The 40,643-nt window shown below is 67.1% G+C and carries 40 protein-coding genes; 18 read left to right on the top strand and 22 right to left on the bottom strand.

The genetic code is table 11. The features are described 5' to 3' along the window. Window positions 1-9: 9 nt before the first annotated feature. The 5 genes from JZ792_RS28460 to JZ792_RS28480 are packed head-to-tail and all read right to left on the bottom strand — an operon-like array spanning window position 10 to window position 2,963. Window positions 10-1,857 (bottom strand): type IV secretory system conjugative DNA transfer family protein, encoded by a 1,848-nt coding sequence (locus JZ792_RS28460; protein WP_216915190.1) that lies wholly within the window; start codon window positions 1,855-1,857, stop codon window positions 10-12. After that, window positions 1,857-2,186 carry a WhiB family transcriptional regulator gene (locus tag JZ792_RS28465; protein ID WP_216915192.1) on the bottom strand — a complete coding sequence of 110 codons (330 nt, stop codon included), beginning with the start codon at window positions 2,184-2,186 and terminating at the stop codon, window positions 1,857-1,859. The genes JZ792_RS28460 and JZ792_RS28465 overlap by 1 nt, the downstream gene beginning before the upstream one ends. Further along, the gene (locus tag JZ792_RS28470; RefSeq protein ID WP_216915194.1) at window positions 2,186-2,428 is read right to left on the bottom strand and encodes a hypothetical protein; all 243 of its coding nucleotides are present in this window, start codon (window positions 2,426-2,428) and stop codon (window positions 2,186-2,188) included. The genes JZ792_RS28465 and JZ792_RS28470 overlap by 1 nt, the downstream gene beginning before the upstream one ends. Further along, a complete protein-coding gene (locus JZ792_RS28475; protein WP_216915196.1) occupies window positions 2,428-2,733 on the bottom strand; it encodes a hypothetical protein in 306 nt (101 codons plus the stop codon). Before JZ792_RS28475 ends, JZ792_RS28470 begins: the two co-directional genes overlap by 1 nt. Further along, window positions 2,733-2,963, bottom strand: a complete 231-nt coding sequence (locus JZ792_RS28480; protein WP_216915198.1) for an excisionase family DNA-binding protein — start codon at window positions 2,961-2,963, stop codon at window positions 2,733-2,735. The genes JZ792_RS28475 and JZ792_RS28480 overlap by 1 nt, the downstream gene beginning before the upstream one ends. Before the next feature lie 138 nt (window positions 2,964-3,101). Between JZ792_RS28480 and JZ792_RS28485 the strand changes: the two genes are divergently transcribed. From JZ792_RS28485 to JZ792_RS28500, 4 genes are all read left to right on the top strand, one after another. Beyond that, entirely contained in the window at window positions 3,102-3,944 is an 843-nt protein-coding gene (locus JZ792_RS28485; RefSeq protein ID WP_216915200.1) for a winged helix-turn-helix domain-containing protein, read from the top strand. A 42-nt stretch (window positions 3,945-3,986) separates the two neighbouring features. Then, a complete protein-coding gene (locus tag JZ792_RS28490; protein WP_216915202.1) occupies window positions 3,987-4,919 on the top strand; it encodes a glycosyltransferase in 933 nt (310 codons plus the stop codon). A 65-nt stretch (window positions 4,920-4,984) separates the two neighbouring features. Then, window positions 4,985-5,218 carry a hypothetical protein gene (locus JZ792_RS28495; protein ID WP_216915204.1) on the top strand — a complete coding sequence of 78 codons (234 nt, stop codon included), beginning with the start codon at window positions 4,985-4,987 and terminating at the stop codon, window positions 5,216-5,218. 928 nt (window positions 5,219-6,146) lie between these two features. After that, a complete protein-coding gene (locus tag JZ792_RS28500; protein WP_216915206.1) occupies window positions 6,147-6,617 on the top strand; it encodes a hypothetical protein in 471 nt (156 codons plus the stop codon). Between the two features lie 130 nt (window positions 6,618-6,747). Here JZ792_RS28500 and JZ792_RS28505 read toward each other — a convergent pair whose 3' ends face one another. Together JZ792_RS28505 and JZ792_RS28510 are read right to left on the bottom strand one after the other, a co-directional pair. Further along, window positions 6,748-7,056, bottom strand: coding sequence for a hypothetical protein (locus JZ792_RS28505; RefSeq protein WP_216915207.1), 309 nt, complete (start codon window positions 7,054-7,056; stop codon window positions 6,748-6,750). After that, window positions 7,053-7,895: a ParA family protein gene (locus JZ792_RS28510; protein WP_216915209.1), complete on the bottom strand. Its 843-nt coding sequence runs from the start codon at window positions 7,893-7,895 to the stop codon at window positions 7,053-7,055. Before JZ792_RS28510 ends, JZ792_RS28505 begins: the two co-directional genes overlap by 4 nt. Before the next feature lie 149 nt (window positions 7,896-8,044). Here JZ792_RS28510 and JZ792_RS28515 point away from each other — a divergent pair, with 149 nt between their 5' ends. Genes JZ792_RS28515 through JZ792_RS28525 form a run of 3 tightly spaced genes read left to right on the top strand, consistent with a single transcriptional unit; the run spans window position 8,045 to window position 11,339 of the window. Then, entirely contained in the window at window positions 8,045-9,469 is a 1,425-nt protein-coding gene (locus JZ792_RS28515) for a coiled-coil domain-containing protein (protein WP_216915211.1), read from the top strand. Next, window positions 9,469-10,032: a hypothetical protein gene (locus tag JZ792_RS28520; protein WP_216915213.1), complete on the top strand. Its 564-nt coding sequence runs from the start codon at window positions 9,469-9,471 to the stop codon at window positions 10,030-10,032. Before JZ792_RS28515 ends, JZ792_RS28520 begins: the two co-directional genes overlap by 1 nt. Continuing rightward, complete coding sequence (locus JZ792_RS28525) at window positions 10,029-11,339, top strand: hypothetical protein (protein WP_216915215.1); 1,311 nt, start codon at window positions 10,029-10,031, stop codon at window positions 11,337-11,339. The genes JZ792_RS28520 and JZ792_RS28525 overlap by 4 nt, the downstream gene beginning before the upstream one ends. A 509-nt stretch (window positions 11,340-11,848) precedes the next feature. On the opposite strand, the gene JZ792_RS28530 is transcribed toward JZ792_RS28525, so the two are convergent. After that, window positions 11,849-12,079, bottom strand: a complete 231-nt coding sequence (locus JZ792_RS28530) for a hypothetical protein (RefSeq protein ID WP_216915217.1) — start codon at window positions 12,077-12,079, stop codon at window positions 11,849-11,851. A 268-nt stretch (window positions 12,080-12,347) separates the two neighbouring features. On the opposite strand from JZ792_RS28530, the gene JZ792_RS28535 reads away from it, so the two are divergent. After that, entirely contained in the window at window positions 12,348-12,851 is a 504-nt protein-coding gene (locus tag JZ792_RS28535; RefSeq protein WP_216915219.1) for a plasmid mobilization protein, read from the top strand. 16 nt (window positions 12,852-12,867) lie between these two features. Next, complete coding sequence (locus tag JZ792_RS28540) at window positions 12,868-14,859, top strand: relaxase/mobilization nuclease domain-containing protein (RefSeq protein ID WP_216915221.1); 1,992 nt, start codon at window positions 12,868-12,870, stop codon at window positions 14,857-14,859. Window positions 14,860-15,226: 367 nt separating this feature from the next. Here the strand turns inward: JZ792_RS28540 and mobF are convergent, their stop codons facing one another. After that, window positions 15,227-19,984: a MobF family relaxase gene (gene mobF, locus JZ792_RS28545; protein WP_254190491.1), complete on the bottom strand. Its 4,758-nt coding sequence runs from the start codon at window positions 19,982-19,984 to the stop codon at window positions 15,227-15,229. 316 nt (window positions 19,985-20,300) lie between these two features. Further along, a complete protein-coding gene (locus JZ792_RS28550; protein WP_254190488.1) occupies window positions 20,301-20,546 on the bottom strand; it encodes a hypothetical protein in 246 nt (81 codons plus the stop codon). Window positions 20,547-20,754: 208 nt separating this feature from the next. On the opposite strand from JZ792_RS28550, the gene JZ792_RS28555 reads away from it, so the two are divergent. The 5 genes from JZ792_RS28555 (at window position 20,755) to JZ792_RS28575 (ending at window position 24,962) form a co-directional block, all read left to right on the top strand. Further along, window positions 20,755-22,344: a DNA cytosine methyltransferase gene (locus JZ792_RS28555; RefSeq protein WP_216915225.1), complete on the top strand. Its 1,590-nt coding sequence runs from the start codon at window positions 20,755-20,757 to the stop codon at window positions 22,342-22,344. Next, complete coding sequence (locus JZ792_RS28560) at window positions 22,341-23,210, top strand: DUF5131 family protein (protein ID WP_216915227.1); 870 nt, start codon at window positions 22,341-22,343, stop codon at window positions 23,208-23,210. Before JZ792_RS28555 ends, JZ792_RS28560 begins: the two co-directional genes overlap by 4 nt. 36 nt (window positions 23,211-23,246) lie before the next feature. Next, complete coding sequence (locus JZ792_RS28565; protein WP_216915229.1) at window positions 23,247-24,173, top strand: hypothetical protein; 927 nt, start codon at window positions 23,247-23,249, stop codon at window positions 24,171-24,173. After that, a complete protein-coding gene (locus JZ792_RS28570; protein ID WP_254190489.1) occupies window positions 24,170-24,535 on the top strand; it encodes an ASCH domain-containing protein in 366 nt (121 codons plus the stop codon). Before JZ792_RS28565 ends, JZ792_RS28570 begins: the two co-directional genes overlap by 4 nt. A gap of 160 nt (window positions 24,536-24,695) precedes the next feature. Then, window positions 24,696-24,962, top strand: a complete 267-nt coding sequence (locus JZ792_RS28575) for a hypothetical protein (RefSeq protein ID WP_216915231.1) — start codon at window positions 24,696-24,698, stop codon at window positions 24,960-24,962. A 444-nt stretch (window positions 24,963-25,406) separates the two neighbouring features. Here the strand turns inward: JZ792_RS28575 and JZ792_RS28580 are convergent, their stop codons facing one another. The 3 genes from JZ792_RS28580 to JZ792_RS28590 form a co-directional block, all read right to left on the bottom strand. Beyond that, the gene (locus JZ792_RS28580) at window positions 25,407-25,646 is read right to left on the bottom strand and encodes a hypothetical protein (RefSeq protein ID WP_216915233.1); all 240 of its coding nucleotides are present in this window, start codon (window positions 25,644-25,646) and stop codon (window positions 25,407-25,409) included. Window positions 25,647-25,691: 45 nt separating this feature from the next. Next, on the bottom strand, window positions 25,692-26,150 hold the full coding sequence (locus tag JZ792_RS28585) for a hypothetical protein (protein WP_216915235.1): 459 nt from the start codon (window positions 26,148-26,150) through the stop codon (window positions 25,692-25,694). A gap of 101 nt (window positions 26,151-26,251) precedes the next feature. Beyond that, on the bottom strand, window positions 26,252-26,953 hold the full coding sequence (locus JZ792_RS28590; protein ID WP_216915237.1) for a hypothetical protein: 702 nt from the start codon (window positions 26,951-26,953) through the stop codon (window positions 26,252-26,254). Between the two features lie 148 nt (window positions 26,954-27,101). Here JZ792_RS28590 and JZ792_RS28595 point away from each other — a divergent pair, with 148 nt between their 5' ends. Beyond that, entirely contained in the window at window positions 27,102-28,679 is a 1,578-nt protein-coding gene (locus JZ792_RS28595; protein WP_216915239.1) for a 3'-5' exonuclease, read from the top strand. Between the two features lie 33 nt (window positions 28,680-28,712). Here the strand turns inward: JZ792_RS28595 and JZ792_RS28600 are convergent, their stop codons facing one another. Continuing rightward, the gene (locus JZ792_RS28600; RefSeq protein ID WP_216915241.1) at window positions 28,713-28,982 is read right to left on the bottom strand and encodes a hypothetical protein; all 270 of its coding nucleotides are present in this window, start codon (window positions 28,980-28,982) and stop codon (window positions 28,713-28,715) included. Between the two features lie 397 nt (window positions 28,983-29,379). Here JZ792_RS28600 and JZ792_RS28605 point away from each other — a divergent pair, with 397 nt between their 5' ends. The 3 genes from JZ792_RS28605 (at window position 29,380) to JZ792_RS28615 (ending at window position 32,311) form a co-directional block, all read left to right on the top strand. After that, window positions 29,380-29,598, top strand: coding sequence for a hypothetical protein (locus JZ792_RS28605; RefSeq protein WP_216915243.1), 219 nt, complete (start codon window positions 29,380-29,382; stop codon window positions 29,596-29,598). A 1,096-nt stretch (window positions 29,599-30,694) separates the two neighbouring features. Next, the gene (locus JZ792_RS28610; protein ID WP_216915245.1) at window positions 30,695-31,369 is read left to right on the top strand and encodes a hypothetical protein; all 675 of its coding nucleotides are present in this window, start codon (window positions 30,695-30,697) and stop codon (window positions 31,367-31,369) included. A gap of 360 nt (window positions 31,370-31,729) precedes the next feature. Continuing rightward, window positions 31,730-32,311, top strand: coding sequence for a recombinase family protein (locus tag JZ792_RS28615; protein WP_216915247.1), 582 nt, complete (start codon window positions 31,730-31,732; stop codon window positions 32,309-32,311). 82 nt (window positions 32,312-32,393) lie between these two features. On the opposite strand, the gene JZ792_RS28620 is transcribed toward JZ792_RS28615, so the two are convergent. The 8 genes from JZ792_RS28620 to JZ792_RS28655 all read right to left on the bottom strand — a co-directional run bounded on the left by JZ792_RS28620 (window position 32,394) and on the right by JZ792_RS28655 (window position 40,529). Then, window positions 32,394-32,597 (bottom strand): hypothetical protein, encoded by a 204-nt coding sequence (locus tag JZ792_RS28620; protein ID WP_216915249.1) that lies wholly within the window; start codon window positions 32,595-32,597, stop codon window positions 32,394-32,396. A 109-nt stretch (window positions 32,598-32,706) separates the two neighbouring features. Then, window positions 32,707-32,922 carry a hypothetical protein gene (locus tag JZ792_RS28625; RefSeq protein ID WP_216915251.1) on the bottom strand — a complete coding sequence of 72 codons (216 nt, stop codon included), beginning with the start codon at window positions 32,920-32,922 and terminating at the stop codon, window positions 32,707-32,709. A 191-nt stretch (window positions 32,923-33,113) separates the two neighbouring features. Continuing rightward, window positions 33,114-33,443 (bottom strand): hypothetical protein, encoded by a 330-nt coding sequence (locus JZ792_RS28630; RefSeq protein WP_216915253.1) that lies wholly within the window; start codon window positions 33,441-33,443, stop codon window positions 33,114-33,116. Further along, window positions 33,440-36,058, bottom strand: coding sequence for an RRQRL motif-containing zinc-binding protein (locus JZ792_RS28635; RefSeq protein WP_216915255.1), 2,619 nt, complete (start codon window positions 36,056-36,058; stop codon window positions 33,440-33,442). The genes JZ792_RS28630 and JZ792_RS28635 overlap by 4 nt, the downstream gene beginning before the upstream one ends. A 4-nt stretch (window positions 36,059-36,062) precedes the next feature. Further along, window positions 36,063-36,437 carry a hypothetical protein gene (locus JZ792_RS28640; RefSeq protein ID WP_216915257.1) on the bottom strand — a complete coding sequence of 125 codons (375 nt, stop codon included), beginning with the start codon at window positions 36,435-36,437 and terminating at the stop codon, window positions 36,063-36,065. A 32-nt stretch (window positions 36,438-36,469) separates the two neighbouring features. Beyond that, a complete protein-coding gene (locus JZ792_RS28645) occupies window positions 36,470-36,856 on the bottom strand; it encodes a hypothetical protein (protein WP_216915259.1) in 387 nt (128 codons plus the stop codon). 26 nt (window positions 36,857-36,882) lie between these two features. Next, window positions 36,883-39,798, bottom strand: a complete 2,916-nt coding sequence (locus JZ792_RS28650) for a toprim domain-containing protein (RefSeq protein ID WP_216915261.1) — start codon at window positions 39,796-39,798, stop codon at window positions 36,883-36,885. Beyond that, the gene (locus JZ792_RS28655; RefSeq protein WP_216915263.1) at window positions 39,798-40,529 is read right to left on the bottom strand and encodes a DUF4913 domain-containing protein; all 732 of its coding nucleotides are present in this window, start codon (window positions 40,527-40,529) and stop codon (window positions 39,798-39,800) included. The genes JZ792_RS28650 and JZ792_RS28655 overlap by 1 nt, the downstream gene beginning before the upstream one ends. Between the last annotated feature and the right edge of the window lie 114 nt (window positions 40,530-40,643).

Genomic DNA, 40,643 nt, shown 5'->3' on the forward strand with positions numbered 1-40,643 from the left:
CGGTGGCGCTCATGCGGTTTTGCCTTCCTGGTCGGTGTGCACGACCCGCAGATGCGGGCGCACGGCCTGGTGGGCTGCTTCGATGTCGTCGAGCGCGGCCGAGATGTCGGCGGCGTAGGGGCGATCCATCCACGGCACGGTCTGACCGAGCGTCGGGCGATTGCCGGAGGTGAACACCACACACCGACCGCGGGGCAGGGCCGCGAGATCGCTGGGGTGCAAGGTGATTTCGGAAGTCCGTGACGTGGAGGTCGACCGGGAGTCCTTCGACTTCGATACCGAGGTCACCAGCTCGTAGTGCGGCCCGATCAACTCGCTACGGCCACGCAAGAAGGTTTCGTCGTCCAAACCACCACCGATGACCTTGACGTTCGAGGTCGACCACAGCGCTTTCATGCCGTCTTCGCCCCAGCAGCGCACACCCTGTGCCCAGGACTGCAAGATCGTCATGATGACCATGCCGCGCGACCCGAAGGTCGAGTACTGCTTGGGCAGGTCACGCCACCGCACGATGTTGGCGGCCTCGTCGAGGATGATCGTCAACGGCACCGGCAACCGTCCGCCGCGATGCCGAACACCCTCGACCTTGCCCGCGTCGGCCACCGCCGCGCACAGCGCCGTGACCAGCGGACCCGCGCTGCCCGGCCCTTCCTCACTGAGCGGGTAGAGCGTGTCGCGGGAAAGGACGAAATCGGCGACCTTGAACGCGGTCCGGGGCTTCTCAGCCTTCTCCGGCGCGCACACCCACCGCTGAACCGCCGAGAACCGCAGGCACGACGCCATCTTCTTCGCCGTGGAGAACACCCCACCGCGCTGCTTGTCCGGGGCGAGGTACTGATCACGCAGCGCAGCCGCCGCCAGCACGTATCCGGCCTCTTGCAGGATGTCGATCGGATCTTGGTTGCTGGCCTTGGTCACCCACAGGAACACCTGCGTGATCGGCTTCTTCGCCACCGCCGCCGCCAGGATCAAACCCGTCAGCAGGTCCTCACCCTCGGGCTCGAAAAACGCGTCACGAGCAGAGGATTCGTTGGCTGCCGAGAAATGCGCGGCCAGCTGTGCGGCGCGCTCCTCCGCGCCGTTCCCGCCGTCCTCGCCCAGCACCCAATCGCACGGATCCCAATACCAGGAGCACGGCTCGGCGGCCACGCCCTGCGGGTCGAACACCCACACGTTGCGGCCCTCGGTCGAGCGTGCCTTGCGGGTCGCATCGACCACATCACGCTTGTTCGACGTCGCGACGACCGCGCCGACGGCCTCCATCACCGCCGGGATCACCCGCGAGGTGGACTTGCCGGTACGCGGACCCCAGATGTCGAGGTGCAGATCCTCATACGAGGCGTAGAGCGCCTGCCCGTCAGAGACCGCCAATGCGATCAACACACCCGGCTCGTCACCCTCGCGCAGCTGCACCCGCAGGTCAGCGGCCTTGGCCGCCACCGCCTTCCGCGACAGCGTCGCCAACTCCTTGCCCTTGGCCATGAACCGGGCCTGAGAATCGATGGCCTCACGCTTGATCCGGCCCCGGTCGCGATAGAGCTGGGCGCATTTGCGGCAGGTCGCTTTCCACGCCCACACCGACCCGGCGACCGTGGCGGCCGTACCGACCGTGAGAGTGACCGCACCACCGGTAGCCGCACCGGTCCAATCCAGATCACCGGTCATCAAGTTGATGCTCATGATCAACGGGTTCCAGCTGACGTGCTGCTGGGTGTCGGCGTATAGGGACTCACCGACCCGGATACTCATCCCCGCGGCTTCACCGATACCCATCACAGCGGCCGTGATGATCGGGCCGCGCCACGACTCATCGAAATCCGAACCGCCCCCACGAGGCTGTTTCACACTGCGGTCCATCAGGCCGCTCCTTCCATCTGTGCACCGCGGGCCGCGTCGGCGACCTGGGCGAGTTCGACGGCGACGTTGTGGCGCAGCTGCTGACGCGGGGTCTTGCTGCGCGCGGACAGTGGAGGCATCTGCACCCCGGCCACGTACGACTCGGTCAGCAACCCGGCCAGCACCTGCGGGATCGCCCAGTCCGCGCACTCGGCCAGACGCGGGCAGCCGCCACAGAACGCACGAACCTCCCGCTTCTGCTCGGCGGTGGAGGGGAAGAAGAAGTCCTGGTCCACGCCACGGCAGGATCGATCCAGGAACGTCACCGGATCCGGCAGCTGGTTCGCCATCACCGCTCACCTGCGGTGGTGGATAGCGGGCAGAACGGGGAGCAGTCGCCGATCACGCGGGTCGGCGACGGGGCGCTCGGATCGTGCGGCGGGAACGCCAGCGTCACCACGGCCATCACCGCCAGGGCGAACAGCACGACCCCGGCCACCCACATCGCCATCGACGACACGACACCGATACCGCGGCCGCCGGAGTCCGGAACGATTGGCACAACCACTTCGACGATGCGTTCGCGGGCCATCACGCCACCACCGACAGCGCTGCGAAACCGACAGCCTCAGCAGCGGTGAGCCCGAGCGAGCCCGCCCACCGCTCGACCTCCGGGCGGTCCGGAGCGATCGCGATCCGCATACCGGCCAAGGCCTGCGCGCGGGTCAGCGTGCGACCGGGCAGGTAGTCGAGCACCCACCGGTCCTGGCCGACGTAGTCGGCGTGGTGATCGGTCTCTTCGGAGACCAGATGCCCGGCGGCCTCGATCACTGCCGGGATGGTGGGAGCCGCTGCGCGACGCCAGGTTTCGGGCGTCCATGTGGTTGGAATACGCATCAGCGGTCACCGCTTACGAGCGCGACGGGCTGAACGAGACTCAGAACCTCGCTACGACGCACGCGGTAGTGACGACCGTTGACGAGCCATCCGCGCAGTTCACCCGCCTTGATCCAGTTCTTGATGGTCTTGGCGTCCACTTGGACGAGTGACGCTGCGGTACTCGCCGGGATCAGGTCTTCGGGGACCAGTTCCTCCCGGCTTGAAACGGCTGAGAGATCGACAGTCATGAAGGGGCCTCCTGCGGTAATTCCGGAACTTTCTTCCGTGATGCCTATGCAGGTCCATGGTGCATCAACCTGCATAGGCAGGTCAATACCTGGATAGGCCGCTTATGCAGGTATGTGGCAGGTCGTAGGCTGATAGGCATGAGCGCGATCGATCCCGACGACCCCCGTCCACCCCGGCGGCAACTCGCTGACCTGCTACGGGCCGCGATCCTGACCGGGAAACTGAAGCCCGGCGAGAAAATCCCGTCGGGACCAGAACTTGCCGAGCGGTACGGCGTGTCCAAAGTGACTGCACAGCAAGCGGTCGCGGAGGTGCGTACCGAAGGACTCGTCTTTTCGCGGCCAGGGTCCGGCGTGTTCGTGAAGGAGCGCACGAGCAGGCCCGTGGGCCTTCGACCTCATCTTGAGCGCGCGTTCACGGCGCCGAAGGTGACAGTGGATTTCGCGGGGTTCGCGGCAGAGACCCTGCACGGCGCGATTTCAGAGCCGCTGGACAAGATTCGAGATGGCCTGTTCCGCCCGCAATCGATCGATGTTCGCATTCTCGTTCCGGATCCAGGAACGCCGTGGGCGCTGCCTTCGCGCGCGTCGGATCTCGCGGACTCTCCCGCGTTCCGGAGGCGGATGCAGCGGATCATGGAACGCCACGCGTTCGGCATCCACGACGAAGTATTGGAGTTGAAGCGGATCGGGCTGATCGACTCCGCGTCGGTGCAGATCCGGGTCTATCCGGCGACACCGCTGTTCAAGCTCTACATCATCAACGAGAGCGATGCCTTCTTCGGCTTCTATCCGATCGAGGAGCATCAACTCCCGCTAGACGGCGAAGACACGGTGATGCTCGATCTCGTGGGCAAGAACGCCACGCTTTTCCACCTGGAGACCGACCAAGACCAGGAGTCTTTCAAGTCCCAGTTCATCGACCAATGCCAGCGTTGGTACGAGAGCGTCTGGAAAATCGGCCGCGACCTTCAGCCCTAGAAACGAGATACAGCTATGTCGGTGCCCATCGCCACGCTCGGTGTGGTGATCGTGACCTACAACAACGAGGCTGACCTGCCTCGATGCCTGGACGCGGTCCAGAGCAACGCCCGCGGTGCCACCGTCGTCGTGCGGGACTGTGGGTCATCGGACCTGAGTGTCGCTATCGCCGAACAACATCCAGCCGTCGCCAATGTCATCAGCGGCGCGAATGTCGGGTTTGGCGCGGCCTGCAACGAGGCTGCGAGGTCACTCGGCAGCGACATCCGGATGTTCCTGTTCCTGAACCCGGACACCGCTGTCGGCTGCGACGTGGCCGGCCTACTCGAGTACGTGACGAGGTTCGGCGAATTCGGTTGTGTCGGCATCCAACAGCAGTCGTTCGGGGGGGACCTCGTGTGGTCCTGGGACGAGTTCCCCACCCCGCCGCTTGAGTGGCAGAAGGCGCGAAAGGCGACCCTGGTGCAGCGCTCACCAGCGGGCTACACCGACGATCGACGCGTCGACTGGAACATGGGCGCATTCCTGCTCGTGCCGCGTGACGCATTCGACGACGCAGCCGGTTTCGACGAGCAGTTCTTCCTGTTCTACGAAGAGATCGACCTCCAGCAGCGCTTGGCCCAGCGCGGACGACCGACCTACTACGTGAACAAGTGCCACTACCAGCACGATCGCAGCGACAAGGCCACCCTGTGGCGTGAGGTCCTCCGCCTCAACTCACGGCGAAAGTACGACCGAAAGTGGCTGTCCTGGTTCGACACCCTGCAATGTCAGATTGCCCAGTCCTACCGCTGGATACAAGACGCCATCCGGCCGCAACGGGACCGTGACCGTCGACTGGTCATCCCGCGGCTGCTTGCGACCTGGGGACTTATTCGCGCTGTCGTTCCACCAGAAGCCATCGACGGTGGGATCGACTCCTGGCGCTCTGTGCGCCCGTTCTGGACACACGTTGAAATCTCACGAGAGCAGTGAGGTGCGACCGAAATCCCCCCAAATTGGGGGCGTTTCAATCTGACTACGGCGTGGCGGCTGTGGATATGGTCGGGAACGTACTAGTACTGGTTGCCATGCCGATGCCGCGCAGACTCCCGCCGACGAAACCTGTCGGCACGAATCTCAGTTACGAGGTGCTGGATGCCTTGGACGCTGCTGTCGGGCAGCGCGGGCTCAGCAAGCGGGCACTGTTCGAAATCGCATTGCGTCGAGAACTCGGACTGCCGCCCTATCCCGGTGACACGGACGGACAGGAGGAACTTCCGATCTCGGCGTAGCCGAGGACTCCGCAGCTATACGCGGAGAGAAAGTCCCCAATAACGAGGAAGGCCTCCCAGTTGGCGCTGGGAGGCTCTTCAAAGGCCCTGATAGGACCACGCTTTGTCAAGCGGTTCTCAGGGTAGCAAGACCGCGCGTCCGCAACAAAGGATCACACCCTTTGCATCGGGTTACGATTCTGCGAACAAGCCGTCTTGGCTACCTTCTCGCATTTCGAGAGGCTGTGTCGCCTCTCCTCGGCGGCGTACCCGCGCAAACTCTGCGCCGGTCGTCTTGTTCTCGCTTCCTCCCCTGCGTTTGGAGTTGGACGAGAAAGCCTACGACCGCGTCCCGGCCTGCTGGTGGTCACGACGACGATGGATCGCGCATTGTCTCGCACTCTACGACCAGTACTACGAGCAACTGCGTCGCAATGAGTTGGTCGAGTCGGTGTCTCGACGCACGTTCGAGCACTACCTCATCGCTGAGTCCTCCGGTGCCGACCACTCCACCGGACGGGATTGCCGCGTCTCCGTCGCCCACTTGCGTGCCGTGACGGTCCGAGCGCGCTCGACGATGTTCCGGTGCCGCCGCTTGGTCACCGCGTTCGGTGCCCGCACAACTGTTTTCCGCGGCCGTCGCCGTACGTTGGCGGAACGGCTGGAGTCCTGGCGCCGCGGGGACCGGTCCCGAGGCTGGGCCTCGGTCGCCGCACTGCACGAATCCGTCACCCTGCCTGTGGATAACTCACGGGTCTCGGAGATCCTTGACCAGGGCTTTGGGACCCCTCTGAGACGAAGTCTCGGTTCTCTTTCTCTCTCACACCCCAGCTCAGTAACTGACCAACAGAACATGACGAAAGGAAGCGCTCCGCGCAGCAAGGACACGGGGAGGGTTCGCCGGAAACCGCGTGCGTACGACCCCAGAGCACTGCTATTGGCCTCCAGAGTGCGCACAGACGCTCGCTTTCCGCTCTGGGTACGCCAACTCGGGCCACAGGGCCTGGCGGCCGTCCTGACCAAACGCGCGGTGATGGGCTGGCAGGTCGACGACGTGTACGCGGCCCTGGACGAGATCTATCTCAGCGGGCGCCGGATCTTCGACCGGCCGAAGGATCCGTTCGCATATCTCGCGTACCTGCTCTCGTCGACGCCGGTCGACGAGCCCCCGATGCTGCTGGACCGCGCACGGGAGACCGCCGCCGAGCTGGAGCGCCAGGCCGCGCAGCGCGCCGAGAACGCCGCCCGGCGTGCGCAGGCGATGGCGCAGGTACCCGCCGCGCCGGACTCTGCCGCGATAGCCCAGGCCCGCGAGATCGCGGCGGCCGCCGCCCGGCGCGGAATCAGCACCAAAGCCGCGGCCCGCGTGGCGGCGGCGGCCGAGCTGCGCGACCTCGCGCAGCATGCACGCGAGGGATGACCTCACCAGGCGGTCGGTGGAGTCGAGATCGAATCCACCGGTGGAAAGGGGGTTACGCGCGCGTGCGCGAAGCCCCGCTCCCACCGAACGCACCGCTAGCTAGTCGTGCTAGCACAACTAGCTTTGCAGGTCAGCAGCCATTTCGGTCCATATACTCTCTCAATGCCTGGTCGGTGATCGACGCGATGGAGATGCTGCGGTCACCGGTCTCGTAGCGCAGCTTGTCGACGGCGCGGCCGAGGCGATTCTTCGTCGAGGGCCGGATCCGCACATTGTGTTGCTCGATCAGCCGTTCCTCCAGTGGCTCCTGCGCGGCCGGTGCCGTTGGAGTCGGCAGGCGCGGAGCGGGGGCCGGGGGTTCCGAGGCCGGGCGGTCCGGGAGGTCGTCTGCGGGATGGGTGCGCCGGCCGATGGCCGGTTCACGATTCACGGCGTTCATGCGGTGGCTCCCGCGCGCGCCACCAGACCCAGCTCGACCGCGAGGTCGGTGTAGGCGACCTGGAGAGACAGGGACTTGCCACCGCGGAATCCGTGGATCGGTGTGCGCGCCGAGTGCGCGTCCTGGCGGGCCGCCAGATCCGGAACCACCGTGCGGCAGACCTTCCCGCCCTGGCCGTAGGTGCCGTAGCTCTCGCGCAGCTCGGTCTCGCGGAAGGCGTGCTCGCCGATCCCGCGGTGCTTGGACACCACGATCGACTCGAACCGCAGACGTTTGTTCGGACGCCGCTGGACTCGGGCGATGGTCTCCTCCACGCGGGTTACGCCCTTGACCGAGTCCACGGTGGGCTCGGTGACCACCAGGACCTCATCGGCGGTCAGCAACGCGGAGAACAGCATCTTCCCCAAGCTCGGCGGGGTGTCGAACAGCACCGCCCTGTAGGCGCTGAGGTCGACACCGTCCAGCGCGGCGTCCAGTCGCCACACCAGATCCGCGTTCCCGGCCTCGTCGAGCGCCGACAGCCCTTCCACGGCAGGGGCGATGTCGACGTGATCCCAGCGCGAGGCCACGACCACGTCGGCGAGCGCGCCCGGCTTGGTCTTGGCGTCGAACAGGTCCGCGACGCTGGGCTGCCCGTCTGCGACGACCACACCGACGCCCTCGGTGGCATTGGCCTGGGAGTCCAGGTCGATCACCAGGACATTCCCGCCGCCCTGGTCCTTCGGACGGGCCGCGATTGCGCTGGCCAGCCCCAACACGGTCGCCGTTTTGCCGACGCCGCCCTTCTGATTCGCCAGCACCAGCAAGCGCGGCTGGCTGTCTGTGCTCGGTTCGCTCACAACGCAACCCTAACAGTCATAGCAAGTATCTATAGCTAGCTACGCTATGCTAGCTAGCACATTTAAATCGTTCCGTAAAAACGTTTTGACGAAACGAATTGATATGTATAAAACGCAACATACGTAACGATTCATGATAGAATTGTGTTATGAGCGAGCAATCAGAGACTTCGACTACCGGGGATGCGGCGGCCGCGCCGCGCGTGTGCGCGTTCCCGGTCGCGTTTGACGCAGAATCCGGCGATTTCGCCGCGTCGGGGCACGTTTTGCCCGAGGCGGGGGTGCGTCCGGGCCGGAAATCCGAGTACTGCGGGGAGTTCCACGTCGATCCGGACGGTGTGCGGCGCAAGCACGACCGGGCGGGTGCGTTCGCGCGGCGACGGGAATTGCAGTTGGAGGCGGCGGGGAAGGTCGCGCCGCGGTCGGATCGTCCGGCGCCGCGTCCGGTGACTTCGTCGCGGGCGACGTTGGCCGAGCTGCTGGCGGCGTGGGAGATGGTGACCACCAACCATCGCGCCCAGTTGGCCGAGATCCTGGAGAAGGCGGTCGACGTCGTGGCGACGGCGTCGGATCCGGACGCCGCCGTCGCCGAGGTCACCCGCATCCGCGCCGAACTCCAGGCCGAGGTCGACGCCGCGCACGCCCAGGTCGCCGACGCCGAGGCCGATGCCCAGGCCGCGCGACTGGACCGCACTCGCGCGCTGGAGGACAAGGAGCTGGCCGAGGGCGCGGCCGTCGACGCCCTGGCCGAACGCGACGCCCAGGTCGAAGCGGCCGAGGCCGCCCGCGCCGAGCTGGAGCGGGTACGCCGTGAGAGCGCCGATCAGATCGCCCAGGTCGAAACCCAAGCCCGGGAACGGATCACCTCGGTCGAACGCGCGGCCGCCGAAAAGGTCGCCGCCGCCGAAACCGCGGCCGCCGAACGTATCGAGCAGGTCGAGCACGATGCCGCCGTGCAGGTCACCGCGGCGCACGACGCTCGCGACAGCGCGGCCGCCGCGCAGCGCGACGCCGAGAGCGCTCGGGCCGCTGCCGATCAGGCCGCCGCTGATGCTCGCGCGGATGCCGAACGGCTGCGGACCGAACTCGGCGAGGCCCGCGAGCAGGCGCGGGTCGAGCGTGAGCAGTCCCGCGCCCAGATCGAGGTATTGCGCCGCGAGTCGGCCGAGCGGATCGGCGCGGTCGAGGCACAATCACGGGAGCAGGTGGCCGCCGCTGTCCGCGCGGCCGATGAGCGCGTCGCGGCCGCCGATCAGGCCGCCGCCGATGCCCGCGCCGACCTCGCGCAATCCCGTGAGCAGGCCCGCGCGGAGCGTCAACAACTGTCTGTGCAGCTCGATACCATCCGCGAGGAGGCCAAGGCCCGCGCCGAGGCGGACCGTGCCGAAATCGGCCAGCTGCGTACCGAACTCACCACTACCCGATCCGAAGCACGCACCGACCGCGAGCAGCTGCGCGCCGACCACGCCGCCGAACTCACCCGGGTCCAAGCGGCCCACGACACCCAGGTATCCACCCTGGCGGCCGCGCTCGACGCGGCCCGCGCCACCACACCGAAGGAAGGCAAACGCTGATGAGGGTTCCCGACAGGTTTCTCCTGATGTTCGACCGTTCCGAGGCCGCCCGCGACCACCGGGAACGCCGCGACTACCGGATAGCGATGTCCGAAGTCCGCCCCGACCTGGACCCGCAATTCGCGTTGGCCCGACTCGCTCGCCACCGCCGCTGGTCGCTGCGCGCGCTGATCGCGGTCATCACCTTCGGAACGGTGTGGTCCGGGATCGCGGTCCACCTGGCCCTCCCCGCCGACGCACCGGCCAACGACTACCTGCTCGGACCGATGGTCGGACTGTTCGGTGTCGCCTCGCTGTGCGGCACCACCTACATCTACGACCGGCTCGTCGACTTCGAGGACGACAAACTCTGGCAGGTCCGCGCCGTCATGGCCGGGGCGCTGGCAATGGTCACAGGCGCTGTCCTCGCCGTGAGCCTCAACGGCGACATCCCTGGCAACGAACTGCTCATGAACCTCGTGATCCTCGTCGTCACCGGGATCGCGCTCATCAGCGCGGTCTCGCTGAGCAACGGCTTCCACGCCGCCATGAAACCGCTCTACCGCAACGGAGATCCCGCATGACCACCATCGACCACGACATCGACGAGCGCACCCAGTTGCAGCAGCATCTGGCCGAACTGTCGACGATGACGCTCAAGAAGGACCAGATCGTCTACGCCTGCGAGCAGCTGTACCGCCCGGGGGTCAAGCTGAGCGGCAAGACCGTCATGGACTGGCTGGCGGGTTTCGGTATCGAGGTCAGCCGCCCGTCCACCTCGGGCATCGTCACGAAGTGGTGCGCTGACCACGACATCGTGCGCACCGCGGACCTTCCCGCCCTCACCGCGGGGATGCTGGCCGAACTCGACGCCGCTCGCGCCGGTTCCGACGCCGGCCACGCGCTGCCGAACGAACACGACCAGACGCCCGAACCGAACACGGCCGCCACTACCGAACAGGTCGCCGTAGCTGTTCGGTCCGACACCGAACAGATGGCCGGTACCGAACAGCCCGGACCGAACACCGAACACCCGGTGACCGAACACCCGGCGGTGACCGAACAGGCACGACCGAACAGCGAACAACCGACCGAACAGAGCGAACAGCTCGATCCGGAACCTTCGAACGGAGACGACGTGCCCGCCGCCCCCTCACCCGTCGAGGTCGTCCCGGCGCCACTGCTGTTCGATCCGCCCGCGCCGGTGACCGAACAGCCCGCCGTGGTGTCTGTTCGCACCGAACAGGCAGCGAACGGACAGGCTCCGGTGTTCGCACCGGACACCGAACGGACAGCGAACGAACACCCGACACCCGTCCTCGGCGAATCCCCGGCAGTCGCGTCGCCGGTCGTCGTGGAGCAGGTGGTCGAGCCGGTCAAGGCCAAGAAGCCGTTGGTGGTGTGGCCGGTGATGTTGATGGCGCTCTCGGCGTTCGTGTCGATCTGGTCCGGTTGGGTCGGGCTGGGGGAGATGACCGGGTTCGGTGTGGTCGAGGTCCTGCCCGGGATCAGCGAGTTCAAGCTGAACACCGCGATCACCCTGCCCATCGGTGTCGAGGCGTACGCCAGTTACGCCCTGTACGTGTGGCTGTCCGGGCGCACCCGCACCCCGGGCACCAAGGCGTTCGCGAAGTGGTCGGCCATCGCGTCCCTGAGCCTGGGCGCGGCCGGACAGATCGCCTACCACCTGCTCATGCAGTCCCAGCACGACGAACTGGAGGCAGCCAAGACCACCGCGGTCGAACTCGCCCGCACCACCGGAACCGCTGTCGTCGAACCGTTGGCTACCGCGCCGTGGTGGATCACCACCTTCGTCGCCTGCCTGCCGGTGATCGTCGTCGGCATGGGCGCCGCACTCGCGCACATGGTCCTGTCGGAGCGCGAACACTGAGGACCGAACAGTCCGGGACCGAACACCGAACACCGGTGACCGAACAGCAGACAGAGGACCGAACAGCGAACAGGCCGCGAGCGAACAGACCGAACAGCCGATCCTGACCGAACAGACTCGACCGAACAGACCCCGGTCGGTAGCGAACAGACCGAACAGCCGCTGACCGAACAGACAACGGCGAGAACGAACACCGAACAGCAGACGAGGACCCCGGCGGCACCTATCCGCCGGGGTCCTCGTCTGTTTAGGCGACGTAGGCCCTGGGAGCGCGAACTGCCCAGGGACCACGTCGCATCGAACTCTACCGACGCGGCGGCGGTGCGCCACCGCGAGCACATCCCCTCGCGCCCGTCGCCGGGCGCAACCTGAAACCCCGGGGTTTCAGGACATCTCGCGCACCCCGTCGCCAGCAAAAACCGCCCGGTTTTTGCATATCTTGCTCACCGGAAAGCGACGAGTTCCACCCACGCTGACGAAACGTCACGGTGGGTGAAGCCGCGGCCGGTTCAGGCCAATGGCCGGCGGCAGAACTCGACGTCGAGGATGGCCTCGATCACCTCGTCTTTGCTCCAGTCCTGCGTCGGACACGCATCGTTGAGGTAGTGCACGGTGCGGCCGTCGGATTCGGTGATCCCGGCGCGCATCATAGCGATCAGCTCGTCGACGGTGGAGCGGTCCAGCTCGTCGTAGCGCGCCCGCTCCTGGCCGCTGAGGGCGATTCCAGCCTTGTCGCTCACGCTCGGTTTCCCTTCCGTCGCGGTCGCCGCGTGCCGCTCGTCGACGGCGCGGCCGGACGCGGCCAGTGTCGTCCAGGCCGCCGGTTCCGCGCGGTTCCCGCGCCCGGATTTATCCGTCCTGTGAGGTCCCGTCTCAAGAGGCGACCCGGTGCCTTCCGATCCGGTAGTCTCAGGGATTGAATCGGGAGCAAGCTAGAATTTAGGTGCACTATAGTGCACACCCACCCGTCCGGGTGGTCGCTGCGCTGGGCATTAGGAGGGCCTGCTGATGGCAGGGGAGTCGCCAGATCTGCGGGCGCGAGCGCGCCGCAGTCGGCAGGCGAATGTGGCCGGTGGCCGCAATCAGCGGTGCGTGGTGAAGCTGACCGAGGCCGAGCACGCGGACCTCACCGCGATGGCGGCGGCGGCCGGAATGTCGGTGCAGCGGCTGTTGGTGGAGTCGACGTTGGAGCGCGAAGGCGTCGAGGGTGGTGCCGCGGCGGTGGCGGCGGTGCGGGAGTCGTTGTTGGCGTTCGCGGATCTGGATACCGAGCTTCGGCGGGTCGGCAATAACCTCAACCAGCTGACCCGGTACAGCCACCAGGACAAGGACTTCGCCGAGGGCTTGGAGTTCGCGTTGGGTGCGGTGGTGCGGGTGTGCCTGCACTTGGACGAGGTCGCGCGGGCGATGGTCGGTAAGGGTCCGGCGGTGACGGCGCGGTCGATGCCCGATATCGACGCGCCGGTCGACGCCACCGGGTCCGGGTGGGCCGACACTGTCGATCCGGTCTGAGCGGGGTGGTGCGGCGATGATGCCGAACATCTCGAAGGGCGCGGACATGGTCCGGTTGGTGCAGTATCTGGCTGGTCCGGGCAAGTTCAACGAACACGTCGATCAGCGGGTGATTGCCGGGGACATCGTGTCGATGAGCGTGTTCGGTGGTCGTATCGATGTCGATCGTGCGACGGAGTTGGGTCGGTTGTTGGACAGCTCGCGCATGACGGTGCGGAAGGGGGAGCCGGTGCTGGTGACCTCCTACAAGAAGGCGAAAGCGCTGATGGCCGAGGGGATGCCGAAAGCGGCCGCGTTCGAGGCGGCGACCAGCGACGAGCATGTCCTGCACTGCTCGCTGGCGCTGGGGGCGTCGGAAGGTGAACTCTCGGATGAGAAGTGGGCGGCGATCTCGCGGGACTTCCTGCTTGAGATGGGGTTCATCGGTCGCGATGATGTGCCGGATGTGCGGTGGGCCGCGATTCGGCACGGGTTGTCGAAGAACGGCAACGATCACGTGCATTTGGCGATGTCGGTGGTGCGTCCGGATGGCAGCCTGATCGACACCTACCGCGACCGTTTGAGGTCGCAGGCCGCGGCGAACGTGTTGGAGCACAAGCACGGGTTGCGGGTGTTGTGGTCGCGGGAAGAGGGCGGGACCGAACGCGGGGTGAAGCCGGGTGAGCAGCGCCGTGCGGCCGAGCAGGGCGCACCGGCCACCGATCGGGAGCTGCTGGGCCGTCAGGTGCGCGGGATCGCGGCGGTGGCCGAGACCGAGGCGGAGTTCGTCGCCGAGCTGCGCGGCGCGGGGATCATGGTCAAGCCCCGGTTCGCCAAGGGCGGTGAGTCGGTCACCGGCTATTCGGTGCGCTATCCGCCGCATCGGGCGCAGGACACCGGCGCCGAGCGGACCTCGCTGTGGTACGGCGGCGGGCACCTGTCGAAAGACCTCACGCTGGAGTCGCTGCGGGCCTGGACCGGGTGGGAGACGACCCCGGAGTCGCGGGACGCGGCGATGGCGCAGTGGCGGGGCACGATGACGACCCGGTCCGGGCGCTCGTATGCGCCGGATCCGGGAGCGGAGCGCGAGGCGATCACCCGCCTGGGGCAGTGGTCGGCCTACATGCGCACGATCCCGGTCGAGGACCGTGACGCCTGGGCGAAAGCGGCGGGTCAGACTTCGGGGGTGTTCGCGGCCGCGAGTATGAGCACCGAGACCCGTCCGGGCCCGCTGAATCAGCTCTCGCGCCAGCTCGCTCGTGCCGCGCAGACTCCGGCGCATCAACGTGATCCGCGCTCGCCGCACAAGGCGGGGATGCGGGCGGTGTCGCGGATGTTGCGGTCGACGATGTCGAAGACCGCGGGCGATATCGCGTTGATCGAGGCGATGATCGATTGCCTGCTCACGGTCATGGACATGCTCTCGGCGACCGAACGCGCGAACGCGGCCGCCGCGATGGCCAGCCAGGCGCGCCAAGCGCTGACCGAGATCCATCTCCGCGCCGCCGGTGTCGACCCGAGCCGGGAGTACGTGACCGCGGTCGGGTCACCGGGATGGGCGGCCCACGCCCGCGCGAAGGTCGTCACCGAACGACCGGCGGACCAGGTACGCCAGGTCGAGAAGATCGAAACCGTTGCCGGGCAATGGGGACACCGCCGCATCGCGTTGCAGGATCGCCCCGGTGCTCCGGAGATCGACGAGTTCGGCCACATCATCGCCCCGGCCGAATCTGCCGGGTCCGAACGGACCGAACCAGTGGTCGCCGAAGCCTCGACATCGGAGGCCGAGGGGCCGCAGGAGCCGGTGTCGCCGTTGCGGCGGTGGGCGGCCAAGGCCGCCGCAGAGCAGAGCGAGCTGTACACCAGATTGGGCAAGTACCAGCCGGATCCGACTGCACCACACGGACAGGACGACATCGATGACGCGACCGAGGCTGTCGACCGCGTCCGGGAGACCGCGCAGGACTGGGAGAAGTTCATGCCCCCGCCTGGCAAGCGGCCCGATCGCGGGACCGGTTTCGAACGCTGACCGCACCCGGGGGTTGTGTGGCAAGCCCTCCCCACTGGGGGAGGGCGCGGCAGCCTATTTCCGCCACCACTCGGCGATGAGTTCGATCGCGTCTCCGACGTTGTTGGCGTCATAGTGGACCCCCGACGCGCCGGTGACCCACGGCAGCGGTGGCGTTTGGAGCCGGTGAAGAAGTAGGGCTCACTGCTGATAGCCGACGCGGCGAATCGCGGGTCGTGGGAAGCTGAAATGTTGGGGTCGGGGAGGGGTTTGCTCCCCGACCTCAACGCTTGGTGGAGGCTCGAAGCCGATCCGGTTCCGGCTCTGGGGGTCGAGAGGGCGCGCAGCCTGCAATCACCGGGCGGCTGGATCGGGGGGCTATGGTCTGCTACCCCAGTCCGTGACCGGTGCCGCGGCTGGGGCCGTGGTCGCGTGGGGCTGAGCGGAACATCTGTTTGGTGCGTTCCCGTGCCTCGGCGCGTTGGGCTTCGCGTTGTTCTCGGCGTTGGATTTCTTGCTGGGATGGCAGGGGGTGGTCTTGTGCCCAGATCTCGAGGCGGGTTTGGTCTTCGCGTGCTCGCTGCTCGGGTGGGAGTTCCTTGCGGCGGGTGCGTTCGTCGGCGGCTTGTTGGTAGTGGGCTTCGTGGCGTGCGTATTTCGCGGTGATCCGGTCGAGCTTGACCTGCGCGGTGTCGATCTCGTCGGTGGCGTCCTGTAGGAGCCGAGTACGGGTTTCGTGGTCGGCGGCTTCATTCAGGACGCGATGCCACCATCCGCTGCTGTTGCCGGTCTTGGCGGCGGCGCGGTCGGCGATCTTTCGGGCGGCGTCGAGTTCTTTGCGGGCCGCGTCGGCAGCTGTCTGTGCTTGGTCGAGCACGGCTTGGCGAGCGCGGTGGGCGGGGCGCCAGCGGGCGGTGCGCAGGAGTGCGGTCTGCGCCTGGTCGCGGGCCTTGGCGGCCTCGTGGTAGCGCATTTGGGCCTGTTTGGCCTCGTCTGCGGCTGTGCGGGCGGCGTGGATGGCGATGACCTGTTGGTCGAGTCGTTGCTGTCGCTGCTGTTCCTGAGCGAGTTTTTCTCGGGCCTGCTCGACCGGGTTGTGCCCGATGGTCAGGCCGAACTCTTCGGCGGCGTCGAACATGGTCGGGCGGCGGGCTTGGTGTCGCTGCTGGATCTCGGCTTGCAGAATCGAGTTGGGCATCCCGCGTAGGGCGTCGCGCCGGTATTCACCGATCCGGCCGACGAATTCGGTGTCGCGTTCGGTGTCGAGGGTGTGGGCCATGCGCCAGCGCATCGCGGCGGCGGGCTGCTCGGCGGGTAGTTGCCGATCGGCGTGCGCGGCGAGCACGGCGTCGGGGATGTTGACGCCGGCGGCGGCCGCGCGGGAGAACTCCGCGGCCAGACTCGGCCAGTACGGGTCGGTGCCGATTCGTTCATCGATGCCATCGACGACTGGTCGCCAGCGGCGGGTGTGGGTGTCGAGGTCACCGACGCGTTTGGCGACGGCCTGGTCCAGGCGTTGCTGTTCGTGTCGGTCGGCGGCCGCGTACTGCGCGGGGCCGGTGGGGCGGCGGTCGAGATCGGGGATCGTGTGCGCGGCACGCCATACCGCGAGTTCGGCGGTCAGGGCGGGATCTGCTTCGCGTAGGCGTCGCGCCCACAACGGGACCGCGTCGCCGGTGGTGGTCCGGGCCTGGGTGGCGATCTGTTCGGCCATGGTGGTGATCTGTTTCGCGCGTACCGCGAGGTGGTGGTGGTCCTGCTCGCCGGGGTTCAGCGCGGCCGGGATCTCTGGCAGCCAGCGCAGCGGTCCGGAGGTTTTTCCTTGGGAGTGGTGACCGGTGGGGTCGAGTCGCCAGTCCAGTACCGCGGCGGGGTCGGCGGCGGTGGCGAGACTGCGCGCGGCGGCGGCGTCGGTGAGCGCCTGGAGCGGATCTTTTCCGGACAGTTCGATCAGTGCCAGGTGCGCGCGCAGGACCGGCCATGCTTCGGCGTCGGTGACACCGGGTGCGAGTTGTTCGGCGTGCGTGGCGATCTCGGCGGCGCGTTCGGGGCTGAGGCGGGTTTCGGCGATGTGGTCGAGGGCGTGTTGGTAGGCGTTGACCTCACCGGCGAGGCGTTGATGTGGGTCGGCGTCGTCGCGGGCCTGGGTGGTCGCCGAGATCTGGGTGCCTTCGCGTGCGAGGACACCGGTGAGGATGTCCAGGGCGGTCGGCGGGTGCACGGCGTCGTAGGCGTGGGCGGGCTGCTCGTCGGTGCTCGTCGTGCCGAGGTAGAGATGGTTTCCGGTCCGGCCGCGGGTGAGCATCACATACAGCTGGGCGCGGGACTCGCGGCCGGTGAGCACCCCGTGGCAGCGATCCACCGTCATTCCTTGCGCCGAATCGATGGTGGTGGCGTAGCCGAGCCCGACGTGTTCGCGGACGTAGTCGGCGGGCAGGATCACGCGGCGTCCGGATCCGAGGTGGGTGGCGGTGATGCGGCCGTCGTCGTGCACGACGCGGACTTCCCACCGGTAGCCGTTGCGGACGTAGTCGGTATCGGAGATCCGCAGGCGGCGATGGTTGCGGCGGGTGGTGATGATGTCCCCGGCCGAGGCCGAGTGCCCATCCGCGAGCGGGGTTTCGGCGCCGAGGTATTCGAAGCGTCGTTCGGCCTGGTGTAGGCGTTCGGCGCGGGCCAGGGCGTTGAGTTCGGCGACCAGGGCGCGGGTGGGGGCGAGCATCGCGGTGTCGCGGCCCTGGGAGTGGTCGACGCGCCAGGCCCGGAACGCCGCGTGAACGTTCTCTTCGAGGGTGCCGACGTGGACGCGGTGGTGGTCGAAGTAGTAGGCGAGCCCGGCCGGGTCACCTTCGCGTAGGGCGAGGCTGGCGGCGGCTTCGCCGTGGTCGGCGAAGCGCATCACCTTCGTCAAGGTCGGGGAGGGTGTGGTTTCGACGATGTCGCGGATGATGCCGCCCGCCTCGACCGAGGACAGCTGTTTGTCGTCGCCGATCGCGCGGATCGTGGCCTCGCGGCCCATCAGGAACCGCACCAGCGCATCGAGTTTCAGGGTGGAGGTCTTGGCGGCCTCGTCCAGGATGATCAGGGTGTTGGCGTCGATGACGGGCAGGGAATCGGGCTCGTGCTCGGCGAGGCGCAGCAGCAGGTCGACGGTGTAGGCGGGGATCCCGGTCTCGGCGGACAGGATCGCGGCCGCCGCCGCGGTCGGGGCGATCCCGATCACGTTGCCACGGTGGCCGGTCCAGGCATTGCCCAGCACCGTCGCGGCGGTGGTCTTCCCGGTTCCGGCCGGAGCGACCGCACACAGGAACCGCCGTTCGGAGGTAGCGCAGGCGTGCACGAGGGCGCGCTGGCCGGGGTTGAGTTCGTGGCCGTTGGCGGCGTACTCGATCTCGGCCAGCTCGACCACCGACGCCGGGATCACGCGGGCGCCGTCGAGCTGGGCGGCCGCGAGCAGCCGGGCCTCGGCGGCGACGATCTGAGGGGAGGTGTACTTGGTGGAATCGGCGCGGGTGTAGACGCTGGTCCCGTCCGAGCGGGTCAAACCGATCGCCATCGGCGCGGGATCGACCAGGCGACGCGGGATCGAGAGTCCGTCACCGACCGCGTAGGCCACGACCTGCTCCAGCGCGGTAGCGAAGGCGGCGTCCTCGACGTGGCCGCGTAGTCGGCGCACGGCTTCGGCGCGGATGTGGTTGATCCGCCACGTCGCCCGCTCTTGGGAAACCCTGTCGACCACGTCGGCCGCGGCCTCGGCCAGGTCGGGATCGCGTGGTGCACGCTCGACGGCGGCCTGGTTGGTCATCGTTGCGACCATGGCGTCGACCGCGGCCGCGCCGCCGAGTGTGCGGCGGGCCTCAGCGGCCCAGTCCTGGCGCTGTTCGGCCCGTGACCTGGCGTGATGTTTGCCGCCTCGGGTCGACAGGGTCGCTTCCTCCGACATCCGCCACCGGTCTTTCGGGGAGGGTTCGCGGCCGTGGCGGGCTTGGAAGTCGGCTGCCATGGCGGCGATCTTCTCGCTGATGGCCTCCCCACGCGTCGACCACACCGCGGCCAGGCGCTCGTCGAAGCCGGCCAACTCCCGGATCGGGCGTTTCGGGTCGACGCCGGTCTGCGCGCGTTCGACGAAAGCGATGGTGCCGAGCCTGGTTTCGAGGTGATGCTCGAGGCGGGAGTTGTAGATCTCCGACGCGGTGACCGCGTGCTGGTAGAGCATGTTCGAATCCAGCGCGCCCCACTGCCCGTCGCGGCGGCGGACTTTTGCCGAGATCACCACGTGGGTGTGTAGATCCGGGTCACCGGCGCGGGAATCGCGGTGGTCGAAGATGGTCGCGATCAACCCGCCGACCTCGACCTGGGCGACCCCACCGGCACCGATGCGGGTGTAGGCGATGTTCTGCTGCAAGAAGACGAGCGCGTCGTCCAGGGCGGCGTGGTGACACGCCTCGACATGGTCGGAGAGATCGCGCTGCGAGAGCGCCCACAACGCGGAAACACTCTTGACCGGGGAGAACGTCAAATCGTAGGCGGCGTTGCGTTTGGCGGTCGGCCGCGCGGCCTTGGCCACCCACGACGACAGTTCCTCGGAGTTGCGGGGGTCGTAGCCGTGCTCGTCGAAGAACATCCGCTGCGCGACCTCGGTGGCGATGTACTCACGATCGGTATCGGGGATCGGCGCGTCCGGCACCCGATTGTGGCCGATGTTCCAGTCGCGGTAGGCGCGACGGCATTCCGCGCGGTAGGAGTACTCCTGCACCGAGGGCCGGATGAACGGGGCACCGATCCGGGCGACCTGGCGGATCGCGTCCGCGCGCGCGACCCGCGCCGAACACCCTTCCGCGCGGTTGGCGGCGACCTTCTCGGCGATCAACGCTTCGGCGTTGGGGTGCAGTCCCCGGCCGTAGAGCGCCCACATTTGAGACTCGGTGACCTGATCACCTGCGGTGATCGAGGACAGCAGATTGTCATCGTCGTCGTGGATATCGAGGTCGGCCAGACCCGCACCCCACCAGCGGCCCGGGGACTCGCCACGCTCGCTGTAGTAGTCGGCCAACTTCTGCGGTCCGCGCTCGTTCGCGTCGTGAGTGGCGATATTGCGCAGGTAGTACTCGTATCCGTCGCCACTCGCGATCTTCGCCAGTGACATCACCCCAACAAGCATACCCCGCAGTACTTTTCCGTGATCGTGCTGTGACCTGGGTGTAAGAGGTGTGAACGGCTGTAGAAAAGATGCGAGGAAAAGGTGAGGTAGAGGGTGTTTGAGAGAGGGTGGGAGAGGGGGAGGTGAGGGTGAAGAAGAGGGCGGTGAGAAGAGGAAAAGGGCGTGGAGAGGGAAGGTGGGATGTGTGAAGGAGTTTCAGGCAGGAGGTGAGGTGGGGTTCCCCCACCCCACCTGTCGCGCCTGAATTCGCGTGCCGCCTCGCGGCGACTCGGGGGTGCCCGCGCACCCGAACGTGCCGGGACTACTGCTGCGAGCTGACGGGGTTGTCGCTGACCTTGCCGTCGCGGATGCGTCCGACGTATTCGCGGGTGAACCCGGAATGCCGTGCCAGCGCGCTGGGTCCGATGCCCTCGGTCAATCCGCCACGGATCTCGGTGATCAGCTCTTTGCGCGCCTCGGCGTAGGCCGCTGTCGCGACGTCGTAGTGCTGGCGGGCCTGCTCGATTCGGCGGATCCGTTCCTCGCGGTCGGGCTGTTCCTCGCTCATGACCACACACGGTACCAGTGGGTGCGACCACTGTTGACATAATCCGGGTGGATGCTTACCGTAAATGATGGTTGCAAACTACGGTTGCGACCATCAGTCTCATTCGGTTTGTTCGTCCTTTTGGAGTCGCCATGACCGTCGTCAACGCCCCACCACTTCTCACACCACCCCGCACCGCTCGCGCGGGCTTGGATCCGGCGGGCGCGCGATGAGCCTGCGGTCGACGGTGTACTTCGCCGGATGGGGTGGTGACCAGCTGGGCTGGGAGCAGGTACCGGGGGTGTCGGGCCGTCTGGCGGCCAATCACAACCCGGTATGCGTGCAGGTCCACAGCCTGAATTTCCCGGGCACCGAGCATCTTCCGCCCGGCGATGTCGAGGACATCGACCTGGCCACGCTGCCCTACACCGAAATGTTCTGGGCGAGCCCGGCGTGCCCGGAGTGGACCGACGCCAAGGGCGTCAAACGCTACTTCGACCAGTCCAACCAGTACTCGATGTTCGATGAGGAACTGGGCCGGGTCGAGGATCCGGCGGCCTCGCGCTCGCGGGCGCTGATCGAACAGATCCCGCGGTACCTGCGCGCGATGGCCGCGCGGGGGACACCGGTGCTGGCCGGTGCGATGGAGAACGTGATCCAGTGCCGACGCTGGGACGACTGGAAACGCTGGATCAAGGCCATCCAGGACGCCGCGCCGGGCGGCTACGACGTCCGAGTGATCGCGTTGAACTCCGGACACGTACTGCCCCGGGCCTGCCTGCCGGTGCCGCAATCGCGAGACCGGCTGTATGTGGCGTACTGGCTCAAAGCGTTGGGCCGCACACCGGATTGGGACAAGTGGCTGCGCCCGAAAGCGTGGTGCGGGTCCTGCGAGCAGACCGTCGACGCGATCCAGTCCTGGAAGAAGCCCGGCGCCGACATGGGCCGCTACGGGATCCGCCACGGCCAGTACGTCTACCGGTGCCCGTCCAAGGCGTGCCGGGCCGCGATCGTCGACCCGATCACCACCCCCGCCGCCGTCGCGATCGACTGGAACCTGCCGCCCGGAGCGAAGATCGCCGACCGGTCCGAACCCCTGGCCGAGAACACGTTGGAGCGGATCCGGATCGGGCTGGCCAAGTTCGGCGGCTCCCCGATGCTGAGCCCGGCCGGGGGCACCTGGCGCACCGAACCGACCAGCCTCGGTGAACCGATGCCCGCCCGGACCACCCGCGAATCCGACGCGCTGGTGCTGCCACCGCTGGTGGTGCAGACCAGCGGGCGCGCGGCACCGACCGCGGTCTCCAGCGCGGGGATGCCGTTGCCGACCCAGACCACACGCCGAGAACTGGCCGTGGCCATCCCGCCGTTCATCGCCGAACTGCGCGGCGGCGGCTCCAAGAAATCCGCGCGGTCGCTGACCGAACCTCTGGCCACCTTCGCCGCGTCGGGGTTCCATCACGGGCTGGTGCAGCCGCCGGGATCCGAACACACTCGCCAGCTGCTGGTGCCCTACTACCGCACCGGTCGCGCGCACCCGATCAGTGAGCCGATGGGCACCCTGACCACCCGCGACCGATTCGGGCTCCTCGGGATCGACCCCGCCCAACTGCTGGGGCAGTGCACCTTCCGCATGTTGGAGGCCACCGAAATCCGCGCCGGGATGGCGTTCCCGGCGAACTTCCGCGCCGTCGGGGACAAACGCACCCAAGCCCGCGGTTACGGCAACGCCGTCACCCCCGCCGCCGCCGAAGTCATCGGCTGCGCACTCGTCGAAGCCATCACCGGTACAGATATCGAAAGGACAGTGGCGGCATGACCACGATCGAATGGACCGACGTCACCTGGAACCCGGTCACCGGGTGCGACCGCATCAGCCCCGGGTGCGACAACTGCTATGCCCTCGCGATGGCGAAGCGGCTCAAGGCGATGGGCTCGGCCAAGTACCAGCGCGACGGCCACCCGACCACTTCCGGCCCCGGGTTCGGCGTCACCGAACACCCCGACGCGCTCGATATCCCGCGCCGCTGGCGCACCCCGCGCATGGTCTTCGTGAACTCAATGTCGGATTTGTTCCATGCCCGGGTCAGTGTGGACTTCGTCCAGTCCGTGCTGGAGGTGATCGCCGAAACCCCGCAGCACACCTACCAGCTGCTCACGAAACGACCGGACCGGGCGCGGCTGCTGGCCGAACGCGGCCGAATCACCTTCCCACCGAACCTGTGGTTGGGCACGAGCGTGGAGAACGGTGCGGTCACCGGACGCATCACCGAGCTGACCTCGACACCGGGTGTCGCGGTGCGGTTCCTGTCGCTGGAACCGCTCCTCGGTCCCGTCGACCTGGACCGATTTCTGTTCACCCGCCGCTGCGCCGATGGTTGCTCATGCCGTCATCCCGACGACGGGGACCGCAACGAATGCGCCTGCGGGGGCGAGTGCGCCGAATGGCGACCGGCGCCGGAGATCGACTGGGTGATCGTCGGTGGCGAGTCCGGGCCGAACGCGCGCCCGATCCACCCGGACTGGGTCCGGGATCTGCGGGACCAGTGCGTCGACGCCGGGACGGCGTTCTTCTTCAAACAGTGGGGCGGGCGCACCCCGAAGTCGGCGGGCCGCGAACTCGACGGGCAGATCTGGAGCCAGTACCCGCGCAGCACCGCGACATCGCCCAGGCCGGGCAAATGACCACACCGAAGAACCCACCCGAGAGGATCACCCCCGATGACCGTTGAAATCACCGCCGCTCACCGTGAACTGCTCGACCACCTGATGGAAGAGGAGTTCATCACCCTCACTGTCCTCGCGACCGGTCGTTACTGGCACAACTCGACCCTGCTCGATATGCCGGTGGACTGGATCAGCCCTGTCCCCGCTTTCACCCATCCCGCCGACCCGACACGGCTGCTGATAGGCGTCTTCACCGCACACGGCTGGACTCTGGTGGCGCTGGACCAACTCGCGCACCTGCTCTGCGAGCACCCGATATGCGTCGATGTCCACGAACGGCGCCGCCGCGAACTCTCCGAGATCCCCGCCGATGCCTCGCTGTTCGCGATACGTCACGACGTGCGGACCGACTGGAGCGCCGAACCACTGCCCTACGTGGTCCACATCGACGACCACCGAGGCCTCCAGGAAAACGGGTGGAACGCGGTCCTGGACCACCCCACCGAAGTGGCGCGCAGCACCGCAATCGGTGTACTCCAGGAACGCCGCGACGAGCCCGACGCGAGCGGCGCGGAAAACCTGATGCAGGCCTGGTTGCGCGAGCGGCGCGGTGATCTGTTCTCCAACATCGACGGTGCCGCTGCCGCAGTCTCGGCGGCCGCGCGGATGCCGGGCGGGGCGGTCCTGTGGTCGAACACCGACCCTGACCAGGTCACCTCGGTCGAACCGGTAGCGGTCTGCACCGACCGGTGGCTGTCTGCGCTTCCCGAGTACACCGAGGACAGCACCGCACCCTATTCGGTGAGTAAGGACCACCGCGGGCGGATCGTGCACGTCGCCGCCGCCAACGGGACGTGGTCTTTCCTCGTCGACCGCGACCATCCCATCGACCCCGCGCTTCTACTCGGCTCCTACCTGTGCGGCTGGGTGCTACGCGAATGCGCCGACCCGACACACGTACCCGGGCAGGAGGAATCGTGACGCGGTTGATGTCGGTCTCGCTGACCGAAGACGCGGTGCGCGAGCGCCGAAAGACGGTCACCCGCCGAATGGGTTGGCTGTTCCTCCAGCCGGGGACGCGGTTGACGTTGTGCCGCAAGGTCATGGGACGCCGCCGCGGTGAGCCGCTCGTGAAGATCGTCGACGTCGAGATCCTCGACGTGCGGCGCGAGCGCCTGGACCTCATCACCGAAGACGAGGTGCACCTGGAGGGATTCCCGGACATGACCCCGGCCGAGTTCGTCGAGTTCTTCTGCCGCACTCACACCGGCTGCTCACCGGATTCGCTGGTGACCCGCATCCAATGGCGTTACCTCGAAACCACTTCCGACCAGCAGCAGTAACCACGCCGCACCACGAGAGCGCCCCACGAGCCAGTCTCTAGCTGGCTCGTGGGGCGCTCTCATCGTATTTCCCGGGCGTTCTCCCGTCCGGTGGTCACTGCCTGTCGATACGCTCATCTCCGACCGGTGACAATGCCGGACCCGTGGGGAGGGGAACATCGTGGTGCTACCTCAGCAGGACCGATACATCTGCACCAGCTGCTCTTTCGGCTGGCATTACACCCCGTACTGCCCCTCCGCGGGCGCCGCGTCGCTGGGCTCGTCGCTCATGGCCCTCAGCGACGCCAAATATCGAACCCGCCAAATCGAGAAGAAAATGGTCGAAGACGGCCTGTGGCCCGCACCCGCCGTCAAACGATTCCGGTTCCGCTGGTGGTGGATCCCGCTGGTCCTGACCATGTGGATCGCGCTGATAATTCTGATCTGACCTGCGCTATGTCCGGTTTTCGACCCGAAAATGAGGCGGTTGGTCTCCAGAGGTAAGCGCTCCCGGTGGGGGAGAGCGTGGCGGACAGGCAACCGTCCGGCGTGCTCACTAGCGGGGGTGGATTACGTCCTGGACCAGCCCCTGGATTAGCTCAGGGGTTGTGTCTACCCCCTGGTCCGGGGACTGATCCGGGGGGTAGTCGCGGGGCTGATCCACTCCTGGAAACGCGCACTGACGTGCGGTTCGCTGTCCTGCCCCGTCCCTTTTCGTCGCGGGCTCCGAATTTTGAAGACCACCCTCCCTCTGCGAGAAATGAGCGAGGGTGGTCTTCAAAACCAGGGACGGGGCAGGACAGCAAACGGTTTCTAGCGGAATCGGAGGAGTCTAGGGGACAGGATTGTCAGGGAGAGGACACGAGGTCGGGGCAGTGTGTAGCAAGGAGGGTCACGCCGGAGCGGTTCTCCATGATGGCCCCGGGTGGTCGTCAACAGACGTGTCGACAGAGGTGTTCAACGAGGCACTATCGAGGTACAGACCTTCGAGGATCTCGGGATATTGCTCGTTAGCCTGCACCTCGATTTGGGTTTCGGCCACGGCACCGAGGTCGCGTGCCATCTTGACGAACTGTTCGAGTTCGCCCAGGGAGACCGTGCCGGTCAGGAGCAGTGGGAGGCTGATCTGCATTCGCACACCCTAGGCGGACCCTGACCACACGCGGGCGGTGGTGGCTCAGCCGGCGAACCTCAGATCGGCGCGGACCCACACGGCGCGTTCGGCTTCCATCATCTCCAGCGCCGCGTCCGGGGTCAGCTGAGCGGCGGTGCCGCTGACGACGACCAGGCCCGCGCCGATGTGGTGCAGACCCGCGACCCGCTCCCGCCATGTCGGATCGGCTTGTAATTCGCCGGAGTAGATTTCGCCGAGTCCGGCCGGGCCGGTGATCCGCACCGTGGTCACGCGCGGGCCGATGGTGGCTGTCCAGCCCGGCGCCGGGTCGCCGACGAAATCGGTGTCGCGCATCGGCTGCGCGCTGTGCTTGAGGAGTGCGGTGGTCCAGGCGTCTGCGGTGACCAGCGCGCCGGATTCGGCGATCTGGACCGCGCGCATACGCGGCAGCACGATCACGACCGGCGTGGTGCCGATGATGGCGGTGAAGGTCGTTGCCTGCTCGATCTCGGGCGTGCTCACGCCGCCGAGACTACCGGCCCCCGGGCGGTTCGAAACGGCCGTTCTCACACTCGAATGAATGAAAGTATCCATATGGATACTTTCAATCGGCCGGGGTGTCGTCAGTAGTGGGACTGGCCGACGCCCAGGTCGCGGCGGGTGCGGTGCAGCTGCTCATGGTGGTATTCGCTGTGTCCGACAGCGGAGTTGACCACCGTGGTCGGGGACCGGCGCGACCAACGTTCGATGGCGAGACGGGCCAGGGTGCCCGCGGGGAGTTTGTAGACCTTGAAGGGGATGTTCATGGCGGCCACGGTCGACATCATCCGCATCGCGCGCGCGACGCGGTCTTTGCGGTCGGGGAGTTCGGCGTTCACCTGCTCGCGAGCCCGGTCGAGCAGATCGGCGTGGTGGGTCTGGGCGTCGTCGAGCAGGGTGTCCAGGCGCGCGGCGTAGTCGGCGGGCAGATAGAACGAGACCACCGAGGCGGACGGGAACGCCTGGGCGCGTTCGGCGGCCAGGCGTTCGCGGACGCGGTCGGCGTAGCGGATCAGCGCGAGATGGTCAGGTTCGGCGCGGTCGAGCAGATCGATGACCGCCGCCGCGATGCAGTCCGACGCCGACGCCCGCGGCCGCGAGCGCGCCAGTTCCCCCCGCCACGAATCGACGATCCGCGCTTGGGCACGGGTGAGTTTGCCGGTGGAGTAATGCCGCGCGGGCCCGCCCTCGTCCGAATCGGCCGCCGTTCCCGAATCCGGGTCCTCGCCGCCGTCCGCGTCGGCGGATTCCGGGGTCTCCGGACCGGCTCCAGAGTCAGTATCCATATGGATACTTTAACAGAACAGTGCACTCTGATCAGCGGAAACATGTTGTGTCGCAACCTGTTCACGGTGCGTCGACTTGTCGTATGGTCCTGAGATGATGCCGGTGAGTCACACGCTCACACCCATGAACTCAGAAGGGGAGTCCGCCATGACGATCAGCGACCGCACACACCTCGGTCCCCAGGTATTGGCGTCGGAGATCGACCTGCCGATGTGGCAGTTCGAGCACGCGGTCTCGGCCGGGATGCTGCCGAAGTGCGAGCACGCGGCGGGGTGGACTCCCGCGCAGGTCGAGCAGATCCGTGCCCTGGTGCCCGCGATCGTGGCGCGGTTCGGCACCGGGCGTCCGATCGGGGCGACCCGGTGCGCGGACCGGCTCGCCGAGCGCCTGAGCCTGCCGGTGGAGCCGAGCGACATCACCGCGCTCGCGCAGGCCGGACACCTCGAGGTCGCCGACACCTTCACCAAACGCGGCACCACCTACGACCTCTACGCCCCCGCCGCCGTGGACGCGCTGGCCGCCGAACTCGTCGACGCCGTGATCGCCGACCGCACCGAATGGACCGCGTCCTCGGTCACCGGCGACGAAGCCGCAGCCCGGTTGGGCTGGAAATGGGACGAGTTGAAGCGGGTGGCCACCGCACGCGAGCTGGTGACCGGCCGGTTCGGGCGCTACCGGCGCACCGATATCGACGCCCTGGCCGCCGATGTCGACCTTGCCGAGCAGGTGCGCGGCGACCGGGTCGTCACCGCCGATCACGCCGCGACCGAGATCCTCGACGTCGAGCGTCGCCACTTCGACATCATGGTCGAACACGGCTGGGTGAAACCGGCCCGCCACCACAGCAAACAGGTCGGCCGATACCGGACCGTGGAGGTTCCGCTGTACCGCACCGGCGATGTCGAGGCCCTGCTCGATACCCCCGATGTCGACTTCGAGGCGCTGCGCGCCACACCGAAGGGCACGAAATCGCCCCTGTTGAACTTGGTCGGCGGGCGGAAGGCCAGCCGCGCGAAGGTGATCCGCGCGTTCCTCGCACGGTTCGGTGCGCAGCATGGCATCGAGATGTGGGGGTGGTGGGTCGCGGGCCCGGACCGGTGGGAGATCGACTGGGAACGCATAGACGGCGGCCCTACCAAAGATGATGTCGCGGCCGCGATCGAGGCCCATCCCGGGCTGCGCGCCTACCGCCGCGACATCGCGCTGCACTCCGACGCCGGCGCCGCGATCCGCTTCGCGCGCGCCATGCTCGCACCGAACACCGCGGTCATCCTCGATACCGAGACCACCGATCTGTACGGGGCGGTCTGCGAGATCGCGGTCATCGATGCCTGCACCGGGCGCACCCTGCTCGACACCCTGGTGAACCCCGGCACCCCGATCACTCCCGACGCGCAGGCCGTACACGGCATCAGCGACGACGAGGTCACCGCCGAGGGCGTACCGAACTGGAAGACCGTCTACCCGAAGCTGCTGCGGGTGACCAAGGATCGAATCGTGCTGGCGTACAAGGCCGACTACGACCAGGCCGTCGTCGTCGCCGACTGCGAACGTGCCGGGATCCGCCGCACCCGCCTCGCCGACGCCGCGCACTGGGCCGACGTCATGGTCCCCAGAGCCAATCACGCCCGCTCACCGCGGTGGCTGCCCAACGGCGGTGGCCACCGCGCACTCGGCGACACCCAGGAGACCCGGCGTCACCTGCAACGCATGACCGCCCCCTGAACCGGCCAGGCACAGGAGGCGAGTCCGCTGCGTTCAGAAACGGAGGTAGCGGACGTCGACTTTGCCGTCGATGAGAGTGATCATCCGCGTCTGGGGCTGTGTTTCGGGTGTCCCGAGAACGGCCAGCAGATCGTCCAGGATGTCCTCACCGGGCCGATCACCGACCGCTGACGGATAGAACTCGAAGGATCCGGCCGCTGTCCGCAACTTCACCTTGTTGTGCGGTGCTTCGAGGCTGAGATGGACCACCGCCCCCGCGTTGAGATACCCACTCGAACCCCCCAGGTTTATGTAGGTCGCCATCGCGCAGATGCTACGGCCCTCGGCCACGCTCAAGGGCGGCGGCTGGCATGTTGCCCTGGCAAATTTTTCGGTGCAAAAGTCCCCCGAATCTGGACGACATCGGACTCGCAGTCTTGATGTGGACATGAGCGAGATCCCGCCAGATATGCAGTAATTACTGCATATCTCACTTCCTGGCCCTGCTGTATTTAGCTATGGCAATCATGCCCAGGTGTGAACATGGCAGTTAGCCAGTTATTCGCTAGCAACTCTCGAATTTGCCGTGGCACATAGACTTTCGCGGGTTTATGGGTAAAGCTGGCAGGGCCACGCGATGCTGCCCCCGCCTGTTCGAGCAGGCGAGGGCAGCGTGGCAAGAACCCCGTCCGTTTGTGAATTTCAAAAACAGGGAGCCACTGTGACCGTAGCGCCACCAGGGGAAATCGACCAGCCCCCCTCGCCGAATCCGCCGGAAGAACCGCGTGTCCATCCGCTGACGGCCCTGTCGCTGGCTGTCTCGCTGGCGGTGGCGGCGGGCCTGCTGATCAACTGGGAGGCCGCGCTGACGGTGCTGGTCGCGGTGCTGCGATTCTTCGCGGCGGCAGGCGATCAGGACCCGCCGACTCCGGCGAAGTAGTTCGACAGCCACGGGGCGGTGCACCGGAGTGTCGGCTGCACCGCCCCGTCTCCATCCGCCGACCAGACACGCCGGTTTCGTAAGTGCGTTCGAGCGCGGGCTTACCGGTACTCTTGGTCTCGAACACATTCACGACCTGAAAGCCGCAGACGAGCGGATCGGGTTCCCCCGACTCGGGGATTCCGGCCAGTAGTCAGCGGCACACTGTTTTTCGCCGCTGGCCGCGGGCCGGGCACTCCTGTCCAATCGGAGGACCCTGTCCATGCTCGGCGGCGTTGTCGTTTTCAGCCGCTGGCTCTGGGCCGGGCACCTCCACGAAATCCCGTGAGGAGGCCCGCATGTCGAGCCACCCAAGGCCGCTCGCCCGACCTCTCCGCTGCGAGCGCAAGCTCGTACACGATCTTTGCGAACCCAATACGGCTCGATCGGCGACGAGGGCATGTCGACTCGAAAGTGGTCGTGGACGCGGATTACCCCAAGTTCGTCATTTTCCCTGCGATGACGCGCTCTCGGTCAACAACGCCACCAGCAGTTGCCAGATCGCCACCGCCGTCAACGCTGGCTACTACGCCGAAAAGAGCTGCTCGGTGCGGGTCCAGGGGCAGGTGGACGGCCTCCACGGTCTGAATATCGCCGTTGGCACCAACGTTTTACCCCGGCACGACATCAACACAGCCGATCGGGGACTCCCAGGGAGATCGTGGTCGAAGACGCGGATCTACGCACGGCGTGAGCCCTTTCGGGCGTGTGCTCGGTGCGGTGCGGCATACGCGCAGGTAGAGCGAATTTATCCGGTGTACGGATTCCTATTTACGTCCCTCACCTGCGATTTCACCGGCGGTGTCGGCATTCCGCCTTGTCGGTGGGTTTCCGTAGGGTTTTGGCTACGGCCACCGGGCGTTCTGTATCAGGGGGTGCGCGGCAGCCGTGGTGGTGGCGACTCCTGCCCTGCTCCAACAGGGCAGGAGTCGATAGTCACCCAGGTAGCCCATCTACGGCATCCACTGCACGGAGAGGACCCAGGTCCAGTGAGAGTAGCGACTGCATGTGACAAGTGGCGCGGGCGCGCGCCCAGCGCTCACACGGCGGTGACCCAGTGAACAACCCGCGAATCCGCATCGTCGAGGATGCCTACGGCCGTACCCGTGGACCGGTGGCCTACCTCGACGAGTCGTATCAGGTGCCGGACCCTGTGGTGGCGCCCAAGGAGACCTTCTACATCTTCACCGCGGTACTCGTCGCGTCCGATCAAAGAGACGAACTGCGCAACGGGCTGCTCGAAATCGCGGGCAGCCCCAAGTGGCACACCACCAAGGAGTTGCTCGGTGACAGCGGCCGCGCGAAGACCCGGGAGATGCTGAAGTTTCTCGGTGAAGGATCCGAGACCTGCATCATCGCCTTCCAAGTCCCGGTCGAGAACGACGACTACGACGGCGAGATCGCACGCCGCGCCTGCTATCGCGGTCTGGCCGTCGAACTCGTCACCGGGGGCGCGGGGGCGTGGGATCCAGTGGACCTGATCCTGCTCGAGGAGCGCAACCAGCTCAACTTCCGCGCGAAGGACAAGCGCAACCACGCAGAGCTGATCTCGGAGAAACGGATCCCGCAGCCGACTCAGCTGTTGCAGACCTCGCCAGGAGTTGAACGGCTGCTGTGGCTGCCGGACCTGGTGTCCTCGGCCTACCGCCGCAGCATCACCCACACCGACGACACCAAGACGCTGTTCGATGCGGTGAAGCACCAGGTCCACTTCGCGAAGCCGATCGACTGAACTCCCCGGAAACGAAAGCAGCCCCCGGCTGCCGTAGCTACACCGAGGGCCTGACCAACTATCGCGACCTGAGTCGAGAACGCCGGTTCATTGCTCCCAACAACCTTAACACTGTTTCCGTGTGTTTTATTCACGCTGGACCAGTCTGGATCACGCCCAATCACACTCAGGAGATGACCGGCAGAACGTTCGGAGCGGAGGACCAGCAGAACGTTCGGAAAACGATCCTCTACCGAACACGAACACCGCGCCGACCAGGCGCGGTATTTCCCCAGGACCGCCTGTTCGGAAACCCGTTCGTTTACTGGTAGTGTCGAGGACAGTTTACGAACACGTTTACCGAACATCGGGGAGGGTGGAATGGCGCTCGTCGGTCTCGTACGGGTCAGCACCAGCAAGCAGGAGACCCACCGACAGCACGACGACCTCGACCCGATCTGCGTGAAGGTGTTCGAGGAGAAGATCAGCGGCAGTCTGCGCGTCGCAGACCGACCCGGCCTACGCGCCGCCCTGGACTACATGCGCCCCGGCGAGGACATGCTCACCGTCCAGGAAGCCGACCGCCTCGGCCGCAACCTCCTCGAAGGCTTGATCGTGCTCAACGATCTGTTCCAGCAAGGCGTCGCGGTGAAGATCCTGCACGGCATCGCCGCCGGCGAACACACCGAACGCAGCCTCATCCTGGACCTGGCGCTCGCCCTGGCCGAGGACCGGCGCCGCGACATCGTCCGCAAGACCCGCGACGGACTCGACGCCGCCGCACGGCGCGGCCGCAAGGGCGGACGTCCGACCGTCGTCGATGACGACAAACGCCGTGCGATCCTGGCCCGCCGCGCCGAGGGCCAGTCGCTGCGCGAGATCGCCCGCGGTGTCGAAGTCAGCCTGGCCGTGGTTCACGGCGTGGTGAAAGCCGCCGAACAGGCGACAGCGGAGAGTGTTTGAGTGGATCGCGACCGAACGTCTCGCCGACGGTCAGCTCATCAGCGCCCCGCAGAACTACCCTGATTCGGTGACGAGCGTCGGTCTACAGCTCGCTGGGAGCTTTGGGCCGACGCTCGCCAGGGTGGTTCTGGAAGTGCAGTTCCTGCCACTGGTTCGGTGAGTAGTACCGAACCCCGAGGTGGCTGTCGACCACGAGTACGTCTCCATGGAACTCGAACGTGGCGTCGTCGCCGAACTCCAGGGCGCGACCCTCTTGGGTGTCATTGGTGTAGAGCTTGAATGCCATGTGCGGCAGGGTATCTGAATACGAGGACTCCTCAGTCGAAACGGTCGCCGTAACGCTCTCGATCGAGAGGTTGCGACGACCGTGTCGTTTCAGGGGATGTGGCGGAGTCTCAGCTGTCGATCTCGTTCAGGCGTCGCTGCATTTGAATCATGCGCGCTTCCAGATCGACGATCACGCCGCCGAGGATCGCGTAAACCTCCTGCGCGGTGAAGGCTTTCCGGCCTGCCTTGACCTCCTCGTTGAACGCCTTCAGCACCTCTTCGCCCCGCCGCTCGTCGGGACCGTTCGTCCCCTCGGGGTCGTGCTCCGGCCAAAATGCCGCCATCGGTCTATCCCTTCGTGAAATCGTCTGACCTGTAATGGATCCCTGTCGCCCCGACCGGAGCACTCTACATCCGACCGTGATCACCCGGGCTTGCCCTTGAGGTGAACATTCCCGAGACATGGAACGACCCCTGGGCGGTTCGCGCACCCCAGGGGTCGTTCGATATCGCGGGAGTCGGTCTCCCTGTTCGGTTACCGGATGTCCTCAATCCGGATCTGGCCGTCGGCGGAGTGGACAGTCTGTCCGGAGCGGCCGCGGCGAGTGGTCCAGTCGTTGAGCCGTTGGTATCCGCAGGTGCGCAGGAGGTCGTCGACGGCGGTGATGTCGATCGGTGTAGCCGGGTCGGCGGGGGTGACACCGTCGAAGGTTAGCGATTCCCACCAGGATTCGATGGTGCGCCCGACGATCATCCCGTCGTCGTCGCCTTCCCAGGGGTCGGACTGGAACAGATCGATCACCGGTCCGCCGTCGGCGTCGAGGCGGGCGCAGATCCAGACGTAGACGATTTCGTCGATGGTCATCGCTCGACCTCCGGTCCGGTGCGGCGCATCGAATGCCGCGCTGGAGCAGGGGAGGACGGTTGCGCGGCCCGGTCGGCGCGGGTCGCGCAGTTGCGGCCGTTGCTGCGCGGCGCACGCTGGTTGGTAACGGCGCGACGCTGGGCGGTCTGGTCCTCGCGGTGGGTAACGGCCGCGTCGGTGCGGGTCTTCCACTGGGTGCGGCGCTGCGCGGCCGGGCGACCGAGTTGGCCGGCCTCGCGGGCGCGGCCGTCGATCACGTCGCGGACTTTCAGTTTGGTGTCGCGGTCCACTCCGGCCTGGTCCAACGCCCGACCGAGGTACTCGCGCTTTTCGGCGAACTCCTTGCGCTCGTACTCGACGCCGAGAGGCGCGCCCTCGGCGACACTGAAAACCGAGTCACCGATCCGCGATACCGCGTGGTCGACGATCTGTCCTGGGTGGCTGTTGGCCTCGACGGTGCCGCTGGCCTGGATCAGTTCCCGGACTTCCTTTCTGGTCGCGGTCGACAGTTCCCCAGCGGTGCGGGAGCCGCGCAGCAGGTCGGCCTCGGATTTGGTCCGTTCATCGACCCACATCAGTTCCGGCAGGCCCTTCTCATCAGCGATACGCCCGCAGTCGATATCGGCCAACACCGCGGTGATCTGGTGGCGTTCCATCGCGGTCAGCCCCTTGCCGGTCTCGGCGGCGGCGCGCAGCTGCTCGCGGCGGGTGGCCATGCGCTCGATCTTCTCGGGGGTGTCGTCGTTGACACCCAACCGGTCGGGGTCCTCCTCGGCGAAGGATTCCGCTTCATCGACGATGTAGTCGGCCAGGTCGCGCAGGTCGCCCGCGTCCATCGCGTACAGCATCAGTTCCTCGCTGATGTGTTCGCGGTCGACGTAGCCGGGCCAGATGTCGACCTCGACCGGCTGTTTCGCGGCGATGGCGCGACCGGCCGCGCGGACGGCGTCCTGATCGGCCTCGGTCATCACCGAGATCTCCTCGGCCATCCGTTTGGGCTGGACTTCGCCGCGGGCGAAGTGTCCGAGCAGCTTCGGGACGCGCCCGCGGACCTCTTCACCGGGGTCGACCTGTACCGGGGTATCGAGCAGGTCCATCCCCTTGAGGTCGCCGCGCAGGTAGTCGATGGCGAATTCGAGAGTGACACGATCGTTTTCGGGCATCTGGATCTTGCTCAGCTCTTGCGCCAACTCCGCTTGCCGGTGCGGTTCGGCGTCGAGGTAGTTCTGCGGGTCGGTGGGATTCACGTCTTTCGCTGTCCACGCCGCCATGACCTCACCGACGGTGGCCTTGATGTTGTCGGGCAGCGGTGCGGAGGCGACCACCTCGACCGCGGCGAGATCGCGGGCCCGCAGCGCATGAGCCTCGGACGCGATCTGGGCGGTGTGCGCGTCGAAGGTCTCATCGATGCTGACGCTGAATTCGTCGACATCGACGATCACGCCCCAGTCCTGCGCCAGGGCGCCGGTGATCTCCTCGACACGAGCGGCCGCGACCGGGGAGCCGTTCTTCCACAGCAGAGCGTTGGCCAATGCCGTGACCCGGGCCTCGCGGTTGTTCGCGGGCATCGCGGCGAGTGCGGCTTCGTCACGCTCCAGGATGGTTTCGATCCGGTCGGCGTGGGCGTCGGCGGCCGCCGTGCCGTGGCGTTCGGCCTCGTCCATGTCGGCGACGTAGCGGGCCTGGCGGTCGCTGGCCTGATTGACCGCGACCAGCGCGTACAGGTACGCCAGGCGCTGCCCGTGCCCGACCGGCTCGGCCTCGGGGCGATCGATCCACTGCTGGAGCCGCTCCCCCGGATCGGTGCCCAGTTCGGGCGCGGGCCGCCCGGCGAGGACGTCGTCGACGTAGTCGGCCAGGCCGACATCGATCCGGCCGGACTCGGCCAGGGCGCGGACCTCGGCCGAAATACTGGCGGCCTCGACCTCATCAGCGCTGGTGGCGGCCGTGGCCGGTTCGTCTTCCACCTGGATGTTGTCGACCCACGCGGCCTGCTCGGGGCTGATCAGACCTGCGGCGAGGTCGGCGCGGGTCTCGGCCTGGATCTCGGCGAGCTGCTCGGCGGCAGTTTTCGGGCGAGCGTCTTCGGCACGGCGAGCCTCGTTGGCGGCGTCCTGTGCTTCGGACTCGGCGATACTGGCCATCGTCGCGCGGATCCGCTGCTCACCGGCACGCAGGCGGTCCATGTTGTCCGGCGCGAACAGACCGGTCCCGGTCGTGTCCTGGAAGTCGTTGATGCTCATGTCGTTGTTCTCCTGAGAGTGGTTGCGAGATGGTCGGTTTCGGTCCCATTGGGATCCGGGATCGGCCTCGACGGTGAGGTCGGTGCGGGGGTAGCCGTGGCGTTCGGCCGCGCGGGCCTGGTGCTCACGGGTCGCCTTGGCGATGGCGTCGAGCTGGGCCGCCGACGGCACGCGCTTGGGGCGCGCCTTGGCGATGTCGTAGAGATGGGCGATCATTCGGCGGCCGCGACGTTTGCCGAGCATCAGCGCGGCCACGTCCTGCCCGCCGGGACTGAGTCCCGCCGCGCGGAGTTGGCGGCGGGTTTTCAGGTGAGACGGAGCAGCCCGCCACTGGTAGGTGTCGGGCTGCTCGTCGTCGTGGCCTGCGGTCACTGGGTCAATCCGCGAGAACCGCAGGTGCGAGAGAGGCGAGGAATTCGGCCTCACGCAGGTAGTCGGTGAGCATCGCCCGCAGGGTGTTCAGCGACCAGTTGCACATTCCGGCCTCGGTGACCGCGGCTTCCAGGGCCACACGGGACTCGCGATACCGGGTGTGGCTCGCCTCGACGTTGCGCCCGTGGGCGAGTTCGTAGACGGCGAAGTCGAGCTTGCGGGCGGCCTCGTCGATCGGCTCCTTGTGGTGCGGGGCCAACATGGCGGTCGGTCCCACCAGCAGCGTGAGCAGCCGCCCGCGCTGTGCGGTCATCGAACTCACGAGGCTGAAGTGCTGCTCGACGACGTCTTCGCCGGGATGGGTTTCGGTGGTACTCATGGGATTTCCTCTTCGATGGGTGTCGGGTCGGCTCAGGCCGCGTAGGCGATGACCGCGAGGTGGGCCATGTGTTCGGCCTCGCGCAGGTGGTCGCCGAGCATCACCCGCAGGACGCCCAGCGCGTAGACACTCATCCCGGCCTCGACGACCGCAGCTTCCAAGTCAGCGCGGGCAGCCCAGTACCCGGCGCGGTGGACGTCGATGTTGGTGTCCCCAGCGACGTTGTAGAGAGCGAAGGTGACGTCCTGGGCGGCGAGGTCGATGGTCTGTTCCAAGCGCGGCGGCAGGGATTCGGTGGCACCGAGCAGCGCCGAGAGCAGCGACCCGCGTCCCCTCGACATCGAGAGCACAAGATCGTGGTGCCGATCGGCGGGTGAGTCGACTTCGACCTGACCGGAGTGGGTTTCGGTGGTGGACATGGGATTTCCTCTTCTCGATGGGTGTTTCAGCGGCCCTGGTCGGGGTCGCCCTTACCGCGGCCCTTGCCGTTGTTGCGGTTGTGGCCGTAGCGCATTCCGTCGCCGGGGCTGGTGGTACGCGTGCCGCGCTTGGGCGGCGCGGCCGCGGCCGAGGGCGGGGTGGCGAAGGAGGCATTGGCGGCCACCCGCTCGGCGATCTGGTCCTCATCGAGCCCGGCGACACGCAGCTTGTCGGCGAGCTTCTGCTGACGGGCCGGGCTGTCGTAGTCGACGGCGTCGGCCGCACGCGCGATCACGACCGCTTCCCAGCGCTGCGCCCACTTGGCGGTGGTTTCGGCGCCCTGGCGGTGCGCGGCTTCGACGGAACCGGTGGTGCGGTCGAGGTGATCGGTCACCTGCGCGCGGACCTCGTCGGAGACGCCGCCGGTTTCGAGGATCTTTTCCAGGTCACGGCGTCCGGCGCGGCCGGTGGTGTGGGCGAGGCGTTGCGACCGGGCGATGTCGACGACCGCGACGGAGCGGTCATCGGCGAACAGCTGCTCGGGCAGCTGGGTCTTGCCCGCGTCGATATCGCGCAGAACGGCTTTGATCTGTGCCTTTTCCAGCTCGTGCAGGCCTTCGCCGTTGGTGACGGCTTCCTTGATCGCGGTGCGATGCTTGGCGACCTGCTTGCGCAGTTCGGTGGCGTCGGCGTCGCTGAAGTCGTCGGCGGCCACGGCGGCGCGTTCGGCGGCCGGGGCGAGTTTGGCGTAGGCGTGAATGTGTTCGCCCAGCTCGTCACGATCGACGTGGGAGGGCCACATGCGCGGGTACAGCCCGGCCGGATTGGCGCGCACCGCCTTGCCCCGGGCGCGGGCGGCGTCCTGATCGTCGGGGGTCAGTACCGCGACCTCACGCGCCAGGTCTTCGAGTACTTGCTTGGTGGGCGCGCCGACGCGCAGCTGCTCCTGGTAGGTCTCGAGCAGCCGGTCGATACGCGGTTTGGCTTCTTCGCCCGGGTCCACCAGCGGTGTGGACAGGCTGCTCTGCTCCTGGGCGGCCGAGATCGCGGTGGGGTCGAATTCCTCGTCGCCGATCACGGCCGGGGTGCCGAGATAGGCGGCGGCGAAACGGATCCGGGTGCGGGTCTGCTCGGGTGCCTTCTTCTCCTTCAGTTGCCGGTTCAGCTCCTTGAGCTGGTCGGGATGCGGGTTGGCGCGCCAGGACTCGATCGCGGCATACAGCTCCGCCTTGGCCGACTCCTCGATATCGGCTTCGGCCGCGACGAGGGCGATCATGTGGTCCTGGGTCTTGCGGGCCCGCGTGGCTTTCGCGCGGTTCTGCTCGGTGGCCATCAGCTCGGCCAGCGTCGCGTCCTTGTCGATGTGGACTTCACCGTTGGCGGTGTTGATGGCCAGGCCGAACCGGCGGTTGATGTGGGCGGTGAGGTATTCCCTCTCGGACTCGGCGACGCCGCTGGCTTCGGCCCAGGTCCCCGCGTCGGCGAGTGCGAACGCCAGCTCGGTGCGGGAGGCGTTGTCGTAGTCGGCCTCGCGCAGTTTGCGCAGTCGGGTCTCGACCGCGGACTTCTCGGCGGCCAGGCGGTGCTCGTCGGCGACGCGTTCGGCCTCGGACACCTCTTGGCGGCGCTGTTGGGCCGCTTGGCGCTGCGCGACGATCTTGGAGGCCAACAGCAGCATCTGCTGCATCAGCAGTTTGGAGAAGCTCGACCACTCGCGGTGCATGTGGTCGACCTCGTCGGAGTGGCCGAACATCGGGGTGTCGAAGTGGTCGAGCATGGATTCGGACCGGGGCATTGTGGGTTCTCCTTCGGGAGGTGGAGCGGCGGAATGGGTTTCGGGCTCGGGCGGCGGTTCGAAATCGAGCGGCGGTCCGGGATCAGGCGGAACCGGCTCGAAGAACTCCGGTGGTGGCGACGGGAATTCGAGTGGTGCCGTGACCACCGGCGGGGCCGGTTCGCGCGCGGCCCTGCCAGACGTGGTGGGCACCGAGGCCAAGACGCGGGTGTACGGGTCCAGGTGCGGGATCGGCACCAGATCCGCGACCCCCCGCCCGGCCTCCAGGTGGTCGGTGAGGTCCTTTCCGGTGGCGGCCTGCACCACCCGCACCCGACCGACCAGCCCCGACAGGGTGTCCATGACTCGGTCGGCGCGGTGATATCCGGGAGCGTCGGCATCGGCGACGATCACCACGGTCGACGCGCCGTGCAGGTGTTCGGCGTGCTCGGCCGTCCACGCCGAGGCACCGCCGGCGTTGGTGGTCGCGACCAGACCCGCGTTCGCGGCGTTGATCGCGTCCTTCTCCCCCTCGACCAGGTAGATGGTTTTCCCGGCCTCGATCGCCTCGCGGACCTGCGGCAGCTGGAACGGGATCTTGTCGAAACCGTGGTGCTCCCAGCCGTTGCGCGCCGGGCTCCAGGCACGCTGGGAAAACGCCTTGTCCCGGCCGCCCTCGAAATCGGCCTCTTTCCGGATCACTTCACCGGCGACCGTGCCGTCGGCACGCACATAGGTGTAGGTGGTCGTCGGTTTCCACGGCGAGAGCTGTTGGCCCAGGTTGCGTTTGGCCTTCTTCGCGGGGATGCCCGCGGCACGCAGCGCGCGATCCGAACGCGACTCCGGCCGGACACTCGGGCGCTGGACCGGTCGGGAGCGGCCGGTGCCGCGCTGGATCGGGGTGTCGTAGAGGTCGCGCACCGTCAGCCCGATCGCGTCGAGAACCTGTTCGTCGTCGCAACCCACCTGGCACACCACCTTGGTGCGTTTGGCGTCGGCCAGGTATTTCACCGACAGCGACGGGTTGTGATGGCCGCCGTCGCTCTCGTGGACCGGGCAGCAGTACTTGGTCCATGTCCCGGCGGGCCGACCGAACCCCACCACCTGTTCCAGTGCTGCGGTGACTCGTGCCCATGACCCCTGATCAGGGCTGTTCGGCGCGGCCATTACAGGAACTCCCGTATGACCACCCGGCGCGGCTGCAACGACGCGGTCGGGATGAACAGGGACGTGAACGAGGCCGGGTCTGCTTCGGGTTTGTGGTCTTCGGTGTAGCCGTCGGGGAACTTGAGGTCTTCGGGGATCTCGGTCACCGGCAGCGCTTTCAAGCGACGCTTGTGCCCGTCAGCGACCGAGCAGTACTGGAACGGCCCCTTCTCGTGATCCATCAGCGCCGACATCGTCGGGTCGGCGTGGTGAATCCACCACACCGACATTTCGACCCCGTCGCCCTGGCGCATCCGCTCGAACGAACGCCACAACGCACTCAGACGGGCCACGGCTTCCCCGTGGTCCCACCACATCGGGCACCAGCGGATCTTGTTCTCGCTGCCTTCTCGGATCACCTCACGCCGGTACAGGGGCGCGAGGAACTCGGCGACGAACAACTCCAGGTTGCGGTACTTGAGCTTCGCGACCGGGTCTTCTTCGGGCTCGGGCTCCGGATCGATCGCGGCGATCGCGTCGCGCACCGCCGCCGCCCGGATCTCTTCGGCGATCGGGTCGGTGAGGACCTTGTCGACCACGCCCTTGGCGATCAACTGCGCGGCCTCGCTGACCTGCGAGGAGACCGCTTTGCGGACCGCACCGGCGAGATCGTCGGTCAGCTCGACCACATCGGCGATCTCCTGGGCCGGATCGCCCACAGCGCCGCCGGTGGGATTCTCGGTGGCGCTCATGCGGTTTTGCCTTCCTGGTCGGTGTGCACGACCCGCAGATGCGGGCGCACGGCCTGGTGGGCTGCTTCGATGTCGTCGAGCGCGGCCGAGATGTCGGCGGCGTAGGGGCGATCC

The sequence above is a fragment of the Nocardia noduli genome (assembly GCF_019038455.1).
Lineage (GTDB): Bacteria > Actinomycetota > Actinomycetes > Mycobacteriales > Mycobacteriaceae > Nocardia > Nocardia noduli.

Coding starts and splice junctions, on each gene's coding strand:
- JZ792_RS28485 (WP_216915200.1), top strand. CDS start 3,102: ATGAGCGCGATCGATCCCGACGACCCCCGTCCACCCCGGCGGCAACTC.
- JZ792_RS28515 (WP_216915211.1), top strand. CDS start 8,045: ATGAGCGAGCAATCAGAGACTTCGACTACCGGGGATGCGGCGGCCGCG.
- JZ792_RS28560 (WP_216915227.1), top strand. CDS start 22,341: ATGACCACGATCGAATGGACCGACGTCACCTGGAACCCGGTCACCGGG.
- JZ792_RS28460 (WP_216915190.1), bottom strand. CDS start 1,857: ATGGACCGCAGTGTGAAACAGCCTCGTGGGGGCGGTTCGGATTTCGAT.
- JZ792_RS28470 (WP_216915194.1), bottom strand. CDS start 2,428: ATGGCCCGCGAACGCATCGTCGAAGTGGTTGTGCCAATCGTTCCGGAC.
- JZ792_RS28525 (WP_216915215.1), top strand. CDS start 10,029: ATGACCACCATCGACCACGACATCGACGAGCGCACCCAGTTGCAGCAG.
- JZ792_RS28475 (WP_216915196.1), bottom strand. CDS start 2,733: ATGCGTATTCCAACCACATGGACGCCCGAAACCTGGCGTCGCGCAGCG.
- JZ792_RS28505 (WP_216915207.1), bottom strand. CDS start 7,056: ATGAACGCCGTGAATCGTGAACCGGCCATCGGCCGGCGCACCCATCCC.
- JZ792_RS28565 (WP_216915229.1), top strand. CDS start 23,247: ATGACCGTTGAAATCACCGCCGCTCACCGTGAACTGCTCGACCACCTG.
- JZ792_RS28535 (WP_216915219.1), top strand. CDS start 12,348: ATGGCAGGGGAGTCGCCAGATCTGCGGGCGCGAGCGCGCCGCAGTCGG.
- JZ792_RS28625 (WP_216915251.1), bottom strand. CDS start 32,922: ATGGCGGCATTTTGGCCGGAGCACGACCCCGAGGGGACGAACGGTCCC.
- JZ792_RS28640 (WP_216915257.1), bottom strand. CDS start 36,437: ATGAGTACCACCGAAACCCATCCCGGCGAAGACGTCGTCGAGCAGCAC.
- mobF (WP_254190491.1), bottom strand. CDS start 19,984: ATGTCACTGGCGAAGATCGCGAGTGGCGACGGATACGAGTACTACCTG.
- JZ792_RS28520 (WP_216915213.1), top strand. CDS start 9,469: ATGAGGGTTCCCGACAGGTTTCTCCTGATGTTCGACCGTTCCGAGGCC.
- JZ792_RS28480 (WP_216915198.1), bottom strand. CDS start 2,963: ATGACTGTCGATCTCTCAGCCGTTTCAAGCCGGGAGGAACTGGTCCCC.
- JZ792_RS28595 (WP_216915239.1), top strand. CDS start 27,102: ATGACGATCAGCGACCGCACACACCTCGGTCCCCAGGTATTGGCGTCG.
- JZ792_RS28600 (WP_216915241.1), bottom strand. CDS start 28,982: ATGGCGACCTACATAAACCTGGGGGGTTCGAGTGGGTATCTCAACGCG.
- JZ792_RS28650 (WP_216915261.1), bottom strand. CDS start 39,798: ATGGCCGCGCCGAACAGCCCTGATCAGGGGTCATGGGCACGAGTCACC.
- JZ792_RS28495 (WP_216915204.1), top strand. CDS start 4,985: ATGGTCGGGAACGTACTAGTACTGGTTGCCATGCCGATGCCGCGCAGA.
- JZ792_RS28555 (WP_216915225.1), top strand. CDS start 20,755: ATGAGCCTGCGGTCGACGGTGTACTTCGCCGGATGGGGTGGTGACCAG.
- JZ792_RS28645 (WP_216915259.1), bottom strand. CDS start 36,856: ATGTCCACCACCGAAACCCACTCCGGTCAGGTCGAAGTCGACTCACCC.
- JZ792_RS28615 (WP_216915247.1), top strand. CDS start 31,730: ATGGCGCTCGTCGGTCTCGTACGGGTCAGCACCAGCAAGCAGGAGACC.
- JZ792_RS28580 (WP_216915233.1), bottom strand. CDS start 25,646: ATGCAGATCAGCCTCCCACTGCTCCTGACCGGCACGGTCTCCCTGGGC.
- JZ792_RS28550 (WP_254190488.1), bottom strand. CDS start 20,546: ATGAGCGAGGAACAGCCCGACCGCGAGGAACGGATCCGCCGAATCGAG.
- JZ792_RS28540 (WP_216915221.1), top strand. CDS start 12,868: ATGATGCCGAACATCTCGAAGGGCGCGGACATGGTCCGGTTGGTGCAG.
- JZ792_RS28620 (WP_216915249.1), bottom strand. CDS start 32,597: ATGGCATTCAAGCTCTACACCAATGACACCCAAGAGGGTCGCGCCCTG.
- JZ792_RS28630 (WP_216915253.1), bottom strand. CDS start 33,443: ATGACCATCGACGAAATCGTCTACGTCTGGATCTGCGCCCGCCTCGAC.
- JZ792_RS28655 (WP_216915263.1), bottom strand. CDS start 40,529: ATGAGCGCCACCGAGAATCCCACCGGCGGCGCTGTGGGCGATCCGGCC.
- JZ792_RS28465 (WP_216915192.1), bottom strand. CDS start 2,186: ATGGCGAACCAGCTGCCGGATCCGGTGACGTTCCTGGATCGATCCTGC.
- JZ792_RS28590 (WP_216915237.1), bottom strand. CDS start 26,953: ATGGATACTGACTCTGGAGCCGGTCCGGAGACCCCGGAATCCGCCGAC.